The following is a 57,671-nucleotide window of genomic DNA, read 5'->3' on the forward strand; positions in this document are numbered from 1 at the left end:
AAGCAGGGTTTGGAGAGAACCGTGTTCGTGGTAGGGCATCACGAGAAAGAGGGAGCCGTTCGCGGTGACGCCGACGTGGAGAATTTGGACGATGTGGGGATGGCTGGAGAGTTTGCCCATGGCGCGTTGTTCTCGTACGAAGCGGGTGCGGTCGTCGGGTCCGACATCGGAGGTCAGCACTTTGACGGCGACCGGTCGATCGAGGGAACGCTCGGTGCAGCGATAGACCACCCCGAATCCTCCGCGTCCGACCTCCTGCGCATTCTCGAGTCCGGCCATGTCCAATTCGGTGGCGATATCGCGGCTCACATCGCGCTGAGTATTCGGCAGGTCGACTTCGTCGAACTCGTCCATCGGTGGCTCAATCCTCTATGCACTTCTACCTCTTTGTGGCAGGTCAGAGGGTGTGCCACGACTGTGGGCCTCGGCATTCGGGGCGAAGTCCGCCCGCGAGCGGTTCATGCGCACCTCCAACCAGTGTGATCCAACTCACATGCTAACTCAGTGCGATTCGGTGCTGTTCCCAAATCCGAGTGGACAGCAGGGGGTGGCGGCAGATCCCATCTGGTCAGCCGCTACCGGCGCCGCATTCCCTCGAAGGTCAGGCGTAGGACTGCCTCGGCGAGATCCTCGGCTGATCCTCCGGTTCGCGGCCGGTGCCACTCGATGAGCGAGTTGAGCATGCCGAACACAAGGCGGCCGGTGAGCGCGGGATCGATGCCTGGCCGAAGGTCTCCCTCCTCGGCGGCCCCGACGACGAGGTCCCGCACGAAGAGATCGAATTCCCGTCGACGGGCGAGGGCGCGGCGTTCCACGGGAGTGTTCCCACGAACGCGCAGCAGGAGGGTGACGTAGGGCAGTTCTGCGACCAGGATCTCGGCGGTGCGCCGGACGAGGTACTCGAGGCGGTCGATGTGTCGGCCGCTGGTGGCCTGCCGTTCGGTGGTGACGGCGAACAGTGCGTCGAGCGCCCGCGCCAAGGCTCGCTCCAGCAGTTCGGTCTTTCCTGAAACATGGTGGTAGATAGATGACTTCGTGATTCCCAGCCGCTGGGACAAGGCCTCCATGCTGGTGCCCTCGTACCCCTTGTCGTTGAAGACCGTCACGGTGACGGCGAGGAGGGAGTCGAGGTCATAGCCGGGTCGGCCGGGCCGCTGAGCGGGGTGTGCGGTCGTCATGGGTTACGGTCCTTCCCGGTGCGCCCGTGCGACGTTGCCGTGCCCGTCGAGATCGTCTGCCATGTCCGCTTTCGCCGAGGTGATGCTTCTCTGGCTCCGTGGGTCGGGAGGGGCGCACTCCGGATGGTCGAGCCCGTGTCGGCGGATCCCCGGGTGCCGTCTCACACCACTCGCCGCGCTTTCATTCCGTCGAACACGGGCGCGATCCGAACCACGTCGCCGGTGGTGGGCGCGTGCACCATTTTGCCGCTGCCGAGGTAGATTGCCACGTGCCCGGGGCCGGCGGGACCCCAGTTGCCGAACAGCAGATCACCGGGTCTGGCGTCGGCGAGGGGAATCTCGGTACCGACGTTCCACTGAGTTTCCGACGTCCGAGGTAGGGAGACATTCTCTGTTGTTGCGGCGTGGACGGCGTAGGAGGTGAGTCCGGAACAGTCGAAACCGCCGCCGGAGGGCCCGTTCACGTTGCCGCCGCCCCACACGTAGGGAAGGCCCAGATAGCGTAGGGCAGCCTCGACGATCCTGCCGCCGACGCCTCCCCAGTCGCCCGACCCAGGATCGAGGATCGACGCGAAGCGGGATTCGGCCGCGCGGATCTTCGCCACGTAGGGCTTTGTCTGATTCTCGTAGTCGGGGAGTCCCGAGGGCATTCCGCCCGATCGGCGGACCGCTCCCACGCCGGCGTTGTATCCGGCGAGCGTCAGGTCCAGCACGTCACCCGAGACGAGGCCGGCCTGCTTCCACGAATCGATCTCCTCGTACATGTCGCAGAGTAGATGTCCCGATGCCATGACCGAGTCGCCGACGGCAAGGACATCCACCTTTCCGTCACCGTCGGCGTCGCGCCCGTATTTCGCCCAGGTGCCGGGCATGAACTGGCCGGGACCACGGGCGCCATCCGGCGACACGGGCGCCGAGGCGCCGTATCGGAAGTTGTTCTCCGCCGAGTACAAGGCCGCCAGGACAGGGGCCTTGATGCCGTCGCAGATGCTTCCCGCCTTCTGAAACCAGGGGACGAATACTGCGATCGCCCCCAGCTGTGAGGCTGCCCGAGTGGGGGCGTCGGACACGGTGGGGAGGTGGGAGATTCCGGAGACGGCAAGCGGCGTCGAGTCGAATTGTTCAACGGGGTCACCATACTCGAGGACGGTCCCGTCGGATTCGGGTTCGTGCTCGGCGGCAGGAATATCGCCCGTGGTGTCACCGGTCGCGTCGGGTGGGGGAGAGGCACTCTCGGGCGGTGGCGAGTAGGCGCCTATCGCCTCCTGGACGGCATCTGCGGTATCGGTGATTGCTTGCTGCACTGCGCCTTGCGCCTCGGGAGGTAGCTGCTCGACGGCGTCGTTGACCTGTTGCCCGATCGCGGGTGCGGCATCGGTGATCTGTTGCACCTGTTGGGTACCATAGTCTTTCAAGGCCGGAGGCGCCTCCGATCCGTGTACCGCGCCACCGAGCGCTGTGGCGACTGCGACAATGATCGCCGAAGGATCGACCGACATCTACTTCCTCCCGTGCTGTGACCCAACCCTGTGAAAACTTCTGATGTGATCCAAGTCTCGACCACTGGGCGGCTATGTTCCTCACACCATTTGGGGATAAGGGTCCACCTTTAGAGAGATTCGCGGGGTGTCGTGTCGGTACTTCCCTTGCGGGCGGGACGCGCCCCTCGAATCGAACTGGCCGATCCGACGACGATCGCGCCGGGCCGGTCCGGCGATGATGTCGCCGCCTCACCAGGGTGACCGCGGGTGGGCGGTGGGCGTTGCGGATCAGGGCGTTGTGGGCCGATTGTGGACTCCGGAGACAACCGTGCTCCGGGTCGCTGCGTCGAGGCCGTACGGGGTGTACAGGGTGAATCGGTCGATGATGCCGCCGAACCTGCGTGATATCTCGGCCGCGGCCGCGTCGGGCTCGCCGACGACCGCGAAGGTGCGCAGGACGGTGTCGTCGATCAGCCGGGTCATGGACGCCCAGTCGTCGAGCTTGGACAGCCGGTGGAGCTCGGTCTGCAGATCACCCCAGCCGTGAAGGTCGAGGACCGCCCGGTACGCCGGGGTGGACCCGTAGAAGGCGATCTGTTTGCGCACGGCGGTCGCCGCTTCCTCGAATTGCCGTTCATCTGACCCGGTGACGACGAGTCCGGGATAGGACAGGGTGAAATCTTCGAAGACTTTTCCGGCCTTGGCGAGGGCCGATTTGATCTGCGGGACGGTCACTTCCCGGAGATATCGTTCGGTAGTGAAGCCGTGGACGAGCATCCCGTCCGCGACCTCGGCGGCGACGGACGTCATCTGCGGGCCCACGGCGGCGATCATCACTTGGGGAGGCCCGAATTCGTTACGCGGAGGCCGGAACATCGGTGTCATCAGGGTATGGCTGTAGTAATCCCCGCGGAAGTCGAGGGCTGTCTGGTTTTGCCAGCTCTCCCAGATGGCGTGGAGCGCCCTGACGAATTCCCGCATCCTCGGCGCCGGCGCGGACCACGGCATGCTGAACCGGCGCTCGATGTGCGGCTTGATCTGTGATCCCAGTCCGAGCGTGAATCTCCCGGAGCTGAAGGACTGCATGTCGTTGGCGACCGTGGCGAGGGTCATGGGATTGCGTGCAAATGCCACGGCGATGGCGGTGCCCACGTGGAGTCGGGGTGCGTTCTCCGCGGCGAGCAGGAGCGGCAGGAAGGGGTCGCGACTGACTTCCGTCGACCACACCCCGTCGAAGCCGGCCCGTTCCGCGAGTCCGACCTGCTCGTGTATCTCGTGGAGGCTTGCCCCTGCCGTCCCGTCGATGGATCCGCCTATGTTGCCGTCGATCAGCATCCGAACTCCCTACCCTCCAACATCCAGTCAGGGTTGACTGGATGTTGGTTCGACGATACCGTGAGCGAACGGTCGGCGACAGTGGTTCGACCGCAGGTTCTTCACTTCGTCCCCTGTGGCTCTGCGCATCTCGCAGATCGCGTCCCCAGGGGATTCGTTCACGATCCGAGGAGAGTTGCCTTGTCTGAAGAGGCATTTGTATACGAGGCCATTCGCACGCCTCGCGGTAAGGGCAAGAACGGAAGTCTGCACTCGGTCAAACCGATCGACCTCGTGGTGGGCCTGATCGACGAGCTGCGCGCACGGTTTCCGGACCTGGACCCGGGCTACATCGACGACATCGTGCTGGGTGTCGTCTCCCCGGTCGGCGAACAGGGTGGTGATATCGCCCGGGCCGCGGCGTTGGTGGCGGGCCTGCCTCTGACGGTGGCCGGACTGCAGATCAACCGGTTCTGCGCATCCGGACTCGAGGCGACGAACCTCGCCGCCCAGAAAGTACGGTCGGGCTTCGAGAACCTGGTGATCGCCGGTGGCGTCGAGTCCATGTCGCGAGTGCCGCTGGGCAGCGACGGAGGTGCCCTCTTCAACGACCCGACGACCGCATACGACCTCCACTTCGCTCCGCAGGGAATCGGTGCGGACCTGATCGCCACGATCGAGGGTTTCAGCCGCGAAGACGTCGATGCCTACGCTGCGCGGTCGCAGGCCCGCGCCGAGGCCGCCTGGTCCGGTGGATATTTCGCCAAGTCGGTCGTTCCGGTCAAGGATTTCAACGGTGTCCCGCTGCTCGATCACGACGAGCACCGCCGTCCGGGCACCACCGTCGAATCGCTGGCCTCGTTGAAGCCGTCCTTTGCGGCACTCGGTCAACAGGGCGGCTTCGATGCTGTTGCGCTGCAGAAGTATACGTCGGTGGAGCGGATCAACCACGTCCATCACGGCGGTAACAGTTCCGGCATCGTGGACGGCGCGGCGCTGGTCCTGATCGGCAACGAAAAGGCCGGCAAGCAGTTCGGCCTCACACCCCGCGCCCGGATTATCGCCACCGCTGTCACCGGGGCAGACCCTACGATCATGCTCACCGCCCCCACCCCGGTGGCGCTGAAGGCACTCGATGTCGCCGGACTCACCGTCGACGACATCGATCTGTTCGAACTGAACGAGGCGTTTGCCTCGGTGGTCCTGAAATTCCAGAAGGATCTGGCCATTCCGGACGAGAAACTCAACGTGAACGGCGGCGCGATCGCCATGGGCCACCCCTTGGGAGCGACCGGCGCGATGCTCGTCGGAACGGTGATCGACGAGTTGGAGCGGCGCGGCGACCGGCGCGCATTGATCAACCTGTGCGTCGGTGGCGGCATGGGTATCGCGGCCATCATCGAGCGAGTCTGAAAGGCAACGGCAACAACATGAGTGCAACATCAACCATCACGTGGTCGCAGGATTCGGACGGAATCGTGCTGCTGACCCTCGACGATCCGGCCCAGTCCGCAAACACCATGAACTCGCAGTACGTCGAGTCCATGGGCAACGTACTCGACCGGCTCGAGGCCGAGCGTGACTCTGTCACCGGTGTCGTGATCACGTCGGCGAAGAAGACCTTCTTCGCGGGCGGTGACCTCAACGACCTGGTCCGTGCCACCGCGCAGGATGCGGTCAAGTTCACGGACTTCGCGAATGGGATCAAGGCCCAGTTCCGACGTCTCGAGACCCTGGGCCGTCCGGTGGTGGCGGCGGTCAACGGTGCCGCCCTCGGCGGTGGCCTCGAGATCACCCTGGCCACCCACCACCGCATCGCGGTCGATTCGAGATCGGTGATCTTCGGACTGCCCGAAGTGACGCTCGGGTTGCTCCCCGGTGTCGGCGGAATCACCCGGACCGTTCGGATGTTGGGGCTCGAGAAGGCACTGACGAGCCTGCTGCTGACCGGGAAGACGTTCAGCCCCGCGGCCGCGAAGACACTCGGCCTCGTCGACGACCTGGTGGCCAGCGCCGACGAACTCGTTCCCGCCGCCAAGACGTGGATCAAGGACAACCCCGAGGGCGGTGTACAGCCGTGGGATCGGAAGGGGTTCCGGATCCCCGGCGGCACCGCGCTCAATCCGGCGGTGACGGCGAACCTGCGCCGCACCGTGGCAGGGGCACCCCTGGAGGCGCCGCGGGCCATCGTCGCCGCCGCTGCCGAGGGAGCGTTGGTCGACCTCGACACGGCAGCACAGATCGAGACGCGCTACTTCGTCGGCCTTGTCACCGGTCAGGTGTCGACGAACATGATCAAGGCACAGTTTTTCGATCTGCAGAGCATCAAAGCCGGCGGAAGCCGGCCGGAGGGGCATCCCAGGTTCGCGGCACAGAAGGTTGGCGTGATCGGCGCCGGGATGATGGGTGCCGCGGTGGCCTACGTCTCGGCGAAGGCGGGAATCGACGTCGTGCTACAGGACGTCTCGATCGAGTCGGCGCGAAAAGGGAAGGCCTACGCCGAAAAGCTGGAGGCCAAGGCCCTCGCTCGTGGAACAACGACCGAGGAGAAGTCCGCCGCGCTACTCGCCCGCATCACCGCGACCGACAATCCGGCCGACTTCGCGAATGTCGATTTCGTCGTCGAGGCGGTCTTCGAGAGCGTGGAGGTCAAACAGGCGGTCTTCAAGTCGATCCAGGACGTCGTCGCCCCCGACGCCGTGCTGGGCTCGAATACGTCGACGCTGCCGATTACCACGCTGGCCGAAGGCGTCGACCGTAAGGAAGACTTCATCGGGGTGCACTTCTTCTCCCCGGTCGAACGGATGCCGTTGGTCGAGATCATCGTTGGCGCACACACCGCACCGGCAACATTGGCGAAGGCGTTCGACTTCGCGCAGCAGATCAAGAAGACCCCGATCGTGGTCAACGACAGCCGCGGCTTCTTCACCAGCCGCGTGATCACGAAGTTCCTCGACGAGGCCGCCGCCGCGGTCGGTGAGGGCATCGAACCGGTGATCATCGAGCAAGCGGGGGCCCAGGCCGGCTATCCCGCACCCCCGCTGCAGCTGCTCGACGAGCTGACGTTGACCCTGCCGCGCAAGATTCGTCAGGAAGCCCGTGCGGCGGTCGAGGCGGACGGCGGCGTCTGGGTCGAGCACGGATCGGAGGCCGTCCTCGACCGGCTGGTCGAGGAACTCGATCGTCGAGGTCGGTCGACCGGTGGCGGCTTCTACGAGTACGACGAGTCGGGCAGCCGCGTCGGCCTGTGGCCGGGGCTGCGCGACGCCTTCCAGTCGGGGAGCACCGAGATCCCGTTCGACGACCTCAAGGAACGGATGCTGTTCGCGGAGTCCCTCGAGACGGTGCGCTGCCTCGACGAAGGGGTCCTGACGTCGGTCGCCGACGCCAACGTCGGGTCCCTGCTCGGTATCGGGTTCCCGGCGTGGACTGGCGGCGTCCTCCAGTACATCAACGGCTACCCGGGTGGGATCGCGGCGTTCGTCGAGCGGGCACGCGTACTTGCCGCCCGGTACGGCACTCGCTTCGAGCCGCCCGCCTCACTGGTGGCCAAGGCCGAGCGCGGAGAGACCTACGAGTAACGGCGTCATTTACGATCGGGGTTGGCACCACTGTGGGCAGTGGTGCCAACCCCGTTGAGGGCTTTTCTCCGAACGGATGGAGCTGATGTCGGTGTCGATCAGTGACGCCTCGGTCAAGCGCACCCAGCAAGAACGGCGGGCGATCACACGCAGGCAGATACTCGACGCCGCCGTTGCGGTGTTGTTCCGGGACGGCTACTCCGCCGCCACCACGTTGCGGATCCAACACGAGGCGGGGGTGTCCCGCGGCCGTCTCTTACAACAATTTCCCTCCCGCGAAGCGCTGCTCGTCGCCGCCGTCCAGCATCTCGCGACGGCGCGGATGGAGGACATGCGGCATCGCGACGATTGGCCACACGACCCCACAGAGCGCATCGACTGGGCGATCGAGATCATGTGGCCCACCTTCCACCAGCCGTATTTCTGGGCCGCGACCGAGCTGTGGCTCGCCTCCCGCGCCAACGACAAGTTACGCGAAGCGCTGCTGCCGGAGGAGCGCCGGCTGGGCCACCTCGTGAGAGCAACGACCGACGCGTTCTTCGGCGGCGAGTTGTGCGCACGCCCGCGCTACGAGTTGGTACGCGAACAACTCAACACCTCGATGCGGGGTGCCGCACTGACCTATGCGCTCGATCCGCGCGATCCCGCCACCGACCCGCACCTGCACGAGTGGAAACTGATGGCGCGAGAACTGCTTACCTGACGGCCTGTACGGCGGAGCTATCCCGCGCCACCGATCTGGCGCGGGATTCCTCGTATTCCCGGGCGGTCTTCTCGATGAGCGTGGCGACCGAGAGGACCGCGTCCACCCCGGACACGCTGTGCCCACCACTCCACGCCGTGCGGTTGCTGAGCAATCGGTCCTGGCGGAAACCCTCGGATGCGGGATGCTCGGCCGCGGCAGCGTCTCCGGCCTGCCGATCGACCCAGCACTTGAGCAGGCTCGCCGGAATGCCACCTACCTGGGTCGAGAGCACGACGTCGTCGAGGCTCGCCTCGACCAGCGCGCGCCGATAGTCGTTGTCGGCCCGACTTTCGTCGGTGGCGATGAACTTCGTTCCCATGTACCCGAGGTCGGCGCCGAGAACCTGGGCGGCATGCAACGCCACGCCGTCACTGATACCGCCGGCCAGAACGATGGTGCCGTCGAATCGCTCGCGGACGGCGCGGACGAAGGAGAACGGGTTCGCCCAGCCCGTCTGGCCGCCGGCACCCGCGGTCAGGAGCACCAACCCGTCCACGCCCAAGGCGATGGCCCGGGCCGCATGCTGCAACGTCGCGACGTCGGCGTAGACCTGGCATCCGATCGCGCGCAGCGGGGCAAGAACGGGCTCGGGGGACCCGACACTGGTGATGACGAGTTCTACGCCGTGATCCACCAGGCACGCGAGGTCTTCGCGCAGTCGCCGGTTCGATCGGTGCACCACGAGGTTCGGCGCAAAGGGCGCCGACCTCGGGACCTCGCTCAGGGCCGTCTCGATGCGGGTGAGCCAGTGGTCGAGTTCACCGGTGGTGGCCGCATTGTGGGTGGGCAAGGATCCCACGACGCCTTCGCGGCACGCCGCGATGACCAGGTCGGGGCCGGATACCTCCGTCATCGGGGCGGCGATCAACGGAACGGTCAATCGATTCGCCAACGCTTCGGAAATGGACACGTCAGACTCCTTGCGAGAACCACGAGAGGCAGGGTGTGCACCTAAGTAAATGCCGGGAAATCGGCGATGGCGCATGCTAGGTTGAAATCAAGCTACAACCCCGGTAAGTAAATCTCAAGCCACATCGAATGCGCCGAAAAGGGGCGGGGAGCATCGACGAACCAGTGCGCCCGAGTCGAGCTCGGCTCACCAGCACTCCGCGTCCCCGCAACCGCAGGGCCCAGATCCTGGTGGCCGCGAGCGCCCTGTTCTCCGAACGCGGTTACCACAATGTGGGCACCGAGGACATCGCCTCGTCCGTCGGGATCACCGCCGGGGCCTTGTACCGGCACTTTCGGAGTAAACAGGAATTGCTCGCCTGCACGGTGGCCGAGAGCTTCGATCAGGCGGGTGAGTTGTTGATCTCACGCGGAATCGATGACCTCCCGGCACTGCTGCACGGTCTGGCGGAAACGGCCGGCACTCGACGTGACCTCGGAGTTCTGTGGAATCGCGAGATTCGACACCTGGCACCGGAGCGGCAGGCGTCCCTGCGTGACCGATTGCATGAGGTGGTGTCGCGTCTCTCCGCGGCGCTCGGCCATTCCGTGCCGGGGGTGGGCGCCGCTGACGCGGAACTGCTGGCGTGGTGCACTCTTGCGGTTCTGACCAGCCCGGGCTATCACCGCACCGAGATCCTGCCGGGCCGTTTGATCGACCTGCTCGCCACCATGGCCGTGGCCGTCAGCGCGGCGCCGTTGAACAGTGCAGCTGAACCGGCCGCCGATCTGCCCGGACGGGGCGGCATGGCGCCGGCCTCGCGCCGCGAGGCTCTCCTGGGCGCGGCCACCAGACTGTTCGGCGCGAAGGGGTACCAAGCAGTCACGATGGACGAGATCGCAGCCGCTGTGCAGGTCCACAGCGCCAGCGTGTACCGGCACTTCGATACGAAGGCCGATCTCCTGGCCGCCGTGATCGACCGGGGCGCGGAACCGCTCCAGTTGGGGCTGTCGCAGGCACTGTTCTCCGCGGACACCTCCCAGGAGGCTCTGGACGCCGCGGTCGATGCGTACATCGCGTTCGCGATGATCCACCACGACCTGCTGGCCGTGCTGACCTGCGAGGTACTCAGCCTTCCACCCGCCCGCCGGCACGCTGTGCGCAGCGCGCAGCACGACTACGTCGGGCAGTGGTTCCAACTGCTGCAAGAATCCCGGCCCGAACTCGACGACACCGAGGTGCGATTTCGTGTTCACGCTGCGTTGACAATCGTCAACGATGTATCCAGGACGGTACGGTTGCGCTGCATGCCCAACGTGCAGGAACGTGTGCGCCTGGCCACCCGCCGCGCATTGTATGGCTGACACTCCCCGCCCCATAGTTAAGGGCAATTCACTACCGATCGCGACCTCAACCCCGCACGATTTCAGCGCATACCCCCTGACGAGGGAGTTTTCAAGGTCGGCGCGTTGACAATAGTGATGCGGGTCACCACAATGGCAGACGTAAGTAAATCGTGAGCCACGACATGGTGAATTGAAGGCAGGTGCAGTGCCGCAGCATCCCGAGGAGGACGTCGCCGACATGGCGGCAATGGATGCCCCGCACCCGGAGATGGAGGAACAGTGAATACTTCCGCCGCCCAGCCGTCCGTCGCCCACCGGCTGAGCGAGATGGCGGCCGCGATGCGAGAAATGGCGGGGGTGGAGGTCACCGAGACCCGAAACGCGGGTGACACGATCGATGAGACCGGTGCTTTGTCCGCCATTCTCGACGAGCTACACCACGCGCAGGGCGTCCTCTACGAGCAGGCCTGCCTGACTCCCCAGCGCGGTCTGGAACGCGTGCTCGGTTCGCTGGCCCGCCTGCGCTCGGCGGCGACCGGGCCCGGCCAGTTCTTCAGTAGTTCGGCCGAAGAACTGTGTACCGCAGGGGGATTCGACCGGGTTCTGGTCTCTCGCATCCAGGGTTCGATGTGGATTCCGCACACCCTGCACCTGGTCTCCGAGGCCATCTCCGCCGCGCTGCGCAACTATCTGAGCGATCTGGAGATCCCCTTGAGCGCGTCGCCGCTCGAGGCCGATGTCGTACGGCGCCGGATCCCGATGCTGGTGAGCGATGCCGGGGCAGAAACCCGGACCTATCGTCCGCTCATCAGGTTGTCGAGGACCACAAGCTATGTCGTTGCGCCGGTGGTGGTCGACGGAACAGTCGTCGCCCTGCTTCATGCCGACACCAATATCTCAGGCCGGGTGCTGACGTCCGCGGACCGTGACATCGTTCGGCTCTTCGCCGACGGGCTGGGACCGATCTACGAACGGATGGTGCTCACCGAGCGACTGCGTGAGCAGCGTGACCGGCTCGGTATGGTCTTCAGCGCCACGGAAGCGATGATCGACGACGTTCACGGTGGCCCGCTGACCCTCGACGCCCCCATCGGGATGTTGCCCCCGGCGGCTGTCGATCCTTCTCGCCGAGATCGTGGGGCGGCGGGCGGATCGTCGGAGGTGCGGGTTACGGGTCGGCCCGAACGGCACTTGACCGCACGCGAGGTCGATGTGGTGGAACTGCTGTCGAAAGGCGCGTCGAACGCGGAAATCGCCGCCCAGCTCACCGTGTCCGAGAGCACCGTGAAATCCCATGTGAAACACATCTTCCGCAAGTTGGGTGCCACCAACAGGGCCAGCGCCATCGCGCGATACGGGAAGATGAAACGCTCGATGGGACGGACACTATGACACAGGCATTGATCGCAACGACGCAGCACCAGACTGTACGGGGATCCTTGCAGGGGTGGCGACGCAAAGACATCGAACTGATCACTCGGCTGGAGGCCATCCGGGACGAGATCTTCGCTGATGTCGGTTCGACCACTCTTCCGGGGATCCGGCACGAGCGTCCCGCCCATTCCGCAGAGGCGATCTCAGTCCTGACGCATCACTGCGTCGACGAGCTGCGACGGGCCGCGGCAGCCGACACCGCCAAGGTGGAGCGACTGACCAAGACAGTCCTCGACCTGCAGCAGGTGGCGATGGATCTGTACCTGAACGAAATGGGCCGCAGGACCGAACGTCTGGCCGAATGCTCGGCGGGACTCCACCGGTTGCGGACCGTCCCGAGCACCTCCGACCTCCTCGACCGCCTCTGTGAGGACGTGGCCGTTCGTTGCGGATTCCGGCGGGTGGTGTTGTCGCGGGTCGAGGCGGGAACCTGGAAACCGTGGAAGGCGTACCTGGGCGAGGGCGATGAATCGGACTCATGGTTCACCGACTGGATCGATCGCGGGATACCGTTCGACGAGCGGGCTCCTGAAGCGCGGCTGCTGACCGATCATCGGCCGGCGATCGTCTACGACACGGAAAACGCGCCGGTATACCGGCCGATCATCGTCGAGTCGGGTCGCTCACGCTCGTACGTGGTCTCCGCCCTGGTTCTCGACAACAACGTTGTCGGTTTGCTTCATGCCGACCACTTCCCGGTTCCGAGCCGGATCGACGAGATCGACCGCGACGTCCTGTGGGCCTTCACCGAAGGGGTCGGCTACATCTACGAGCGGACGTCGCTGATGGAGCGGTTGCGCAGCCAACGCGACCAGATCAGGGAAATCCTCTCGTCGACGGTGGCGACGATGGACGAGCTGTGCGAATCGGGGATGGCCTCGGCCGGCCGGGCAGACTCCGATCCTGCCGGAGCCGACTCGTCGGCGGACTTCGCCTCGCGTCCCAGCTTGGTCCCGCTCGCCGAATTCACCTCCCGCGAACAAGAGGTGTTCACATTGATGGCGGCGGGGGCGACCAACAACGACATCGCCGAGTCCCTCGTCATCACGGAGGGGACGGTGAAATCGCACGTCAAGCACATCCTGCGGAAGCTCGGTGCGACCAACCGTTCACAGGCCATTGCCTGGTCGATCGGCAACCGCACCGCGTAGTCGATTCGGCACCCTCTCATCAGCCTCACGCCGCCCGGCACTGTGCCGGGCGGCGGTTCTATCCCGGTGCCAAACCATGTTCCCCGGGTGCGCCGATTTCGGTACTGGCGACCACTCGACCGCCGTATCGGCATTCCGGACCGGACCTGCCGGCTCGGTGATCGTTGTCCCGATCCCCAGCGCCTCCTCGTCGGAGTATCCCCCTGTTGAGGGGTGGGTTTCCTCCCCAAGTAAGTCGCCGCCGGTGTGACCTACGCAATACCTTGAAGGTGTTCCTGAAGTGAGCGGAGCACATCGATATTCGAGTATCCGCGGGGACTATGACAACCACCGAGGAGAGCGATATTCATGAGTCATTCCTTTGCTGTCAAGTGGCTGAAGGCCTTCCGTGAGAGCCCCGAAGCGGTCGTTGCGTTGTACGCCGACGACTTCCTCTTCGAGGATCCCATCCTCGGCCAGAAGATCACCGACAGGGACGAGCTCCTCCGTGTCTTCGGGCCGTACGCCAACAAGGACACCGAAAACGGAATCGGCATCAACAACTTTCGGATCGATGAGGTTGTCGGCGACGAGAAGTCGGCGATCTACCGGTGGACCTGGAAGGCGCCCACGGCGACCGCTTTTGTCGGCGTCCCGACCAACGGGAAGGTGCCCGGAGCGCGGGGACTGACGTTCCACATCTACAACGAAGCCGGCCTCATCACCCGGGAAGCGAGCCTGTGGGACATCGCGACGGCAGCGGCGGACCTGGGACAGCCCGTCGACCCGTCCAGCGTGACCAAGTCCGCTGTTCTCGTCTGACACCGAACCCTGCGAAAGGAAACTACGAACACCATGAGTAAGCACGAAGAGCACGCCCGGCGCTGGATCACCGCGTTGACCACCGACACCGCGGCGACGGTCGCCCTGTACGCCGACGACCTGGTCTACGACGACCACGCCGACTCCGACCACGTCACCGACACCGCCATCACCAAAGATGAGCTGGCGCCGAAGCTCGCCCCGTACGCGAACACCGACACCGCCAACGGCGTCGGCCTGCACTCCTTCGAGATCACCGACTCGTTCCCGGTGGCCGGCGTGGCCGGAAACCCGGCCGTGGTGATCCTGTGGAACTGGACGGGCACCGGTCTCGAGACCTACAAGGGAGTCCCGACCCAGGGCAAGACGCTGTCCACCCGCGGCATCACCTGGCACCAGCTCGACAGCGACGGACAGATCGTCCGCGAAACGACGTACTGGAACGACACCCCTGTACTGCAGGAACTCGGAATCCCGATCATCACGCCGGAGTACTGGGTCGAAGGATTCGACCCGTCCGTCCTCGTTGGATCCTGACCATGTGGGGGCCGTTGCCGGACGTGCTCGATCGGGCATGTACCTACTACAAGGACAACGTCGCGATCGTCGATGGTGATCGTCGGGTGACCTACCGCGAGCTTCTCGACTGGCGCAACCAGGTAGCGAACGGACTCGTCTCTCTGGGGCTGCAGAAGGGCGAGCGCGTCGGCCTGCTGATGCCGAACTGCTTGGAATTCATCCCCACGCAGCACGGAATCTGGGCGGCCGGCGGGGTGTTGGTGCAGATGCCCACTCGCAATGCTGCCAACGCATTCCGGTCGAGTCTCTCCCAGACCGATGCCACCACGCTGATCTATCACGCCCAGTTCGACGCAGTCGTCGCCGAGATCAAAGGTGACCTGCCGAAGCTGCAGACCGTGATCCGGATCGGGAGCAGTCCGGCTTCGGCGCCCCCCGAGATCGGCGAAGTGTTCGGCTACGACGGACTCTTCCGATCGCAGCCGACGGTTCGCCCCGAGGTGGAGATCGACGTCCACGACGAGGCGTACGTCCTGTTCACCTCAGGGAGCACCGGGGACCCCAAGGGTGTGGTCAACTCGCACTTCACCTGGGGCCACTACAGCATCACCGCGGGTCTCGAGATCGGCGACATCGCCTGGGGTGAGGTCTTCGCGCACGGTGCGCCACTGACCCACTACACGCAGATCTTCGTCATGCCGACGTTCCTGCGGGGCGGCACCAACGTGATGCTGCCCGGGTTGGACGTGGACAAACTGCTCAGCACCATCGAGCAGGAGAAGGTGACCGCCACCGCCGTCGTTCCCACCATCATCTACCTGCTGCTCGACCATCCGCGCCGCGAAGCGCATGACCTGACTTCGCTGCGGACGATGATCTACGCGGGATCTCCCATCGCACCCGACCGGCTGCGTCAGGCGCTGGACGTGTTCGGCCCGATCTTCATCCAGGCCTATGCCGGGACCGAACCCGGGTACGTCTCCTGTCTGCGCAAGAACGAGCACCGGGTGGACAGCGAGGTGTGGATCAAACGGCTCGCCTCGGCCGGTCGGCCCCTGTTCCACGTCGACGTGACAATCCAGGACGAAGCGGATCAGGTGTTGCCGCTCGGCGAACCCGGCGAGATCGTGTCCCGCCAGCTCGGGCAGATGCTCAGCTACGTCGACGTCTCCCGCAACGCCGAGGCGCTGCGGGACGGCTGGGTGCACACCGGCGATATCGGTCGCCTCGACGAGGACGGGTTCCTCTACATCGTCGACCGCAAGAAGGACCTGGTGGTCACCGGCGGATTCAACGTGTTTCCGCGACAGGTTGAGGACGCCCTGGCCGGTCATGCCGCAGTTGCGCAGGCAGCAGTGATCGGAGTCCCCCACGAGAAGTGGGGCGAAGCGGTACATGCGGTCATCGTTCTCAAGAGCGGTGTCGCGGCAACCGAGCAGGAACTGATCGATCACGTCAAAAGGGAGATGGGCAGTGTCCACGCGCCCAAGACGGTGGCATTCGTCGACACCCTTCCGGTCAATCCGGCCGGAAAGATCGACAAGAAGTCGATCCGTGCCCCGTTCTGGGAAGGGCGGGACCGCCAGATCAGCTGACCGTCGAAAACCTTCGACACCGCATTGCTGTCGCTAGTCACATCAGAGAAAGAGGAGCACGCCGATGAGCGTCCCGCACTACTCGCTCTATATCAACGGCGAATGGGTTGATACCGGCGAGAACTACGAAATTCGCAGCCCTGCAACCGAAGAGCTCGTCGCCACCGTCGCCAAGGGCGGCGTGACACAGGTCGACCAGGCCGTCGCTGCAGCCAAGGCGGCGCATGAAGAGGGCACCTGGCGGCGTACTCCGCCCGCGCAACGCGCGGCCCTGCTCAACGATGTCGCCACGCGCCTCGGCGGCCGTATCGACGAGCTGGCCGCGCTCCAGACACGGGAGAACGGCGCCACCATCCGGATCACCGGGGCCCTGCATATCGGGTTGTCGATCGCTCAGATGCAGTACCTGGCTGACCAGGCCGCCACATACGAGTTCGAGACGGCGGGTCCCGAGATCGGGCCAGTGCCGGCCGAAGGCCTCGTCCGGCGCGAGCCGCTGGGTGTGGTGGCGGCGATCGTGCCGTGGAACATTCCGCTGCTGGTCATCGTGTGGAAGATTGCCCCGGCCCTCGCGGCGGGTAACACGGTCGTCCTCAAGCCCGACGAGCACGCCCCTCTGGTCGCGCTCGAGCTGGCGAAGGAGTTCGAGGCGGCGGGCCTGCCGCCCGGCGTGCTCAACGTGGTGACCGGCGATGGCGAACCCACCGGCGCGCACCTCAGCGGTCACCCCGATGTCCGCAAGGTGGCCTTCACCGGTTCCACCGCGGTCGGCAAGAGCATCCTGCGTCAGTCGGCCGACACCGTGAAGCGAGTGACCCTCGAACTCGGCGGCAAGGGACCGAACATCATTCTCGACAGCGCCGACCTCGACACCGCGATCGACGGTGCGCTGTTCGCGGCCCTGGCCAACAACGGCCAGGCCTGTGAAGCCGGCACCCGACTGCTGATTCCGTCGAGCAACCGCGACGAGATCGTCTCGCGTCTGGTCGAGCGTGCCCGCACGCTGAAGGTCGGTGATCCGCTCGACCCCGCGACCGGAGTCGGGCCGATCATCTCCAAGGTCCAGCATCAGCGGATCCTCGACTACTTCGCGATCGCCGAGACCGAGGGCGCCAAGGCCGTGATCGGCGGCGGCGTTCCCTCCGGTCCCGGGTTCGACAAGGGCTACTGGATCGAGCCGACCATCTTCGTCGGTGTGACCAACGATGCCAGGATCGCACGTGAAGAGGTGTTCGGACCGGTCCTGGTCGTGCTCACCTACGACTCGGTCGAGGAGGCGATCAAGATCGCCAACGACACCGATTACGGACTGTCCGCCGGGGTATGGGGCGACGAGGAAAAGGCGATCGAGATCGCCCGCGAACTCGATGCCGGCATGGTGTGGATCAATGACTGGCACGTCATTCATCCCGCCTACCCGTTCGGTGGCTTCAAGCAGAGTGGTCTGGGCCGTGAAGGCGGCCCCCACGCACTCGACGAGTACACCGAGGCGAAGTTCATCTCATTGAATCGCTCCCCGGGTCCGGAGGCGCGTGCCTTCGCGATCGTGATCGACCCGGTCTGATAGACACGGCCCCTGCACGATTCATCCCTCGGGATCGTGCAGGGGCCGCCATCCGTTCCGCATCACTAGCTGGGACCGCAGCGGAAGGGGTATCGCCACCGCGCAATTGCGGGATAGTGAACCGCGGAAAATTGGCGCACGTATTTCGGATCTTCGACCACCCCGCCCTCAGGTCTCTCGAGGGACCCTGGGTTGTCGCCTTCACGGTCGGCGCCACCGTGCTGCGTCAGCGCTCATGTCGCACCCGGTCGGACTGTCCGGCACCTTCGTTCTCTTCCCGTGCACGTTCTTCGGGGTGAACTTCGGTGCCGGCTGGCCGATGATCGTTGCGCTGCACGACGCGACCCCGTCGACCCGGCTCGTGGCGACCGGTTCGATGCCGATCTCGTGGGGCCTCTTGGCGTCATCCGCGGTGCGGCAGTTTCGTTCCGGAGCGCACGGCGGTAGTCGATGTCGAGTCGGAGACAGCGGCGGCGGCCCCGACTCTGCGGATCCAACGACAATCCTGCAGCGGTCATCCTTATACCGCCGCAGGATTCGTTGTGGTGCTAGGTCGTTGTCGAACTCACGCCGAGGACCGCGAGTGCCGAGTCAGCGAGGATCTGCCGTAAACGTTCGACTGGAAGCCCGACGCTGTGAAACAGCGTCGATTGAAGTGCACCGATGGCGGCGTGCACGACTGCCCTGGCTTCCCCGTCGTCGAGGTCTGTGCGCAGTTCGTCGACCAGGTGTACCCATTCCTCGATGTAGAGCCGCTGCTTGCGACGCAGGCGTCGGCGGTCGTCTTCGGGGAGGTTGTGAATCTCGTTGTGGTAAACCTGCGCGACCTCGCGTTTTCCGACGACGAATTCGATCTGTCCATCGACCAGCTCACGCAGCGCCTGCTCGAGTCCGATCCCGCTATCGAGGGTTCGTTCAGCGTCTGCGAGCAGGCGATCTATCGCGATGTCGAAGAGTTCGACGAGAACGGCGGACTTGCTGTCGAAGTGCCGGTAGATCGCCGAGCCGGTGATACCGGACGCCGCACCGATGTCGGCCATCGACACGGAATTGAAACCGTTTCGCGCCACCAGGTCCGCCGTGGCGGTCAAGATCCTGTAGCGGCGCGCCGGGTCCCGTGTGCGTACCGGCTCGGTTCTGTCGTCGATCATCCCACTACTCTCCACCATCGTCGTCTCACCTTCTTTCATAGTGCTCGGCAAACCGCTCGCGAACCACGTTCTTCTGGATCTTGCCAGTCGAGGTTCGGGGGAGCGCATCGACCACGATGATTGCTTTGGGGGTCTTGTACGGATCGATCAACTGTTTGATCTTGTCGATCAGCGTCGCGGGATCGACCATTGTGCCGGATGCCGGCACCACGACCGCGGTGATCGCCTCGCTCCATCGGTGGTGGGGGAGCCCGACGACAGTTGCTTCCGCGATGCGCGGATCGGCCTGATAGATGGCGCGCTCCACTTCGAGGGAGGAGACGTTCTCGCCGCCGGTCTTGATGACGTCCTTGAACCGGTCGGTGAACCAGAGGATGCCGTCGTCGTCGAACCGTCCGATGTCGCCGGAATGGAACCACCCGTGGTCGAAGGCCTCGGCGGTGGCCTCGGGGTTGTCCAGGTATTCGGTCATGGTGTGTGGGCTTCGGTAGACGATCTCTCCCTCGTCCCCCGTGGGCAGGAGTCCGCCGTCCTGTCCCATGATCGCCGCTTGTACCCCGATCACCGGCGTTCCGACAGCGCCGGTGTGGGTCAACTGGTGTTCGGGTCGGAACAGCGTGGTCGTCGGACTCATCTCCGTCTGGCCGAACAGCAGGTAGAAATCGCATGCAAAGACCTCGATGCAGCGTTCGATGAGATGCCGCGGCATAGGGGCCATGGCGTACAGCGCGCGGCGAAGCGAGGAGAGATCCCGGGAACCGACGTCCGAATGCTCGAGCATTTCGCTGTACATCATCGGGAGGGCGAAGATCTGGGTGATTCGTTCGGATTCGATCAGGGCTAACAAGCGGCGAGCGTCGAAGCGTCGTTCGATGAAGATTGTGGCTCCGACGAGGATCGCGGCGGTGCAGTGGGTGTTGAGTTGCGCGGTGTGGAACATCGGCATCATGGCCACGAACCGGTCGTCCTCACGGAACTGCGCCTCGAGCGCCATGGTCATCGACTCGAGGTAGATGGCGGCGTGGTTTCCGACCACCCCTTTCGGGAACGAGGTGGTGCCACTGGTGTACAGGTACGACAGCGGTGCGCGGTCGGCGATTACATGCTCAGGTTCGGAATCCGGTGAACCACTGGCCAGCTCCGCGAAGGCGGCGAGTGTGGGATCCCCTGTGGTGACCTCGCCGTCGATGAGAAAGATGTCAACGACGCTGACTGTAGCGGCGAGAGCGTCGTGAACTCGCGGTAGAAATTCGTTCTCGACGACGACCGCTGTGGCCGCCGAATGGTCAAGCACGTAGGAGATTTCGCTTGTGCCCCAGCCAAGATTGATCGGGACGCACACGAGCCCCAGTTTCGCGCAGGCGTAGTAGGTGACGAGGAACTCCGCGCAATTACCGGACGCGAGGGCGAGCGCGTCGCCGCTGCGAAGACCGTGACGGTGCAGCCCGTGTGAGACCCGGTTGACCCAGCTGTTGAACTCGCGGTAGGTGAATCGGCGGTCCCCGTCGACCAGCGCCAGTGCCTCGGGTCTGCGCCAGGCCGACCGGGTGAGGCTGTCACCGACGTTGATCCGGTGGATCAGATTGCGGCCGATTTCGGTGGTGGACATCGTGTTCCTCGGTTCGTGGAAGGGCGCTGTCAGTAGGACCGGGGCAGTTGCAGGCTGTGTTGGGCTACGTAGTTGAGGATCATCTCGCGGCTCACCGGGGCGATCCGGAGAAGCCGGGCAAGCCCCCACTGCGGGAGAAGCCCGTAGTCGTTGCTCAGTCCGTTGCCGCCGTGCGTCTGGATGGCGGCATCCGCCGCCGCGACCGCCGCCTCGGCGGCCGCGTACTTGGCCACGTTCGATGCCTCGGCTGCGGGTTTTCCGTGCTCGTACAACCATGCGGCCTTCGCGGTGGCCAGGGCGGCCAGTTGCACCTCGATCTGCGCCTTTGCCAGCGGGTGAGACAGTCCCTGATGCATCCCGATCGGCTGGCCCCAGACCGTGCGTGTCCGGGCGTACTCGGCCGCGCGGCCCAGGGTGAACCGGCCGACTCCGACACAGATCGCGGCGCCGGTAATCCGCTCGGGGTTCAGGCCGTCGAAGACCTGGGAAAAGCCCTCGTGTTCGACTCCCAGCAGGCTGTCGGCCGGAACGCGTACGTCGTCGAAGTGCAGGGTGAACTGCCTTTCGGGGAGCGCGACCCCGACCGGGAGCACGTTTTTGACCAGCCCCGGGGCATCAGTGGGGATCAGGAACAACGACAGTTGAGCCCGCCCGGTCACCTCGTCGTGCCCGGTACGGGCGACGACCACGAGCGCCTCAGCCTCATCGACACCCGAAATGTAGTACTTCGTGCCGTTCAGAACGTAGTCGTCGCCGTCGCGAACGGCGTGCGTGGACAGTTCGTGCGTATTCGACCCTGCGTCGGGCTCGGTGATCGCGAAGACCACCTTGGTCTCGCCCGACGCCATGCCCGGAAGCCATCGCTGCCGTTGGTCGTCGCTGCCGTACTTGGCGATCAATTCACCGGAGATGGCGCTGGAGACGAGCAGGAGCAGAAGCGGGCAGCCGTGGGCGGCGGTCTCCTCGCACACCAGCGCCAGCTCCGTCATGCCGGCGCCGCCCCCGCCGTACTCCTCCGGGAGGTTGATGCCGATGAAACCGCTGTTACCCAGTGCCTTCCAGAGATCCGTGGTCGGTTCGTGGGCCAAGGCGTGGCGGGTGTAATAGTCGGGACCGAACTTGGTGGTGATGGCGGCGACCGCCTCGCGGATCGCGACGTGCTCGTCGGATTCGATGAAATCCATGGTGGTTCCTCCGTGGGGCGGCGGTCGCCGCCGGTGCGTCAGTTGGTCTCGGGGAGCAATGTCGTCGGGATGTCGGTGTGCCGGGCGCGCAGGTACTCACCGAGACTCTTGGCCTGTGCATCGGTGCGGGTCGAGGACGCCACGCCGTCGCCCAGGAACCCGACGATGACGAAGTTCAGTGCCCGAAGGTTCGGGAGCTCGTAACGGTGTACGGGCAAGGACGCCGCCTCGGGGACCAGGTCGATGAACTTCTCGACGGTCAGGTGACGGCGCAGCCAGTCCCACCGTTCCGGGGTATCGGTCCACACACCGACATTCGCCTTGCCACCCTTGTCGCCGGAGCGGGCGGCAACGACGGACCCCAACGGCAGACGAGCGGTGGATACCGTGTCGGCCACGTCTGTGTGCGGCGTCGACGGTGCCGGCGTCAGTGCCGGTCTCTGGGTCCGCGGGCAGTGGTCGATGAGTTCCTTGGTTCCGTCGGCATGGAGGACCACATGCTCGATTTCGTTCGCCGGGATGAGCGAGGGCCAGTAGACCCCGAACTCCGATGCCGACGACGGCGGAGTGGTGGTGTGGAAACCCGCATAGCCGGCGACGGCGATCTCGGTGACCGAGTTGGAGAACGCGCGGTCGACCTTGGCGCGATCGGCATCTTTGACAGTCACCCGCAGGTGCGCTGTCGATTGAGCGGCGGTGGGCGGGTCGGGAATGTCGTAGCGGAGCAGTTGGATATCGACGTCGTCGAACTTTTCTTTCCCACCCAGGATCTCGAACAGCTCGTCGACCGCCCAGGCGGCCTTTTCTTCGATGTCGAGTCCGGTGAGGACCAGGGTCATCGTGTTGCGGAAGCCGCCGATGTAGTTCATCGCCACCTTCAGGTCGGGCGGCGGGGGACTTCCCGTGGTTCCGGCCACCCGGACCCGGTCGGGTCCTTCTTGGGTGATCTCGATGGTCTCGAAGTGCGCGGCGACGTCCGGGTTCAGGTAGAGGGGGCCATCGATCTCATACAACAACTGGGCCGTGACGGTTCCCACGGACACCAGGCCCCCGGTTCCAGGGTCCTTGGTGATGACAAAGCTCCCGTCGTGCGCAATTTCGGCGATCGGGGAGCCCGGATACCGACGATCGTGCACTTCCCGGATTTGTGAATAGTTGCCCCCCGTTGCCTGCGGGCCGCACTCGATGATGTGTCCGGCTGCCACCGCCCCGGCAAGGGCGTCGAAGTCGGTGCGCCCCCAGCCGTGCCACCACGCGCTGGTGCCGACAACGAGTGCTGCGTCGGTGACGCGTGGACAGATCACCACGTCGGCACCGTTGTTCAGTGCTGCGGCGATACCCCAGCCACCGAGGTACGCGTTCGCCGACACCGGGCTCACCCCGGCCTCTGCCAGCGTGAGCCCCTTGTCGAGGTGCCGGAACTCGTGCCCGTCGGCCAGGAGTGATTCGAGCCTTGGCCGGATGTCATCGCCCTCGAGATGCGCGACGGACAGATCGAGCCCCTGATCGGCGATGAGCTTGCGGACCTCGTCGGCGAGACCGGCAGGATTGAGGCCGCCCGCATTCACGACGATCTTGATTCCCTTGGCGGCGCAATCGGCGAGTGATTGACGGGCCTGGGTGAGGAACGTTTTCGCGTAGCCGGTGGCGGGGTCCTTCTTGCGGGCCTTCCAGAGGATGAGCATGGTCAGTTCGGCCAGGTAGTCACCGGTGATCACATCGACCGGGCTGCCGTCCACCATGTCGCGGAAGGCCGAGAGCCGGTCGCCATAGAATCCCGATGCGTTGCCGATACGGATCGGCCGACGCGGGGCGTCAGACTCTCTCATCGGGTTCCTCCAGTGGTTGACGGGGCGGCGAGACTGGGTCGGCCGGGGCCGGGGGCCCCGGCGAAGGCTTGGGCGATGCCCATCCAGGTGTGAGCGACGGGGCCGGTGACGACGAGGCGAGTGTCGGCCACGTTGCGTCGTTGCGTGACGACGAGGACGAAGTCCTCGGCCGGACCCACGACGGCGTTCTCGGCGTCAGCGGGCCCCCACGTCCACGCATCGGCGTCGGGGTCCGGGGCTTGCAGCACCACCCGGACAGGCTGCTCGGGCACCGACAGCCCATTGAGCTGATGGGCGAAGGCGAAGGTACTCACCCCCAGGTGCGCGATGCTGCGCAGACCCGGACTGTCCGGATGTCGTACGCCGAGGGCATCGTAGATATCCCGGCCGTGGGCCCACGTCTCCATCAACCGTGCGGTTGCCGAAGAGGCGGCACTCATATCGGGTCCGTACCAGGGCATCCGTGCCTTCGGATCGGTCCGTCGCAGCGTCTTGAGCAATTCGCTTCGAGAGTGCACGAACCAGTCGATCACCTCCTGGTGGGACATCGTTCGCAGGTCACGAGCAATCCGGTCCGGAAAATCCATTCCGCCGGCAATCAGGGCGGCGGATTCTTCGCGGAACCGATGGGGATCGTCCATCGCAGTTCGTGCGGCGTCGTCGAAGAAGGCCAGATGCGAGACCTGATCGCGCAGGGCCCAGCCCTCGGCTGGGGTATCGATCTCCCATTGATCCGGTGTGAGGTCGCGAAGAACGAGGATCAGCCGTACGGTCTCGACATCGAGGTCGTCGAGAAGTGCCTCATAGTCCAGTGCCATCAGTGCCCCTTCCAGTGCGGGCGCCGTTTTTCGCTGAAGGCGAGCATTCCCTCTTGCGCGTCGTCGCTGAGGTACACCGGTTCCCAGATCTTTTCGGCCATCTCGAACGCGCCGGACAGTGGATGCTCGGCGGTCAGCTTGGCCGTCTTCTTTCCCGCACTCACCGACAACGGGGCATTCGCTGCGATCAGCTCGGCGAATCGTTGTGTCGCGTCGGCCAATTCGCCGGGCTCGACGACGCGGTTGACGAAGCCGATCTCGTAGGCGCGCTGGGCAGTCAGGGCCGCGCCGGTGAGCACGATTTCCATCGCAATCCGCGGCGGGATCATCAGCGGCAGCGGAGCCGCCCAGGGCGAGCCGCGGCCGATCTTCACCTCGGAAATGGCGAAGGTTGCCGTACTCGAGGCGATGCAGAGGTCGCAGGTCTGTGCTAGGAGGAAGCCGCCGGCGAAGGCGGCGCCATTGACCGCCGCGATGGTCGGCTTGTCGACCTCGATGTTCCGCCCGAACTGGGGGACGAAGTCCACGGGCGGGACGGTGAGTTGTTCCTGGCTCATCTCCTTGAGATCCCCGCCGGCGCAAAACGCCTTGTCGCCGCTGCCGGTGAGGACGAGGACCTTCGCGGACTCGTCGTCGTTGAAGCGCCGGACACCGGCGAACAGGCCCTCTCGGACCGCGCGGTTGAGACTGTTGCGGGCATCGGGGCGGTTGATCGTGAGCCAGGCGATGGAATTGCGCACCTCGTAGGTGACCGCTGCGGTGGAGGCGTCGTGTGCCATCTATGCGTCCTCCTGCCCGTCGTGCACCACGGCGAGCACGGTGCCGGAGTCGACCTGCTGGCCGACGGTGACGGGAAGCTTTGTCACCACCCCGTCGATGGGGGCCTTGACCGTGTGCTCCATCTTCATGGCCTCGAGCACGACGACGGCGGCCCCGGCCGTGATTTCGTCTCCCTCGGATACCTCGATCCGCACCACCGCCCCGGGCATCGGCGCGAGCAGGGAACCGGACTCCTGCACATCGCTCGGGTCGGGGAATCGCTCCACCTCGTGCAGTTCGGTGGCACCGAGGGCGCTGTTGACGAAGTGTGCGGCACCGTCTCGGACGATCGAGTAGCGGCGGCGCACACCCTCGATGACCGCGTCGACGAGAGTGGGGGAGGCCTCGATCAGCTCGATGTCTTCGATGTCACGTCCGTCGGCGGCCGCGTTGAGCCGGTCGCGGAGAAACTCGTATGCGATCTCGATCTCGTTGTCACCGTTGCGGAACAGCACTGCCTGCGGTGCGCTGCGGACGGTGCGGAAGCCGGAGGGCAGTCCCGGCAGCGTCGGCGCCGTCGCTCGTCGCTCGGTCTGAGCGGCGAGTGCGGCGACGAGCGCGTGGGTCGCGGTAGTGGCGTCACCGGTGACGCGGCCGGCGGTCAGATCGGCGACCGAGTGCCGGTCGAGGTAGCCGGTGTCGGTCTGACCGTTGCGGAACTCGGGTTCTCGGAGAATGCCGATCAGCAGGTCACGGTTGGTGGTCACGCCGTGGATGAGTGATTCGTCCAGGGCCCGGGCCACCCGGTCGCAGGCCTCTTCCCGGGTACGGCCGAATCCGATCACCTTCGCCAGCATCGGATCGTAGAAGGTACTGACGGTGGACCCCGAGGCGAATCCGGCGTCGACGCGGATGCCGGGGAGGTCGGCGATCTCGAAGGTGGTCAGCTTCCCCGATACCGGCACGAATCCGGCCGGTACGTCCTCGGCGTAGAGCCGAACCTCGACCGCATGTCCGTTGAACTCCGGTGATTCGATCTCGGGGGGCAGCTTCTGGCCGGCGGCGACGAGGAGCTGGCCGCGCACCAGGTCTGTTCCGGTGACGAGTTCGGTGACCGGATGTTCCACCTGCAGTCGGGTGTTGACCTCGAGGAAATAGAAGGCGCCGTCGGGTGCCATCACGAATTCGACGGTGCCGGCGCCCTCGTAGTTGAGTGCCTTACCCGCCGAGACTGCGGCGGCGCCGAGTTCTTCGCGCAACTCCCGGTCGACCGCCGTCGAGGGCGACTCCTCGACAATCTTCTGGTAGCGACGCTGGATGGAGCACTCTCGTTCGCCCAGATGAACAACATTGCCGAAGCTGTCACCGAAGATCTGCACCTCGATGTGCCGCGGCGACTGGACGAACTTCTCCAGGAAGACGGTGCCGTTGCCGAACGCCGACTGTGCCTCGCGGCGGGCGCTGCGGACCGCTTCGACGATCTCGTCGCGGTCGTTGACGATCCGCATCCCGCGGCCGCCGCCGCCGAACGCGGCCTTGACCAGGACCGGCAATCCGATGTCGTCCGCCGCCGCCCGCAGCCGCTCGGGATCTTCGTCGGATTCGTTCTCGATCACCATTCCCGGCAGCACGGGGACTCCCGCATCCGCCATGATGCGTTTGGCCTCGATCTTCGATCCCATCGCGGCGATCGCTTCGGGTGAGGGACCGACGAAGATGATGCCCTCGTCCTTGCACCGTCGTGCGAAGTCCTCGTTTTCCGAGAGGAACCCGTAGCCGGGGTGGATGGCGTTCGCGCCGGTTCGGTGTGCGGCCGCGACAACCAGATCGACCTGAAGGTAAGTGTCGGTGGGGGTGGTGCCGGGAAGGTGGATGGATTCGTCGGCCTCGAGCACGTACGGCGAGTGGCGATCGGCGTCGGAATAGAGCGCCACCGTCGAGATGTCCATTTCGCGCGCCGTCCGGATGATGCGCGACGCGATTTCGCCTCGGTTGGCGATCAGCAGCTTGGTGATCGTTGACACTGCGGTACTCACATTCTGAAGACGCCGTAGCCACGCTGGCCGGCAATGTGGTTGGAATGGGCGGCGGACAAGGCGATCGCGAGGATCGCGCGGGTGTCACGCGGATCGATGACGCCGTCGTCGTAGAGGCGTCCGGAGATGAAGAAGGGATGTGATTCGGCTTCGATCTGTTGCTCGATCGCGGCGGTGCGTGCGGCATCGGCCTCCACGTCGAATTCACGACCTGCGGACTCTGCGGCGGTCTTGCCGACAATCGACATCACGCCGGCGAGTTGCTGGGCGCCCATCACCGCGAGCTTGGCATTGGCCCACGTGAACATGAAGCGTGGATCGTATGCGCGGCCGGACATTCCGTAGTTTCCGGCACCGAAGGAGCCGCCCACGTTGATCGTGATGTGCGGGACCTTGCTGTTGGTGACCGCATTGATCATCTTGGCACCGTCCTTGATGATGCCGCCCTGCTCGTACTCGGTGCCGACCATGTAGCCGGTGGTGTTGTGCAGGAAGATCAACGGGGTGTCGGTCTGGTTCGCCAACAGGATGAATTCGGTGGCCTTCTTGGCCTCTTCGCTGAAGAGGACGCCGCGGTGGTTGGCGAGGATTCCGACCGGAAAGCCGTGGATCGACGCCCAACCGGTCACCAGGCTGGACCCGTAGCGTGGTTTGTACTCGGAGAACCTCGAGCCGTCGGCTACCCGGGCGATGACATCGCGGGGATCGAACGGGACCCGCGGGTCCCCCGAGGCGATACCGAGGAGTTCCTCGGGGTCGTACAGCGGGTCGTCGGCGGTCGCGGACGGGGCGGGTCCGAACTTGCGCCAGTTGAGGTGGCTGACGATGTCGCGGCCGATTCTGATGCAGTCGTTCTCGTCGACGGCGAACTGGTCGGCCACACCGGACACGCGCGAGTGCATGTCGGCGCCCCCGAGGTCCTCGTCGTTGGCGTCCTCTCCGGTGGCCATCTTCACCAGCGGGGGACCACCGAGGAACACCTTGGCCTGTTTGTCGACCAACACCGCGTAGTCGCACATGCCGGGGACGTACGCGCCGCCGGCGGTGGCATTGCCGAAGACCAGCGCGATGGTCGGAATTCCCATCGACGACAGCTCGCTCAGGTCGTGGAAGATCTTGCCGGCGAACACGAACAGTTCCGATTGCGTCGGCAGGTCCGCGCCGCCCGACTCCACCAGGTAGACCACGGGCAGCCGGTTCACGCGAGCGATCTCCAACGCGCGCAGATTCTTCTTCAACGTGAAGGGATTCATCGTTCCGCCCCGCACCGTGGGGTCGTGGGCGATGATCATGGTTTCGACGCCGGAGACGACGCCCACGCCCGTGACGATGGCCGCCCCGACGTTGAACTGAGTTCCCCACGCCGCCAACGGTGACAACTCCATGAACGGGGCATCGCGGTCGATGAGAAGCTCGATCCGTTCGCGGACGAGTAGGCGTCCGCGATCGTGGTGGCGTTGGGTGTACCGCTGGCCACCACCGGCGATGACAAGTTCGAGTTGCTCATTCAGCGCGGCGACCGCGGCGAGCTGAACTCGGCGGTTCTCCTGATAGGTATCCGATGACGTGTCGATCACCGAGTCGAGTACGGGCATCCGTACGCCTTTCTGTCAGATCTGGGGACTCTCACCGACGAGGGCGAGCATCGAAGCTGTGACCAGAGTAACCCAAAAGTGAATCGCCGTACACTTACATCTTGAGATCACCCCGAATCGGCGCTATCGTAGGTGGTAACGCAGCGGCAATCTCAGGTCATGTACATCAGGCTTCACTAAATGCCGAGGAAGATCGCCGTCGGCTGCAGAGGACCCTTCCCGCTTGAATGGAGAATCCGTTGTCCCAGTCCCTCGACAACTCCGCCCACAGGGCGGGAGCGTCCACCACCATCGATGCCGATCTCTACCGGACGGCACTTCGTCGCCATCCTGCCGGCGTCACGATCATCACCCTCGACTCCGCGAACGGACCGGTCGGGTTCACCGCGACCTCGTTCTCGTCTCTGTCGCTGAACCCGCCACTGGTGTCCTTCAATATCGCACACACCTCGTCGAGCATCGCTGCGCTACACCAGGCGCAGTCGTTGATCGTCCACCTGGTCGGGGATCACCAACTCCCACTCGCGCAACGCTTTTCCGCAAGTGCCGATCAGCGATTCGCTGACGAATCGGCCTGGGTGACATTGTCCACCGGAGAGCCCCTCCTGCGCGGCACGCACTGTTGGTTGCGGACCGGTGTGCATCAGCTGATCGAGGCCGGGGATCACACCTTGGTCATCGGGGCGGTCGAGGAGATCCATATCGATGACGCCGACGCAACGTCGGACGCGGCCCCCCTGCTGTATCACGAGGGCCGCTATCACCGGGCCGTACCGTTCGGGTCGTAGACCGCCACGGCCACTGCCTCCCCGCACCCCAACTGGAGAAGATGTGCCATGACAAGCCTGCACGGAACGTCCCGACCCGCCCTGAGGATCGCCGCGGAACTCAACGGCTACGGCCACCACCCCGCGCTCAGCATCGACCGCCGGGCCGGACGTCCAGAGTCTCGCTGGGTTGACCTGCGCCGAGCTGACGACGACGGCGGTCTCCCGCACGATCACGCGACGATCGTGCGGATACAGGCCGCAGACATGGCCCAAGCTCATCGAGAACGCGCGACGCTACGATCGGAGATCCAGGCCAAGGGAGGCCATCCCGACGATATCGCGGTGCTCGTCGACATTGCGGTGCTCATCGCCCCGGAGGCCCGGACCGCGCGCAAGGAACTGATGACGCTCGACAGCACGCTGCCGGGCCCACGGCCGAGCGAGTCCTTGGAATACATCGGCACACCCATCGGACTCGCCAGCCTGATCGCGGATCTGTACGTCGTCGGTGTCGTCGACGGCGTCACCCTTCTACCAATGTCGGAACCCGCAGTGCTGGACCACGTTGTGAACGAGTCACTGCCGTGGTTAACGCTGCGAGGCGTCTACCCGCCCCCTAGAGGGGCAGCCCTGGCACGAACACACCTCCGGTAGATCGTTGCCGTAACTCGCTCACGAAGGCCGCGTCGAAGACGACGCGGCCTTCCGCGTTTCCACGAGGCGGGCGCTGCCATCCGCCCGACCCGAAGACCCGGTGGAGCCGGAAGCGTGTGAGGCGCGCCGGCAACCCTGCACTTCCGCCGTCTGCCACCCCCCCCGCGCCAGATCCGGCGCGAACCCTTCGATCCGGTCCTGCCAAGTCCAAACGGCCGACGCTCTCGCTGCCGCACCGCTTGAAACTGTTGCGAAATAGCCCATCTCGGGAACCGGCGAGCTCGGCGCCGGCGCGCACAAGCACCCTCGGGCCCGTGCGGGCATCTCGAACTGCGTCGCCGACTTATCTCCCCAACGTGGGGGTGAAATCCCTCCTCAGAGGGGTGTGGACACGGAGTGACCGCTGCCACACTTGGTTCATCCAGCACCGGAACCGAAGGGTCGACATGAGTACATTCGCCAACGCCGACGAGGTCTACACCTATATCGGTGGAATTTTCGACAGAGCCACGAAGGAAAAGACCTTCATCGACGCGACCGCGGGGACCGGTCTGGTGATCAAGCTGATCCAGACAGATCCCGACGCGGTGATGATCATCGACTTCCCGGGACAGAAGGTCACCACGGGCGATGCGACCGAGGGAATGGCGTCCACGGTGCAGTTGCGGATGTCGTCGGACAACAGCAACAAGTTCTGGCAGGGCAAGCTCAACTTCACCCTCGCGATGGCACAGCGGAAGGTCAAGCTCGACGGCAAACGCTCGGTGGCGCTCAAGCTTCTCCCGCTCACCGGCGGCCTGTTCGACGTCTACAAGCAGCTTCTGAAGGAAAACGGCCGCGAAGACCTCTTGATCGACTGACACCACGCTTGAACAACTCATCAACGACACAGCAATTGGAGTGCACATGCTAGAGCAGGACCTGACCGACGAAGAATTCCAGCCCTACTTCGAAAAGGCGGAAGAGCTGTCCAAGTTCTTCCGCGAGATCGGCCCCAAGTACGACGCGGAAAACACGTTCGCGTACCCGTCCATCAAGGCGTTCAAGGAATCCGGGCTCGGGTCCCTTCCGGTGCCGAAGGCGTTCGGCGGGCCCGGCGGCAACCTGCTGCAGGCCTCGAAGGTCATCAGCGAGTTGTCCAAGGGCGACTCCGCAATCACGTTGGCCTACAACATGCACTACATCATGGTCGGGATCGCCGGCAACCTGATGAGTGAAGAGCAGAACAAGTACTGGCTCGGACGCGTCGCCGACGGCGAGATCATCTTCGGCCCCTTCTCCGAGCAGCGAGCTGGATTCAGCGGCCTCGCCGACATGAAGGCCATTCCCCAGCCGAACGGCGGATGGAAGCTCTACGGCAAGAAGACGTGGGGAACACTCTGCGAGGCCGCGGACATCATCACCACCAACGCGACGATCACCGACGCCGAGGGAAATCTCCCGGAGGACTTCCAGGAGCGGGTCAACGCGGAGAGCTTCTTCATCGGCGACTTCAACCTCGACGAGAACGGCCAGGGAGACGGCATCCGCATCGAAAAGACTTGGGACGCCCTCGGTATGCATGCCACCGGTACGCAGACCATCCACTTCGATGGCTACTACGTTCCGGAAGACGGGTTCATCTGTGAGTGGCGCTCCGGCGCGTTCGGCGTCCTCGAGTGGGCGTCACTGATGTTCGCGAGCATCTACCTGGGTATGCAGTACCGCGTGCTCGAGGAATCTCGCGCCACCCTGTCGAAGAAGACCCTCGGCGCAACCTTCGGTGCCATCGTCGCAGAGGACACCAAGGTCTCCGGCGTCGGCCACATCATCGACGGCATCGGCGACATGGCCTCGCGGGTGGAGATCTCGCGCCGAGTCCTCTACCAGACCTGCCAGGAACTTCTCGACGGCAAGGACGACGAATGGCCGTTGGAGCTCCGCTTCCCGTACATCGGCCTGGCCAAGACCTTCGTCGCCGAGAACGTCATGCACATGACCAGGCACGCCATGAGCATGGTCGGGGGGTCGTCGTTCCGTAAGGGTGCGATCTTCGAGCGTCTGTACCGCGATTCGGCGGCTTCGATGTTCCAGCCGCTCAACTCCGACCAATCTCGCACGTACATCGGTGAGTATCTTCTGCAGCCCGAGCAGCTCAACGACTGATCGGCTTCCACGAAAGCCCTCCGGTGTCCTGTCCTGAGCAGGACGCCGGAGGGCTTTCGCGTATGCGTCGAGAACCCGTCCGCGCGCGGCGACAGCGGGGGTGACAGGGGCCTGTAGCCGCGCCGTCGGCGGTTGTCTCCTTGCTGCTGGGCGGGTCGGTCGTTCCCTACGCCGCCACGGGAGGGTAAAAGTACATTGCGGATCACTTTCTCCTCCCCTCATCCCCCCTCGGGGGGAACTCTGACGCGCTTTCCTGCCACTTCGGGGTGAGATTGCTCCCCCAAACGGAGGAAGTGAATCGCAATTTACTTGTGTTGTGATCTAGCGTAGCCCTACCATTCAAATGTGATGCGGCGCACAACATATCTGGTTGTGGATGGGCCCGAGTAGCCCGATCAGTCGCTCGACACACTTCATTTTCCATTTGACGAGGAGGAAACCGGTGACCGGTTCCCCACCGCTCGCTGTAGATCCGCGTGCACCGGGCCGCGACGACGCGCCTGTCCGCAAGCCCGGGAAGGCTCGGAGCTGGGCCGAATCGGCAGTGCGGCCCCTGGGCGCATTCTTCGAGATGTGCGCGGCGACATTCCGGGCGCTGTTCCGGCCCCCGTTCCAATGGCGAGAGTTCGTTCTGCAGTCCTGGTTCATCGTTCGTGTCGCGTTGCTGCCCACCCTGCTGGTCGCGGTGCCGTTCACCGTTCTGGTGGTCTTCACGCTCAACATCCTCCTGGTCGAGTTCGGTGCTGCCGACCTGTCCGGTGCCGGTGCGGCACTCGGCGCGGTCACCCAGATCGGCCCGCTCGTCACCGTCCTGGTCGTGGCCGGCGCCGGAGCCACCGCGATCTGCGCCGATCTCGGAGCCCGGACGATCCGCGAGGAGATCGACGCCATGAAAGTACTGGGAATCGATCCGATCCAGCGTCTGGTGGTCCCGCGCGTGCTCGGCTCCACCCTGGTGGCGCTGCTGCTGAACGGGCTGGTGATCACGATCGGCATCGTCGGAGGCTTCTTCTTCTCTGTCGTGTTCCAGAACGTCACCCCGGGCGCATACGTGTCGTCTCTGACGTTCGTCACCGGTTTGCCGGAGGTCATCATCTCCGAGGTCAAGGCGTGCTTGTTCGGGCTGATCGCGGGTCTGGTGGCGTGCCACCGTGGGCTCACGGTGAAGGGCGGCCCGAAGAGCGTCGGTGACGCCGTCAACGAGACGGTCGTGTACGCCTTCATGGCTTTGTTCGCGGTGAATGTGATTGTCACCGCCATTGGCGTGAAATACGGAACGGGGCGATGACCGTGACCAACAGCCTGACCGGAAAACGACGAGCATCGAAGGTCGCAGCGGCACCGCTGCGGTTCCTCGAATCCCTCGGTGAACAGGCAGTCTTCTTCTGGCGAACCATCCGGTTCACTCCGCACGCCCTGAAGACATACTCGCGCGAAACCCTCCGGCTGATCGCCGAAATCGGCATGGGATCCGGGGCCTTGGCGGTGATCGGCGGCACCGTGGCGATCGTGGGATTCATGACCTTCGCCGGCGGAACCCTCGCCGCTATCCAAGGGTTCAACTCGCTGGGCAACATCGGCGTGGAGGCACTGACCGGGTTCTTCGCAGCGTTCTGCAACGTCCGGATCATGGCGCCCGTGGTCGCCGGTATCGCGCTGGCAGCGACCATCGGTGCGGGCGCCACCGCCCAGCTGGGGGCGATGCGGATCAGCGAGGAAATCGACGCACTCGAAGTGACCGGCATCCGGTCGATGTCCTACCTGGTGTCGACCAGGGCCATCGCCGGCATCGTCGCGATCATCCCGCTGTACTCCATGGCCGTCATCATGTCGTTCCTCGCTGCGCAGGTGACGACCACCGGGATCTACGGCCAGTCCGCCGGCGTCTACAACCACTACTTCTTCACCTTCTTGCGGACGAGCGACCTGTTCTGGTCCTTCCTGGAGGCCTTACTGATGGCCACCGTGGTCATGCTGATCCACTGCTACTACGGCTACAACGCCGCCGGTGGCCCCGCCGGCGTAGGCGAGGCGGTCGGACGGGCCGTACGCACATCACTGATCGCGGTGGTGATGGTGGTTCTGTTTGCCTCACTTGCCATTTACGGAACATCCGGCAATTTCAACCTGGCCGGTTAGACGGGGGACGCGCTGATGGGAACACGCAACAAATCACACTACAAACAGCCACCGCTGCGGGTCGCCGGCGCCGCGATGCTGGTCGGCGTCATCACGGCCCTGGTGCTGTGCATGCAGACATTCCGCGGGGCCTTCGAGGAAACCGTTCCGTTGGTCGTCGTCGCCGATAGGTCCGGCCTGGTGATGGAACCCGGGGCCAAGGTCCAACTCAATGGAGTCGAAATCGGCAGGGTCAAGGAGGTCCAGCAGGTGGCCGGTACCTCGCGACTGAGCCTCGACATCGATTCGGCGCGCTTCGACCTGCTCTCGGCCGACACCACCGCCGAGATCAAGGCGACGACGGCGTTCGGCGCCAAGTATGTCGCGCTGACCAGCGCAGGGCAGGACAGCAGCCCGCTGGCCGCGGGAAGTGAAGTCCGGTCGGGCAACGTCACGACGGAGATCAACACCGTCTTCGAGAACTTGACGTCGGTGATGCACCACGTCGACCCGGCGAAGCTGAACTCGGCACTCGGCGCGGTCGCCGAGGGTCTGCGCGGACGAGGGGAGCAGCTCGGCGACACCATGGTCAAGGCCGATTCCGTCCTCGTTCGACTCAACCCGGCTCTGCCGCAACTTCAGAGCGACCTCCGCGACACGTCCACCGTCGTCAATACCTATGCGGATGTCGCGCCGACCCTGATGGACCTGCTGAAATTCGCTTCCACGACGTCGGATTCGGTCGTCGAGAGAGAGCAACAGCTCGATTCGACGCTGACCGCGGCGGTGAACTTCGGCAACGACGGCGCGGCGCTGACCAATGACCTCGAGCGCGGGCTGGTCGATTCCATGCGGCTACTGCTGCCGACCACGGGCCTGCTGTCCAAGTACAGCCCCGAGATCACCTGCTTGCTGCAACAATCCGTCGACGCGCGCAATGCGCAGATGCACGCGTTCGGTGGCAACACCGGATACTCCGCCGACCTCGACGTCGGGTTCCTTCCCGGCGACGACCCGTATCGCTACCCAGAGAACCTGCCGAAGGTCGAGGCCTCCGGCGGTCCGGGCGGGCAGCCGGGGTGCTATCCGATGATCACCAAAGACATGTACCCGGCGCCCGTGCTGGTCACCGACACCGGTGCATCGATCGCTGATTCGACCAGCCCCCGTCTGGGTTCCCCGTTCTTCGTCGACTATCTGTTCGGGAATATCGTGGGAGGGCCTGCACGCTAATGAAAATCACTGGAACCATTGCACGGTTGACCCTTTTCGCGGTGATCATGGTGCTCTTCACCGCCGCGGTCGTCGTGGTCTTCTCGCAAGTGCGATTCGGCAGCGAACGAACCTACAAGGCCGCCTTCGCGGACGCATCCGGTTTGAAGTCGGATGAGTTCGTGCGGGTCGCCGGCGTCGAAGTCGGGAAGGTGAAGTCCGTCGAGATCGTCGACGAGGCCACCGCCCTGGTCGAATTCTCGCTCACCAAGGCCGTGCCGTTCACCGAATCCACCAAGCTCGCCGTGCGGTACGAGAACCTCATCGGAGCCCACTACCTCGAACTGCTCGACAGCCCCGGGTCCAACACCACACAGCCCGAGGACTCGACCATCCCGGCAGATCGCACGATGGCCGCGCTGGATCTCGACGCCCTGATCAACGGCTTCCGGCCACTGTTCAAAGCACTGGACCCCGACCAGGTCAACAAGCTCTCGACCTCACTGGTGCATGTCCTGCAAGGACAGGGCGGAACGGTATCGGACTTCCTGAAACAATCCGGCGAACTGACCTCCGCACTGGCCGACCGGGATCAGCTGATCGGCTCGGTGATCGACAACCTCAACCGGGTCCTCGGCACGGTCGACGAACACAACAAGCAGTTCGACGAAGGTGTCGACAAACTGCAGCAAGTCATCAGTGGACTCTCCGAGCAGTCCGACCCGATCGGCGATGCCCTGGTCCGCGTCAACGACGCGTCCGCCTCCGTCGCCGACCTCCTGGTGAACGCCCGCCCGGCGATCAGGAACGACGTCACCGAGATCGGACGAGTCGCCGGCAACATCAATGCCGACAAGGACTACGTCAACTGGGCGCTCAGCGCACTCCCCGATGCGTACGGCCGCCTCGCCCGACTCGGACTCTACGGCGACTTCTTCACGTTCTACCTCTGCGATGTCACATTGAAAGTCAATGGCCCTGACGGCAATCCCGCCCTCATCCCGATCATCGGACAGCGGGCAGGAAGGTGTACAGCACAGTGAGCCGAACACAGAAATCCAACACCGTACGCACCGGTCTGATCGGCGTCCTGGTGGTCGCGGCCCTGGTGCTGATCTCGGTCAACTTCGACCGCATCGCCTCCACACTGAGCTCGTCGGTGACCTACACCGCATACGTCGGTGACACAGGCGGGCTCGAGACTGGCGACAAGGTGTTCCTCTCCGGCGTCCACGTCGGGGATGTCGAAGACATCGACCTCGACGGCGACAAGGTCCGGATCGCATTCAGCGTGGACGGACCGCGTCTGGGCGAGGCCTCCGAGGTATCGATCAAGACACTGACCGTGCTCGGACGAAAGTTCCTGCAGGTGACGCCGAAGGGCGACAAGGCGCTCTCACCCGATCAGCCGATCCCGCTCGAGCACACCTCCACCCCCTATCTCCTGACCGATGCGCTCGGCGACCTGTCCACCACCGTGAGCAACTTGGACACCGACCAGGTCACCAACGCACTGAACACCCTGAGCCAAACTCTCGATCAGACCGCACCGAACCTCAGTGCCGCGCTCGACGGGGTCTCCCGGCTCTCGGACACCGTGGGCACCCGTGACCAGATGGTCAAGGATCTGTTTCACAACGCGGAGTCACTGACCAAGGTCCTCGGCGGACGCAGCCAGCAGATCAACAAGCTGCTCCTCGACAGCAACACCCTCTTCACCGCGCTCGATCAGCGCCGACAGGCAATCGACACGCTCCTGGTGAACCTGTCCGCCGTCACCGCGCAGGTGGCATCGCTGGTCGATGACAACGAAGCCCAACTCCGACCAGTACTCGATCAACTCAACGGTGTGACAGCACTTTTGAACGAACGTAAGGACGATGTGAAGAAGGCGATCCTGCCGGCAAGCCAATACATCACCTCGCTCGGTGAATCGGTGGCCTCCGGCCCGTTCTTCAAGGCCTACATCATGAATCTACTTCCCGGCCAGTTCCTGCAGCCCTTCATCGACGCCGCCTTCCGGGAGCAAGGCGTCAACCCCGGCACGCTCAACGGGCAAAACCAGTTCCCGGTGACATGTGGACACAACGCGGCCCCAGGACTGACCCCGCCCGGCCACACCACCCCGCTACCCGATCCGAGCACCTGCCCCGTCCAACCCGGCGACCCCGCCGCTCCCGCAGCCGCTCCGGCCCAGCCCGGACCACCCGCACTGCCGGGCCTGCCTGGCCTGCCGCCACTCCCGCAGCTGCCTGGACTTCCGCCGCTACCCGGACTGGGAGGATGAGCATGTTCGCGTCTTTGATGACACGCGGATCGACCCGACGGCAAATCACCATCCTGACCATCGTCGTCCTCCTCGTGGCCGGAACACTCGGCCTCGCATGGCGCGCGTACGACCGCGTCACAACGAGGTCCGCGGTCGCGTACTTCGAGAACACCAACGGTCTGTACGTCGGGGACAAGGTCAAGATCCTCGGCGTCGACGTCGGGGTGATCGATTCCATCGATCCGGACGGCGAGCGGATGCGGGTGGGGTTCCACTACGACGCCGACTACAAGGTCCCTCAGCAGGCCAAGGCGGCGGTACTGTCGCAGAGCCTGATCTCCTCACGTGCGATCCAACTGACACCCGCGTACACCGGCGGCCCCGAACTGAGTGACGGCGGACAGATCCCGATCGAACGCACCGCTGTGCCAGTGGAATGGGACGACCTTCGGGAACAGCTGCAGCACCTCGCCGAATCGATCGGCCCGACCGAGGCCAACAAGGCCGGCTCTCTCGGTGACTTCGTCGACACCGCAGCCGAGTCGTTGGCCGGCAAGGGGGACGACATCAACTCGACACTGACCAAGCTCTCCGATGCCATGTCCACGATGTCGGACGGCCGCGACGATCTCTTCGGCACCGTGCGCAACCTGCAGGCCTTCATGACCGCACTCGCCGCCAGCGACGATCAAATCGTCGAGCTGAATCAGAACGTCGCCTCGGTGTCGTCGGTGCTCGATAACTCCGATCAAGAACTGGCGACCGCATTGCAGAACATCGATGCGATGACCAGCCGGCTGGGGCAGTTTGTCAAAGACAACCGCGACGGGCTCAGCAAATCGGTGAGCGATCTCGCCACCGTGACAACGTCGTTGAACGAGATTCGGCCCGACATCGAGCAACTCTTGCACGTCGGTCCGACGGCGATCCAGAACTTCTACAACATCTATGAACCCGCGCACGGGTCCTTCACCGGCGCGCTGGCTGTTACCCAGCTCCAGAACCCGGTGCAGTTCATCTGCGGTGCAATCCAGGCGGCGAGTCAGCTGGGTGCGGCCGAGGCGGCGAAACTGTGTGTCCAACAGCTGGCACCGGTATTGCAGCTCGTGCAGATGAACTACCCACCGGTCGGAATCAACCCGGTGGCCGGCAAACAGGTCAGACCCGAGCAGATCGACTACAGCGAAGAGTGGCTGCGCGGCACGGTCCCTGCTCCCGCCGCTGTCGAGCCCGTCGGCGCACTTGCGGGGCTGGCAGGGCTACTCGGAATCCCGGCACCCGCTGGAGGTGGGCGATAATGGCCAACAACAAACTCACCCGGGGTGCCCTCGTGGCACTGGTCGGCGGATTCACCCTCACGGTGTCGGGGTGCGATTGGCAAGGTGCCAATTCCCTGCCACTGCCAGGAACCGCCGGTTCCGACGACGGCGCGTACACCGTCAAGATCGAGATGCCGAATGTGACATCGATCCAACGCAACAGTCGGGTACGCGTCGGCGATGTCACGGTCGGCAACGTCGACGATGTGCAGCTCGCCGGATGGCACGCCGTCGTCACGGTCTCACTCGAGTCCGACGTCCACCTCCCCGGTAACGCGACGGCGAAGGTGGGGCAGACCAGTTTGCTCGGTTCGTTGCACATCGAACTGGCACCACCATTGACGGAACCGCCCGCGGGCGAACTCCGCGACGGTGACACGATCCCGATCGACAACGCCAGCACGTATCCGACCACGGAACAGACACTGGCGTCGGTGTCGACCGTGCTCAACGGCGGAGGCCTCGCACAGATCCAGGAGATCAGTGGTGAACTCAACGCCGGGTTGTCCGGGCACGAGGTAGAAGTCCGTGACCTTCTCAATCAAGCGGATACGTTCAGCGGCAGTCTGAACGAACAGCGCGACGACATCATCACCGCCGCCGAAGGCCTCGATCGCCTTGCCTCGACCGTCGACCAGCAGAATGCCGTACTGGCCGGCGCGCTCGAACGGATCCCGCCCGCGCTCGCCATTCTTGACGAACAGCAGAGGAAGCTCACCGACACGGTGACCTCCGTCGGAAACTTCGCCGACTCGGCGAACCGGGTGGTCACGGCGAGCTCGCAGGACGTACAGACCAACGTGCGTGAGCTCGAGCCGGTGTTGCGTGAGCTCGGCAACTCCGGTTCCGACCTCACCCAGGCATTGGGTCTGCTTCCCACGTATCCGTGGCCGCTGGAAAACATTCCGAAGTTCTTCAAGGGTGACGCCGGTAACCTCTCCGCCACCGTCGATCTCACCATGGGTCGCCTCGACCGAGGATTGCTGCAGGGCACACCCCTCGAGGGGTCGCTCACGAACGCCGAAACCGCCCTTGGTCGTACGGAGGGTCGAATTCCGGCGGTCTCGACGAAGAACCCGCTGACGGCGGGACTCGACAACGTTGCGATGAGGGGTACCCGATGATTCTGTCGAAATTCGTCAAGATTCAGCTGATCATCTTCGCCGTCCTCACCGTGATCGCCCTGATCACGATGGGTGTCGTGTACATGCGGTTGCCCGCGCTGGTAGGCATCGGGCGTTACTCGGTCGCCGTCGAACTTCCGACGAGTGGTGGGCTGTACAGCAGCGCGAACGTCACCTATCGCGGGTCGACCATCGGTACCGTCACCGACGTCACGCCCACCGCCGGCGGGGCACGTGCCACGTTGAATCTCGATAGCTCGGTCAGCATCCCGGTCTCAGCCGAGGCCCAGGTGCACAGCAGGTCCGCGATCGGCGAACAGTACCTGGACTTCGTTCCCAGCTCGCTCGAGGGACCGTTCCTCGAGGATGGGGCGGTCGTACCAGCGAGCCAAGCGAGTGTGCCGCAAGACATCGGACCGATGATCGACACCCTCAACGCCAGCCTCACCTCGATCCCGCAGCAACAGCTGAGCGCACTGATCGACGAGACCCACACTGCGTTCGAGGGCTCCGGCCCCGCGCTGCAACGGATCCTCAACGGCTCCGACCGTGTCCTGGATCAGGCCTACACCGACGCCGACGCCACCACCACGTTGATCAACGACGCGGCACCATTTCTGGACTCCCAAAAGGTCAGCAGCCCCGCGATCCGCGAGTGGGTGGCGAACCTGGCGGGCACCGTCCAACAGGCCGAAGCGAATGACCAGCACGTCCGGCACATCCTGGAAACCAGCCCCGCAGCGGCCAGTGAGGCCAGTGCACTCTTCCAGCAATTGCACCCCACCGCCCCGCTCCTGGCGGCCAACCTGACCAGTCTCGGTCAGGTCGCGGTCACCTACAATCAATCACTGGAACAGCTGCTGGTTCTGCTGCCCGCCAGCGTCAGCGCCCTCAAGACGATCAACGTCCCCGATCAGGGAACGTCCAACGGCGCATTCCTCGACTTCAACCTGAATCTGAACGCACCCCCGCCCTGCACGACCGGGTTCCTCCCGGCCTCCGAACGGCGCGATGGCTCGGCCGTCGACGCTCCGACGCGCACATCGGACCCGATCTTCTGCGCGGTGCCGCAGGACTCGTCGGTTGCCGTGCGCGGCGCACGGAACCTGCCGTGCATGGACACACCCGGCAAACGCGCCCCCACCGTGGAGATCTGCAAGAGCGACGAGCCGTTCATTCCGTCGGGAACCAACCCCTGGGTGGGGGACCCGACACCGACCACCGGCAACTCCGCCGCCCCCGCGTCCCACACCCCGGAGCCGGCCGCCCCTCAGATCGGGACGGCAAGCTACAACCCACGGTCCGGCCAGTATCAGGGCAGCGACGGCAGAACATACACGCAAACAGATCTCAACCGCACGGGATCTGCGCACGGTGAAACATCGCCCGTACAGGCGATTCTGACAGGAGGCCACTGATGCTCCGACGCAAATCCGAGACCGTGTCGGATGTCGCCGCCGTCCGCGCCGCACTCGACGCACGGCAGGCCGCCGAGGCGGCCGTCCAGGCGGCCGAGGCAGCGGAAGCCGCCGCCGCCGCACAGGAAGCAGGCGATACCGGCGACATACCAGCCGTCCGCCACGATCCGCGGCGCCCCAGACCACGTACCCGCCGATGGAACACCCTCGCCGCGGCGCTGTTCGCGGTCGTTCTGGTGGGACTGGTGGTGGCCGCGGGCGCCCTCGCACACGCGCACCGCAACAGCCAGGACGCTAGCGACCAAGATCTGGCCATGCTCGGCGCTGCCCGGCAGTCAGTCCTCAACCTGATCTCTCCGAGCTCGCAGGATCCCGCGGCCGGCGCGGATCGCATCATCAACGACGCGACCGGCTCGTGGCTCACCGAATTCGAAGGCACAAAAGATCAGTTCGTCTCCGCCATCGCGGAATCGAAGACCGAGTCGAGCGGCGAAATTCTCGGTGCGGGCATCGAGGGCCGAAACGACGACGGCAGCACGACCGTCCTGGTATCGGCGGTGTCGAAGGTAACCAACGCCGCCGGCGCCAAGGACGAGCCGCGAACCTGGCGTCTACGAGTCGGCATCGTCGATGTCGACGGGTCCTACAAACTGTCAAAAGTGGAGGTCGTGCCGTGACCTGTGAACTCGAGGACAAAAATATCGCAGCGGAACCAACACAGGAACCGCCCGCCGCGGCCGAACCGAACCCAGCCACCGCCCGTCACGCCGTCTTCCTCAGATGCGGACTCACCGCGGTCGCACTCGGTGCCCTCCTGGCCACCGGGGCAGTTCTCGAGTTCCCCCTCTGGTTCATCCTTTCGGGCGCGATCGGTGTCCTCGCCATCGGCGCTCTGACCTACCGCAGTGAAATCGCGTTCACCCGCTCCGCCACCATCAGAGGGCGGCGCACGCGCACACTGGTTGCGGTGGCGCTCCTGGCCGCTTCGGCGATGGCCTTCGCCGCCGTGGCACACCTGCACTACATCGTCTCCGGCGAACGCACCGAACAGACACGGGCCGCTGTCGCCGAGAAGGCCGGTGAACTGACCGCAGGGGTCCTGACCTACAAGGCACCCACCGTCGAGGACGACGTCGCCCAGTCCAAGAGCCATCTGACCGGCGAATTCTTGGACTCGTACTCAACTCTCACCGCCGAGACGATAGTCCCGCAGGCGAAGCAAGGACAGGTCGAGACACATTGGGAAGCGAGCGGAACGTCGGTGATTTCAGCCGAACCCGACTCCGCGGTGGTACTCGTCTTCCTCCGCGGCACCACGGCAAGCGCCGCGAAACCAGATCCGACGTACCTCTTCAGCAGTGTACGAGTACGCATGGAGGCGTCCGGCGATCAGTGGCTCATCTCCCAACTCGAGCCCCTGTGAAATTCCCCGTCCCGAAACGTCCAAGGAGGCTGGGATGACGAAGACATCCACCAACACGCCACGATCGCGGATCGACGTCGACACCACGACCCTGCGCGCTCACGCAATCGAAGCCCGCGCCGCAGCGGTGGCCGCACTCGCGGCCGCCGAGCGCGCCGCGAAAGCCGCCGAACCACGTCCGCCGGACGATTCCCCCGCACCGGTCGCCGACGAGCAGCCACAGCGTGCGGCCGGACGAGGCGGTGCGTTGCGCGGGCGCCGGAGGGCAGCAATGTACCGCGCCGCGGTGGTGCTCCTCGCCGTGACCTCGCTCGCCGGCTCCGCCTCCGGTGTCAAGGCATGGTGGGATCACCGTGCGGTCGAACAACGCGATTCGGCGGACCAGGCCGTGATGCATTTTGCCGAAGACGCTGTTGTGCAGCTTATCTCGACGAACAAACAAGACCCCGACGCCTACGTGCAACGCATCCTCGACAACGCAGCCGGCCAGTGGCATGACGACTTCGATGCCCGCAAACAGACCGTTCTCGACACCATGAAAGCAGCGGGCAACGTCACCGTCGGCCATGCCGTCGAATCCGGCATCGAGCGACGAAATGACGACGGCAGCACCACTGTTCTGGTGGCCGCTTCGGCGGACGGCAATGTACCGCTCGCCGGGCCCGACGCCGCTGACCCCGCCACAGGAGCGGCCGGAGAACAGGCCCAACCCTCAGGCGGTGATCCTGGTATGACGGCGACGATCGAGCCACAGGAGTACCAGCTGCGCGTGGACGTCGTCGACGTCGACGGGCAACTCAAATTGTCGAAGGTGGGATTCGTCCAATGACGACACTGAACATCGATACCCAGGTGAAAGAAGAGAGCGCAGAGCCCGAGCGCGACAGCGCAAGGGAGCAAGGCGCATCACTTGTGCGCCGCGCCCGCGCACTGGCAATCGACATGTGCCCGCCCGTCACCGCGGCGGCCTCCGCAGGGGTGCTGTCCCACATTCTGGCGGGGCAGGTATGGGCCGTCCTGTGTTGGGGCATCGTGGCCCTGTCCGGACTCTTCATCGTCGCCAACAGCATCATCTACCAGGGCCGCACCGGACGAACCGCCGGCAAGTACCTCGAGGGCCTCCGCACGGTATCCACCACCACGGGAGCTCCGATCGGCGTCCTCCGTGCACTCATCCGGCTAGGGTGCCTGCCCGCCGACGGGATCCTGTTCCTCATCGGGCGGTTCTGGCCCCTCCATCGGGGACAGCGGCGCACATTCGCCGACAACATCGCCGGATCAGTCGTCAGAACGTACGACACGGAGGGTCCAACCGACGGTCGGCGCCGACTCGGCATGACGGCCGCAGCGGTGATCCCACTCGGTGCAGTCCTTCTCCTCGTCCTGGTCCAATTCTTCAGCCAACGCGCCGCCGACCAGGAAATCACGGCAGCGCACGGATCCGTGACGCAGGTTGCCTCCGACGGCGCCGTAGCGCTCCTGTCGTACAAGCCCGACACCGTCGATCAGGAGCTGGACGCCGCACGCGGCGTGCTGACCGGAGACTTCCTCGAAACGTACACAAAGCTCGCGAAAGATGTGGTCGCGCCGACGGCAAAAGACAAGCAGGTAACGATGCAAGCGTCCGCCGCAGGTTCTGCCGTCGAATCGGTGTCCGCAGACCAAGCATCAGTCCTCGTCTACATCAACCAGAGCACGACGACGGCAAACAGCCCCGAAACTACGCAGTCACAGAACGCCATTCGGGTCGGCCTCACCCGCGTCGACGACACCTGGTTGATCAGCAAATTCGAACCGTTGTTCTGACAGTAGGGCAGCGGGATAGTGGCCACCGCTGCTGCGAAACACCAATCCCTAGGCCGTGAGAGTGAGGAAACAATGGGTGTCGAGGTAGCGGTCACCAATCTGACGAAGTCCTTCGGATCGCAGAAGATTTGGCAGGACGTGTCGCTGACGCTTCCGCCCGGTGAGGTCAGCGCGTTGCTGGGCCCGTCGGGTACGGGTAAGTCGGTCTTCCTGAAGTCGCTGATCGGTCTGCTCCGCCCGGAGCAGGGATCGATCGTAATCGACGGCACCGACATCCTGGAGTGCTCGACCAAGGAGCTCTACGAGATCCGCAAGCTGTTCGGCGTGCTGTTCCAGGACGGTGCCCTGTTCGGGTCGATGAACCTCTACGACAACGTGGCGTTCCCACTGCGCGAGCACACCAAGAAGAGCGAATCCGAGATCCGCACGATCGTGATGGAAAAGCTTGAACTGACCGGACTGATCGGCGCCGAAACGAAACTGCCCGGCGAAATCTCCGGCGGCATGCGCAAGCGCGCCGGCCTGGCCCGGGCGCTGGTGCTGGACCCGCAGATCATCCTCGTCGACGAGCCCGATTCCGGCCTGGATCCGGTCCGCACCACCTACATCAGTCAGACGTTGATCGACATCAACGCCGAGATCGACGCGACGATCCTGATCGTCTCGCACAACATCAACCTCGCGCGCACGGTGCCGGACAACATCGGCATGCTCTTCCGCCGCCAACTGGTGATGTTCGGACCCCGCGAGGTGCTGCTCACCAGCGAGGAGCCGGTGGTCAAACAGTTCCTCAACGGCACCATGATCGGCCCGATCGGCATGTCCGAGGAGAAGGACGACGCTCAGATGGCAGCAGAGCAGGCCATGGTCGACGCCGGACACCACGCCGGTGGCGTCGACGACGTCGAGGGCATCGTCCCGCAGATGAAGGCCACCCCGGGCATGCCATTCCGCCAAGCCGTCGCCCGCAGGCAAGAACGGGTGCGCGAGATCATGGACACCCTGCCCTACAGTGCCCAGCTCGCGATCCAGGAGAGCTTCGAATCCACCGCACTCACCGAAGAATTTCCGGCCATCATGACGGACGAGATGTACGCCGTCGACTAGCGCGCGGCGAATCCGATCAACCCACGAAGAAGAGAGAGCACATGATCATCGACCTGGTAGACCCGATCCAGAACCTGGTGACCGCGATTGCGTGGTTACTCGTCAGAGGTCACCTCCCCCCACTGTAGAAACTGCGACAGCCCAGATCGACGGACGAGCGACACAGGCAGGACCATGGATTCACGGCGGCGAGTACCGTCAGCAGTATTCGACGAGGCAACGGCGGTACTCGACGAACCGAATTGGCGATATGTGGCGCAACCAGAATTATCACCGATTCTCCGCGGAGCCCTGGATGCTTTCTACGAAAAGGGCTTTCGTGGTACGACGGTGCGAGATATTTCTCAACGCGCCGGCGTAGCGATGCCCACGCTGTACTACTATCACGGGAACAAGGAAGGCATCTTCACGGCGCTGCTCGAGTGCGCGACCAAGGACTTCCTCGCGCGCGCGTACGCCGCGCGGGACGAGGGCGGGGACAAGCCGGAGGTCCGACTGGCCTATGTGGTCGAATCGATACTTCTCCGGACCCTCATCGGCCCTCGGATGGTGGCGTTGGAGCCCGATATCCGGTATCTCAGCGCACCGAATCGCGACCGCTTTGAGCGTGTGCGAACAGGGGTCGAACGTCTGCTGCTCGGGATCGTACGAGAGGGGCGCCGCCGGGGCCTTTTCACCGTATCGGATCCCGTGCTCACCACAAGGGCGTTGCTCGACATGTGTGATGCCGTTCCCAGCTGGTACGTCGAGTGTCCGCCCAAATATCATGCCGTTGCGCAGAAGTATGGTGCCATTGCATTGAACGCGGTGGGGTACAGGGCGGACGGCTAGATCGGGGCTCCGACAATCACCCGAAGCGCGGATCAAGCGTGAATAGAACCCGATTCATACCGGGTCGATGAACGAGGGGGCGCGCCCGGAGACGCCGGCAGCGACAGCGGCGACCTGATTTGGTGAACCCAGAAGTCCCAATTGAAGCCGGGATTCGAGGGCCAGCGCCTCCGCTGTGTCGCCGTTGTTCCAGCCCTCGTCGTAGAGGCGCTTTGCCGCCCGGATCGCATCTGGCGATTTCTCGGCGATGTCACCAGCCAATTCGAGTGCCGCACTGAGTGGGTCCTCGGCCGTGCGAGTGACCAATCCCAACGAACTCGCCTCCAGGCCCGATACGATTCGTCCGGTGAAAGTGAGTTCCTTCGCCACGTCGATGCGCATAACACGTGGTAGGGACTGAGTGATTGCCATGTCCGGGACCAGTCCCCACTTGACCTCCATGAGGGACAACCGGGCGTCGGGCGCAGCGATTCGGATGTCGGCGCCGAGCGCGATCTGCATACCGCCACCGAAGCAGCTTCCGGTGATCGCGGCGATCACTGGCACCGGAACTCCCGACCAGTCGTGCGCCGCGCGCTGCGCGAAATTGGCAGGTTTCCCATGCTCCCGGACGAACAGGGCGTCGATGCCTCCCGCTGAGTCAGCAAGAAAACTTGAAATGTCCAAACCTGAGCAGAAGCTGCGCCCTTCGCCATGAAGAACAACCGCTCTCACTGTGCGATCGGTAGCGAGGTGACCTGCGGCTTCGAGCAATCCCTCGAACATAGCCTTGTCCAACGCATTGTGCTTCTCGGCACGGACCATCGTGACAGTCGCTACACCACTGTCGCTCACACTGAGACGAATTCGTTTATCACTCATGGGGGCTGACTCTAACTCTGGGACTGTCCGACCCGAAAGCCGTTCGCTGGCGAAGCGTTCCTTTCTCGTCGATCTTTCGCTCCCGGTCGAGATGGCCGGCAGTGTGGCTTTCCCCCGACGCGCGCCTACCCCCAAAGTGTGATTCCCGTACCCCCCTGGGAGACGCGCGCCATGGGGTGGCGGACCTAGCCTCAAAGGATCGTTGGCCTACACCGGCCAGGCAGTGGCGATTCGCACAAAGATGTTGGACTAGGAGTAGCTATGGGGCGCATGCCATCCGAGGTCATGCAGCATGAACTCGACATGATGTGGCAGAGTATTTTCACCTGGCTGAGTTGGGCCATAGTTGCCATTATGCTGGCCGTTGCCTTCCGAATGTGCGTCCGGCAGCGGACTCCATTCTATCTGCTGGCATGCCTGGCGGCCGGTGTAGCGGCCTTCGCCGAACCGCTCTACGATGTCGCTTTCGACCTCTGGTTCTACGATGTCCACAACGGCGAGCCGGGAGCGATGTACTCCCACTTCACTGCATTCGGGGTCGTTCAGCCGAACTGGTCGCATAGCGGCTACATCATCCTGTACGCGAGCGCCTGCCTCTACGCTGGCCGTCGTATGTACGAGGGAAGCCTCCGGCGCAAGCATCTGTTCCTGATCTGGGGTGCCGAGATCATCACGTCGTGCGTATTCGAGGTCATCGGTACCGGCACAAATGTTTATACCTATTACGGTCCGTACGAGTTGCGGATCTGGAACTATCCGTTGGTCATTGGCGTGCTCGAGGGAACCCAGGTTGTCCTGTTTACTGTACTGGCGGTGCAGCTCTGGCGGCGGGTGTCCACCGCGTGGGGCCTCGTCGGCCTCTTGGCGGTCTTCCCCGTCACCATGTTCGGTGCGAACTTCGGCCTCGGTGCACCAATTATCATTGCCCTACATCTCGACGAGTCCGCATTCTCAAGCGGAATAGTCTGGGCAGCAACCCTACTCACGATCGCGTTGTGCACTCTGGCGGTGAACGGCGCGAGCAAGTTCCTTCCGCGGCCGTTTGCTACGCCCGAGCCGGATGGCGCGCCCGTTGCGAAGGCGGTCGCGGCCGCCTGAGTGTGGCTGGGGAGGGGAACCACATCGACCCGGGGCAGCGTCTGCAAAAGCGGGATCGACCAAGAAGTCCTCCTCGACGGCCGGCCGCAGCGTCGCTAGGGCCTCCAAGATGGTGCCGGACTGGGAGTGCTCGTCGACCTCGATCTTCTTCCGGGCGGCGCCCCGATCACGACTGATCTCGTCGGAGAACGCGGCCCCGGCGCTGGGACTCGTCCTGCTGCTGGCTCGGGTCGTACTTGCGGGTCCACAGGCTCGGCGTAAGGCCATGTGGACGCTACCGAACGTGTCGTCGACCAGTTGGCGGTCGCCGAGCTTGTAGTCGGACGGTAGGGGACGCGACGACGTCGTCGTCCTTCCACATGAACTGGCCGGGCAAGTCGCCGTTGATGATCGCGTTCTACCCCTAGCCAGATATGCAACTGAGGCGCCATGCGCATCGAACGTTCTCGTGGTAGCCGAAGCGCAAGCTGCTCCGATGATGGATTGGGACTTGTCCGGGGTGTGTTGCCACGCTCGGAGCGGTCACATGGACCTCACTTCGACGTAACCCAGGGTTGCCATGGGTCGCATATTCTGGATTTACGCATCACCACTCGACCGGAGAGGCGCAAACCTGATGACGCCTGAAACAGCCCGTAGCCGCCGATTCGATCGGCGCACGACGCCTCCCGCGGTCCGACAACTGTCCGTCACTGATATCGCCGGTGTTGTTGAAGCACTCACCGGCCAGAGGCTACTGCCACGCGAGGGTGCAGAGACCGACTATCGCTTGATGTGATGCTCCACGCTCGACGACTTCGATGATAGGCACCTTCACCGACCGGTGGCGATGGTGAGATCAGCGGTTTCGGGGAGCATGTGAGCGCAGGCTGGGGAAAGGTCGCGGCGCTCGATCACTCGCGGGTTGGACTGGCCGGATTCAACGGGCATCCCTCCTATAGAGCGATGGGTGCAGGTCCACTCGGCGCCGCGGAGAATGCGCGACGCCACCGCCCGAATTGGTTCAAGCTACATGCTTGGTGCGCCGCATCCGGCGCCGGACTGGACGGAGACCGGTTCCGATCGTCGCCAGTCCGGATCCCACCAGTGCCGACGTCACCAGCTGTGGGTGATGTAGGCAGGCGGCGGTGCTGTAGTACTCGGGAAGTTCGCGGCTCACCGGAGTAGCAACTTGGCGATGCTGTTGGCGGCGTAAGTTGTGGCGGACGCCAGTTCGTCCAATCGGCTTTCGATGCGTCGGCTGGGCCCGCCGATGGCCAGGCATGCCGCGAGACTCTTACCAACAACAATGCCTGAGGCGACGGCGCTGAGGTCGGGGAAGGTGTCACCGTGGTTGAAGGCAACGCCGGTGGCCCGGGCTTCGATGATTTCGGCGCGCAAGCCCTCTTGCTTCGACGGGTGAATGTGCTCGCGGATGTAGAGGTCGATCTGCTCGTCATCACGCTGGGCGAGGTAGAGCTTCTCGATGGACGACGGGTGGTCGCTGGGAGGACGAACTCGTGGCGGTGAATACCTCACAACTTGATTGGACTCCACATTGTGCAGATAGATGAGGGTCTCACCGACCACGCGACCCAACATGACCGTCTCCTCGAACTGCCGCACAAGGTCGTCCATGAAGGGCTGCGCTATCGGCACGATCGACGGGCTGTCGACAGCGGCGAGGGCGCCGATAGACGGGCCGGTACGGTAGCGCGACCCGTCGTATGTGAGATAGCCGCGGAAGACCAGTGCCTTGAGCAGTGGGTGGAGTGATGACTTGGCAGCCCCCATCTGGTGTGCCAGCTCGCCCAGAGTAATTCCGTCCTTGGACGCCGCCGCGAGTTCCAGCGCGTGCAGCGCCCGGGAGACTGCTCGGTGTCCCTCGCTGTCGGCCATACCCACCCCTCCTGTGTCATCCTGTCGGCCCGTGATTTCGACGGCGAGTCTATCTGTCCCCTGCGGGAGCGGACGCTCCAGCAAACAGGTCGGCGTCGGCGGTCGCCACGATTCCGCGGCGAAGGAAATCGTCAATCTGCTTCTCGTCGTGGCCGAGCTCGGCAAGCAGTTGCCGCGAGTGCTGCCCCAGGGCCGGGACCGGGCGCACCGGGTACTCCTTACCGCGCTCGGTGATCACCTGGCGCAGGGTCGGCACAGGCCCGACGGGCGTGGGTGTTTCGACCCACCGGCCCCGCTCCACCAACTGCGGGTGCTCGGCCACCACCGCGAGATTGTTGACGCGGGCGCAGGCGATCCCGTTCTGATCGAGCAGCTCAGTGAGCTCGCCGGCGGTGAATCTCCGGCACGTGTCGGCGACGAGCGCGTCGACCTCGTCGCGGCACCCTGCCCGGGCCACGTTGGTGGCGTACCGCGGGTCGGAGACCAGCTCCAGGCGTCCCATCACGTGCTCGGCGAAGCGTGCCCACTCGCGGTCGTTCTGGATGCCGATGACCACCGGTGTGTCTTGTGTGGCGTACTCGCCGTAGGGCACCAGCGAGGGGTGGCCGAGGCTGATCCGCTCGGCCGGGCTGCCGTGGTGCTGGGCGTAGTAGATGTGGTTGGCGATGAAGTCGGTCATTGCGTCGATCATCGCGACGTCGACCACGGTTCCCGATCCGGTGCGCTCACGTTGGAACAGGCCCATCATCGCCGCCGAGGTCATGTACATGCCGCTGGCGACGTCGGCGGCCGAGAAGCCGGGTTTGACCATCAGGTCCTTGGTGCCGGTGACGGCTACGGCTCCGGACTCCGCTTGTACCAGGGCGTCGTAGGCACGCTTGCCGGCATAGGGGCCTGGCGTGCCATACCCGGAGTTGGATACCACGATCAGGCGCGGGTTGCGGTGGGTCAGCTCGTCGGCACCCAGGCCGAGCCGCTCGACGGCCCCGGGGCTCATGTTCTGCATGAAAACGTCGGCGGACGCGAGTAACTCCAGCATGATTTGGCGGCCCTCGGGCGATTTGAGGTCGAGCGCCAGTGATTCCTTGCCGCGGCCCGTCCACAGGAACACACTGGACATCTCGCCGGCCACGGCGGCGTCGTATCCGCGGGCGAAGTCGCCACCGTCGATTCGCTCGACCTTGATCACCCGCGCCCCGAGATCGGCGAGCTGCCGGGTGGCGATGGGTACGGCGACGGCATGCTCGAGTGCGACGACGGTGACGCCTGTCAGCGGTAGATTCTCTTGCTTCGCCTGTGTGGTGGGAATGGTTGTAGTGGAGATAGTCTGGGTCATTGGGTTGCCTTTTCGGGTTGGCGGTCGGTTACGTGTCGGGTACGGCGCGCGCGCACGGAACGCACGGCCATCACCCCGATGAACACGACCGCGAGGGCCAACATGGTGCCGGAGATCGGTCGGGTGACGAAGACGGTGACGTCGCCGCCGCTGATGAGCAGCGTTTGGCGAATGGCGGGCTCGAGCAGCACTCCGAGAACGAAGGCGAGCACCAGCGGGCCGGGCTCGAAGCCGAGCTTGCGCATGACGTACCCGAGGACACCGAAGACGAGCACCACCCACAGGTCGAAGATGCTGTTGTTGATGCTAAAGACCCCGAGCATGGTGACCACGACGGCGAGGGCGACGAGGATCGCGACGCGTACGTCGAGAATTCGGATGAATACCCGCACCAGTGGCAGATTCAGCACCAGCAGAATCACGTTGCCGACGACCATCGAGGCGATTACTCCCCAGAAGATGTCGGGGTGCTCGTTCATCAGCTGAGGACCGGGGGTCACGCCCTGAATGAGCAACGCGCCCAGAATCAATGCGAGCACGGGGTTCGGTGGCAGGCCCAGGGTGAGCAAGGGGATGAAGGACGACTGCGAACCCGCGTTGTTGGCGGTCTCGGGGCCGGCGACGCCCTCGATGGCGCCGCGGCCGAAGCGTTCCGGATTCTTCGACCGCCGCTTCTCTGTCGCGTACGACGCGAGCGAGGCCACCATGCCACCGCCACCGGGCACCAGCCCGAGAACGAACCCGATCAGGCTGCCGCGGGCGATCGGTCCGCGGGACTGGCGCAGCTCGGCTCGCGACGGGAGCACATGGCCGACACGGGCGACGGTGCCGGCTGGCTGGCGCGAGTGCTCGAGGGTGTACAACAGCTCGCCGAGCCCGAAGAGCCCCATGGCGACCGCGACGAAGTCCAGTCCGTTGAGCAACTCGAGGCTGCCGAACGTGAAGCGCGCACTGCCCTCGATCGAATCCTGCCCCACGGTGGCAAGCAGCAGCCCGCAGAAGGCCATCAACAGGGCCGCTGCGAACCGCCGCGACGCGAGATACGCCGCCAACACAATGCCCAGAAGCGCCACGACGGCGAACTCGGGCGGTCCGAACTTCAGCGCGAAGGAGGCCAGGACCGGCGCCAGCAGGACCAGGCCGACGACGGCGACCAGGCCGCCGACGAAGGACCCGATCGCGGCGATGCCGAGGGCAGGCCCGGCCCGCCCTTGGCGGGCCATCTGGTAGCCGTCGAACGTCGTCACCACGGACGCTGCCTCACCGGGGAGGCGGAGCAGCACGGAAGTGATCGTGCCGCCGTACATCGAACCGTAGTAGATACCCGCCAGTAGAATCACGGCCGTCGCGGGCTCGAGACTGTAGGTCAGTGGCAGCAGTAGCGCGATCGTTGCCGTGGGACCGAGGCCCGGGATCACGCCGATGACCATGCCCGCCAGCACGCCCAATAGCACGAAAAGCAAATTCATTGGTGTCAGCGTCGTCTCGACGCCGGTGATAATTCCGGAGAAATCCACGAGATCTACCTTCCGGGGGCCAGCGGCCCGATTGGGAACGGTACGCCGAGCAATTCGACGAAGACGATCTGCAGTGCGACGACCCCCAGTGTCGCGGTGACCAGCGTGAGTCGCCATGACTCACCGAAGAGGCGGAGCCACACCACGAGTAGCACGAATGCCGGCACGGGCATGCCCACCAGCGGAAGCATCACCACGAAGAATGCGACGGAGGCGATGGCGGTAGCCACCCGAGCGAGGTCGCTGATCATGACCTTCTCGCAACGCTCGACCCCGGTAATGAACAACCAGGCGCTCGTAACGAGCACGCCCACCGAGGTCAGCAGGGGCCAAGCTCCGGGGCCGGGCTCGGTCAGGTCACCGAGCCCGAGACGCACCGATTCGATTGTCGCCAATACGCCGAGAGCGGTCAGGACCGCGGGGGTGAGGCGTCTATTCTCCACAACCCTCTCGTTCTTCTCGGCGGACTCCTCGACCACTAGCGTGTTGCTCACTTCTGGACCGCCTCTCGCCATTGGGTTTCGGCCGAGTTGATCTCTGCACGAATCTTTTCGGGGCCGGGGTCGTCGTCACGCACGAATTCCTCTCCCAGCACGTCGGCAGTGGTCGGGTCTTTCAGGCACGATCCCATGGCCTGCGCCAAGGTGGTTTTCACCTCACCGTCGATCCCGGCCGGGGCGAGCAGGGTGACGTTGACTGTCGAGTCGGGTAGGTCGCCGTATCCCAACTCGGTGAATGTCGGTACCTCAGGCAGGAATTCGATCCGCTCGTCGGCCCCCGTGACCAGGGCTCGCAGGTTTCCCGATTCGATCTGCTTGAGCAGCGTCGGCGACGTACTCAGGTAGGCGCTGTCGACGTTTCCGCCCAGCACCGCGGCCGCGGACTGATCGTTGCTGACGAAGGGGATGTTGGTAAAACGAGGCCCCCCGGCCTCGGTGACACCGTTGATAGCGAGCGCGAAGATGCCCATCGAGCCTGGCATGGCGACCGAGAACGTACCGTCCTTCCGCTGGGCTGCTTCCAGCACCTCCTGCCCGGTGCGGTACGGGCTGTCGCCCTTCACCACAAGCACCGAGGGCGCAAGCGTGATCCCGGAAATCGGGTCGAAGCTGGATCCGTCGTACTGAGCGCCATCGGTAACCAGTGGTACCAGTGCCGCGGTCGACAACGACACCACCGAGAGTGTGTAGCCGTCCGGCTCGGCTTTGGCGACCCTCGTCATCCCGATCGCTCCGCCACCACCGTCCTGGTTCTCGACGATGAACGTTCCACCCAATTCGTCCTCCATGCATTTCGCCGCGACACGGGCGGTGGTGTCAGAGATTCCGCCGGCGGCAAACGGTGTGATGATCCGCACTGTCCCGGATGGGTAGTAGCCAGCGGTGGACTTCGGCATCTCGGCGCATCCGACGGTCGCAAGTCCGGCAGCGACAAGCAGTGCGGTTATTCGGGAAATCCCAGCCATCGGCGTCACGTTCCTATATACGAATGATTCATACTCATATTGGAATGGACGATAGATGCCGACGGTGGTGATGTCAATCACAATCGGTGCGATGTGCAATGTGCGATTCTTCGAGCCGCCATGAGTGCCCGGACGGCAATTTGCGCTTTCGAAAGCAGTGCCGCACACGACCCGGGCGAGTGGGGGAATTGCCCAGCGGCAAGGATGCGGCGTCGACGCGCGCCGGGGGCGAGGCCGCACCGCGTTGGTTTCCGCCGGAATCGGCTTGCCGATCACGATCGTCTGCGAAGTTCACCTCACGCGCAGATCGTGCTTGCGGGTGGCGAAATACCTTCCAGATCCGCCCGTGCGTCGACTTCGATGCGCGGTACTGGGCGACATCGGCTCCCACGGTCAGTGTGGGCGTTGCGTTACTGCAATTTCGGGTGTGCTGAGGTCATCTGTTCGACCTGTTCAACGGTGTTGCGATCTGGGAACGGATCCGGGCAGATGAATGATGCTTTCGGTCGTACCATTTGAGTAGTAATATGATTTCCATGCGAATGGCGGCGTGGCTCGTCTGTCTTGCCATGGTGACGTTCTCGAGCGCTGGCTTGGTGGCGGTCGCCGCTCCTGCGCTGGCCGAGATACCGGCACCATCCGAGGACCCGTTCTATCAAGCTCCGACCGGCTACGAGTCGCGGCCTGAGGGGACGATCCTGCGGTCGCGGCCGGTGACCGCGACGGCGCTAAGTGTGCCCCTTCCGGTCGATTCGTGGCAGCTGCTGTACAAGTCGCTCGACTCCCACCGCGAACCGGTGGCCGACGTCGCCACGATTCTGGTCCCGAGAACACCGTGGACGGACGCCGGCCCTCGGCCCCTGGTCTCCTATCAGACCGCGGAGGACAGCCTCGGATCCCGGTGCGCTCCGTCGTATGCACTCACGGCGGGCCTCGGGGCCGCGACCTCGAACGCCGCATCGGAGTCACTGATGATCGCGCACCTGCTGTCCCGTGGATGGGCGGTCGTCACCGCGGACTACGAGGGGCCGGAGTCCGAGTTCCTCGCCGGCCCGCAAGCCGGCTTCGCGGTTCTCGACGGGATCCGCGCCGCTCAGCATTTCGTACCAGCCCGGCTGAACACGCAGTCGCCGACGGGTCTGTGGGGATACTCCGGCGGCGCCTTCGCCACGGCGTGGGCCGCCGAACTTCAGCAGTCCCACGCTCCCGAGCTGGGTCTGAACGGTATTGCACTGGGCGGGTTGCCCGCCGACCTCGAGGCAACCATGCGGAACGTCGATGGTGGGTACGGTTTCGGACTCACCTTCGGCGGAGTGATCGGTATCGATAGGGCATACCCCGAGAAGCAGCTGAGCGAACTCTTCACCGTTGAGGGCAGAGCGGCCATGCACGCGACCGGTGCTGCGTGCACTGTCGATCTGATCGCGACCTATGCGTTTCGGTCGTTGCACGACTTCACGATCGACCCTCGACCGTTCGACCATCCGGCGCTGCGTTCCGCTCTCGCTGAGAACAGCCCTACCGCAGTAGAAGTCAGCGCACCGATCTACAGCTATCACGCGGACGGGGACGAACTGGTACCCGTCGCAGTCCGCGACGCATTCGTCCGGCAATACTGCGCTGCCGGGAGTACCGTCGAGATCGTCCGCTACCCCGGCGGAAGCCACAACACCATGCTGCTCTCCGGCGCCTCGGGAGCGATCGATTTTCTCGCAGCACGATTCGCCGATACGCCTGCCGTCGACGACTGCCACTGACGGCAGTGAGCAGAGCTAGGACACGGGACAGCGGAACGGCGGTCCGCGTGCATGTAGTCAGCGTCATGGACGGACGAAGTCCGACTCGTCCTCCCCGAACAGCGTCACCCCAGTGGTGCAGTATGCCCTTGTCGCAGATCACCAGGTCGAACAATCCACCCCGATCTTCTGCGCGGCCGCGACTACGAGGAGGGAGTCGTAGGTGGTGAACACGACCACCAGGCCCTTGGCGCTTTGCCGTGCCCCATCTGACGACGCTCGACGAAAGTGGATCTGGCGCACTTTGGGTGGAGATTCGGGGCGTGTCGTCACGGCCTGCTGATCTGCGGCGGGTGAGGATCATCGGCGTGTGATTTCGAGAGTGTGCGAGCATTGTTGCCCCATCTGGTGGGTGTCGTCGTTGCCGGCGTCCGGAGGGTGGGTTCGACCATCCGTGTCGCCGCGGAACCGACAGGCGGGCGCGGTCGGTGCCCGCGTTGTGACGGCGAGTCCGCCCGGCTGCATTCCCGCTACCGCCGGTAGGTGTCGGACACGGCGATCGGCGGGCACCCCCCGTCACGATCGATATCCGAGTCCGCCGATTCTTCTGCGACACCACCGACTGCGCGGCAAAGACTTTCGCCGAACAGATCCCCGGATTGACTCAGCCCTGGGCGCGGAGAACCCGGTGCTGGGCGCGCGGTGATCTCCGCGATCGGGGTTGGCCGTGGCCGGCCGGGCCGGGGCCCGCCTCGCGGCTCTGGATCCGCGTCGGCCGTGACACCCTGCTCCGAGCCGTCCGGGTGATACCGGACTCCAAGATCCACGACGTCCGCGTCCTGGGCATCGACGACTTCGCGATCCGCCGCGGGCATATCTATGGAACGGTCGGAAAGCCCGGAGTTCATCCAAACTGAAGGAATCTCGGCGCCGTCCGGGCAACCGGTGGCGGGCGATGGTGATCTGCGCGGTGGTGACGATGTCGATCACCTCCGATCCGAAGAC

49 protein-coding genes and 1 pseudogene (2 of these 50 running past the window's edge) are annotated in these 57,671 nt (G+C 64.5%); 30 read left to right on the forward strand and 20 right to left on the reverse strand.

Features of this window, described 5'->3' with window-relative positions; genetic code table 11:
- From CBI38_RS35330 to CBI38_RS35345, 4 genes are all read right to left on the reverse strand, one after another.
- Positions 1 to 354, reverse strand: partial view of a serine/threonine-protein kinase gene (locus CBI38_RS35330; protein ID WP_109336022.1) — the start only. Its footprint begins 3,021 nt before the window's first position; 354 of the gene's 3,375 nt are visible here — the first part of the coding sequence; it begins with the start codon at positions 352 to 354; its stop codon lies off the left edge, out of view.
- A gap of 221 nt (positions 355 to 575) precedes the next feature.
- On the reverse strand, positions 576 to 1,178 hold the full coding sequence (locus CBI38_RS35335) for a TetR/AcrR family transcriptional regulator (protein ID WP_109336023.1): 603 nt from the start codon (positions 1,176 to 1,178) through the stop codon (positions 576 to 578).
- Positions 1,179 to 1,339: 161 nt separating this feature from the next.
- On the reverse strand, positions 1,340 to 2,677 hold the full coding sequence (locus CBI38_RS35340; RefSeq protein WP_109336024.1) for a C40 family peptidase: 1,338 nt from the start codon (positions 2,675 to 2,677) through the stop codon (positions 1,340 to 1,342).
- Positions 2,678 to 2,947: 270 nt separating this feature from the next.
- Positions 2,948 to 3,994: a TIGR03617 family F420-dependent LLM class oxidoreductase gene (locus CBI38_RS35345; protein WP_109336025.1), complete on the reverse strand. Its 1,047-nt coding sequence runs from the start codon at positions 3,992 to 3,994 to the stop codon at positions 2,948 to 2,950.
- A 180-nt stretch (positions 3,995 to 4,174) separates the two neighbouring features.
- On the opposite strand from CBI38_RS35345, the gene CBI38_RS35350 reads away from it, so the two are divergent.
- From CBI38_RS35350 to CBI38_RS35360, 3 genes are all read left to right on the forward strand, one after another.
- Entirely contained in the window at positions 4,175 to 5,386 is a 1,212-nt protein-coding gene (locus tag CBI38_RS35350; protein WP_109336026.1) for an acetyl-CoA C-acetyltransferase, read from the forward strand.
- Between the two features lie 17 nt (positions 5,387 to 5,403).
- On the forward strand, positions 5,404 to 7,554 hold the full coding sequence (locus CBI38_RS35355; protein ID WP_109336027.1) for a 3-hydroxyacyl-CoA dehydrogenase NAD-binding domain-containing protein: 2,151 nt from the start codon (positions 5,404 to 5,406) through the stop codon (positions 7,552 to 7,554).
- Positions 7,555 to 7,630: 76 nt separating this feature from the next.
- On the forward strand, positions 7,631 to 8,257 hold the full coding sequence (locus CBI38_RS35360; protein WP_109336028.1) for a TetR/AcrR family transcriptional regulator: 627 nt from the start codon (positions 7,631 to 7,633) through the stop codon (positions 8,255 to 8,257).
- On the opposite strand, the gene CBI38_RS35365 is transcribed toward CBI38_RS35360, so the two are convergent.
- Positions 8,250 to 9,209: an NAD(P)H-dependent flavin oxidoreductase gene (locus CBI38_RS35365; RefSeq protein ID WP_109336029.1), complete on the reverse strand. Its 960-nt coding sequence runs from the start codon at positions 9,207 to 9,209 to the stop codon at positions 8,250 to 8,252. The genes CBI38_RS35360 and CBI38_RS35365 overlap by 8 nt on opposite strands.
- Positions 9,210 to 9,373: 164 nt before the next feature.
- On the opposite strand from CBI38_RS35365, the gene CBI38_RS35370 reads away from it, so the two are divergent.
- From CBI38_RS35370 to CBI38_RS35400, 7 genes are all read left to right on the forward strand, one after another.
- Complete coding sequence (locus CBI38_RS35370) at positions 9,374 to 10,552, forward strand: TetR/AcrR family transcriptional regulator (protein WP_109336030.1); 1,179 nt, start codon at positions 9,374 to 9,376, stop codon at positions 10,550 to 10,552.
- A gap of 261 nt (positions 10,553 to 10,813) precedes the next feature.
- The gene (locus CBI38_RS35375) at positions 10,814 to 11,926 is read left to right on the forward strand and encodes a LuxR C-terminal-related transcriptional regulator (RefSeq protein ID WP_109336031.1); all 1,113 of its coding nucleotides are present in this window, start codon (positions 10,814 to 10,816) and stop codon (positions 11,924 to 11,926) included.
- Positions 11,923 to 13,119 carry a helix-turn-helix transcriptional regulator gene (locus CBI38_RS35380; protein ID WP_109336032.1) on the forward strand — a complete coding sequence of 399 codons (1,197 nt, stop codon included), beginning with the start codon at positions 11,923 to 11,925 and terminating at the stop codon, positions 13,117 to 13,119. The genes CBI38_RS35375 and CBI38_RS35380 overlap by 4 nt, the downstream gene beginning before the upstream one ends.
- A gap of 348 nt (positions 13,120 to 13,467) precedes the next feature.
- On the forward strand, positions 13,468 to 13,920 hold the full coding sequence (locus CBI38_RS35385; protein WP_009472350.1) for a ketosteroid isomerase-related protein: 453 nt from the start codon (positions 13,468 to 13,470) through the stop codon (positions 13,918 to 13,920).
- Between the two features lie 33 nt (positions 13,921 to 13,953).
- Complete coding sequence (locus CBI38_RS35390) at positions 13,954 to 14,457, forward strand: ketosteroid isomerase-related protein (RefSeq protein ID WP_109336033.1); 504 nt, start codon at positions 13,954 to 13,956, stop codon at positions 14,455 to 14,457.
- A gap of 2 nt (positions 14,458 to 14,459) precedes the next feature.
- Positions 14,460 to 16,034, forward strand: coding sequence for an AMP-binding protein (locus CBI38_RS35395; RefSeq protein ID WP_109336034.1), 1,575 nt, complete (start codon positions 14,460 to 14,462; stop codon positions 16,032 to 16,034).
- 64 nt (positions 16,035 to 16,098) lie between these two features.
- Positions 16,099 to 17,598, forward strand: coding sequence for an aldehyde dehydrogenase family protein (locus CBI38_RS35400; protein ID WP_109336035.1), 1,500 nt, complete (start codon positions 16,099 to 16,101; stop codon positions 17,596 to 17,598).
- A gap of 548 nt (positions 17,599 to 18,146) precedes the next feature.
- Here the strand turns inward: CBI38_RS35400 and CBI38_RS35405 are convergent.
- From CBI38_RS35405 to CBI38_RS35440, 8 genes are read right to left on the reverse strand one after another with little or no spacing between them, the layout of a single operon-like run.
- Entirely contained in the window at positions 18,147 to 18,749 is a 603-nt protein-coding gene (locus tag CBI38_RS35405; protein WP_009472354.1) for a TetR/AcrR family transcriptional regulator, read from the reverse strand.
- A 25-nt stretch (positions 18,750 to 18,774) separates the two neighbouring features.
- Complete coding sequence (locus CBI38_RS35410; protein ID WP_109336036.1) at positions 18,775 to 20,358, reverse strand: AMP-binding protein; 1,584 nt, start codon at positions 20,356 to 20,358, stop codon at positions 18,775 to 18,777.
- Between the two features lie 29 nt (positions 20,359 to 20,387).
- Complete coding sequence (locus tag CBI38_RS35415) at positions 20,388 to 21,542, reverse strand: acyl-CoA dehydrogenase family protein (RefSeq protein WP_109336037.1); 1,155 nt, start codon at positions 21,540 to 21,542, stop codon at positions 20,388 to 20,390.
- Positions 21,543 to 21,580: 38 nt separating this feature from the next.
- On the reverse strand, positions 21,581 to 23,371 hold the full coding sequence (locus CBI38_RS35420) for an acyclic terpene utilization AtuA family protein (RefSeq protein WP_109336038.1): 1,791 nt from the start codon (positions 23,369 to 23,371) through the stop codon (positions 21,581 to 21,583).
- Positions 23,368 to 24,189 (reverse strand): TIGR03084 family metal-binding protein, encoded by an 822-nt coding sequence (locus CBI38_RS35425; protein WP_109336039.1) that lies wholly within the window; start codon positions 24,187 to 24,189, stop codon positions 23,368 to 23,370. The genes CBI38_RS35420 and CBI38_RS35425 overlap by 4 nt, the downstream gene beginning before the upstream one ends.
- Complete coding sequence (locus tag CBI38_RS35430) at positions 24,189 to 24,968, reverse strand: enoyl-CoA hydratase/isomerase family protein (protein ID WP_109336040.1); 780 nt, start codon at positions 24,966 to 24,968, stop codon at positions 24,189 to 24,191. The genes CBI38_RS35425 and CBI38_RS35430 overlap by 1 nt, the downstream gene beginning before the upstream one ends.
- Complete coding sequence (locus tag CBI38_RS35435) at positions 24,969 to 26,972, reverse strand: ATP-binding protein (protein ID WP_109336041.1); 2,004 nt, start codon at positions 26,970 to 26,972, stop codon at positions 24,969 to 24,971. It abuts the gene before it with no gap.
- A gap of 8 nt (positions 26,973 to 26,980) precedes the next feature.
- On the reverse strand, positions 26,981 to 28,579 hold the full coding sequence (locus CBI38_RS35440) for an acyl-CoA carboxylase subunit beta (RefSeq protein ID WP_072949362.1): 1,599 nt from the start codon (positions 28,577 to 28,579) through the stop codon (positions 26,981 to 26,983).
- 227 nt (positions 28,580 to 28,806) lie between these two features.
- On the opposite strand from CBI38_RS35440, the gene CBI38_RS35445 reads away from it, so the two are divergent.
- The 18 genes from CBI38_RS35445 to CBI38_RS35530 all read left to right on the forward strand — a co-directional run bounded on the left by CBI38_RS35445 (position 28,807) and on the right by CBI38_RS35530 (position 46,775).
- Positions 28,807 to 29,367, forward strand: a complete 561-nt coding sequence (locus tag CBI38_RS35445) for a flavin reductase family protein (RefSeq protein WP_109336042.1) — start codon at positions 28,807 to 28,809, stop codon at positions 29,365 to 29,367.
- Positions 29,368 to 29,415: 48 nt separating this feature from the next.
- Entirely contained in the window at positions 29,416 to 30,003 is a 588-nt protein-coding gene (locus tag CBI38_RS35450) for a hypothetical protein (RefSeq protein WP_109336043.1), read from the forward strand.
- A gap of 446 nt (positions 30,004 to 30,449) precedes the next feature.
- A complete protein-coding gene (locus CBI38_RS35455; RefSeq protein WP_005563683.1) occupies positions 30,450 to 30,863 on the forward strand; it encodes an SCP2 sterol-binding domain-containing protein in 414 nt (137 codons plus the stop codon).
- A 46-nt stretch (positions 30,864 to 30,909) separates the two neighbouring features.
- A complete protein-coding gene (locus tag CBI38_RS35460) occupies positions 30,910 to 32,148 on the forward strand; it encodes an acyl-CoA dehydrogenase family protein (RefSeq protein ID WP_016881218.1) in 1,239 nt (412 codons plus the stop codon).
- Positions 32,149 to 32,719: 571 nt separating this feature from the next.
- On the forward strand, positions 32,720 to 33,436 hold the full coding sequence (locus CBI38_RS35465) for an MlaE family ABC transporter permease (RefSeq protein ID WP_230990442.1): 717 nt from the start codon (positions 32,720 to 32,722) through the stop codon (positions 33,434 to 33,436).
- Entirely contained in the window at positions 33,433 to 34,287 is an 855-nt protein-coding gene (locus tag CBI38_RS35470; protein ID WP_005566170.1) for an MlaE family ABC transporter permease, read from the forward strand. The genes CBI38_RS35465 and CBI38_RS35470 overlap by 4 nt, the downstream gene beginning before the upstream one ends.
- A gap of 15 nt (positions 34,288 to 34,302) precedes the next feature.
- The gene (locus tag CBI38_RS35475; protein WP_109336044.1) at positions 34,303 to 35,499 is read left to right on the forward strand and encodes an MCE family protein; all 1,197 of its coding nucleotides are present in this window, start codon (positions 34,303 to 34,305) and stop codon (positions 35,497 to 35,499) included.
- Complete coding sequence (locus CBI38_RS35480; RefSeq protein ID WP_109336045.1) at positions 35,499 to 36,521, forward strand: MCE family protein; 1,023 nt, start codon at positions 35,499 to 35,501, stop codon at positions 36,519 to 36,521. The genes CBI38_RS35475 and CBI38_RS35480 overlap by 1 nt, the downstream gene beginning before the upstream one ends.
- A complete protein-coding gene (locus CBI38_RS35485) occupies positions 36,518 to 37,765 on the forward strand; it encodes an MCE family protein (protein ID WP_109336046.1) in 1,248 nt (415 codons plus the stop codon). The genes CBI38_RS35480 and CBI38_RS35485 overlap by 4 nt, the downstream gene beginning before the upstream one ends.
- A 2-nt stretch (positions 37,766 to 37,767) precedes the next feature.
- On the forward strand, positions 37,768 to 39,045 hold the full coding sequence (locus CBI38_RS35490) for an MCE family protein (protein ID WP_230990368.1): 1,278 nt from the start codon (positions 37,768 to 37,770) through the stop codon (positions 39,043 to 39,045).
- Complete coding sequence (locus tag CBI38_RS35495) at positions 39,045 to 40,190, forward strand: MCE family protein (protein ID WP_109336048.1); 1,146 nt, start codon at positions 39,045 to 39,047, stop codon at positions 40,188 to 40,190. The genes CBI38_RS35490 and CBI38_RS35495 overlap by 1 nt, the downstream gene beginning before the upstream one ends.
- The gene (locus tag CBI38_RS35500; RefSeq protein ID WP_109336049.1) at positions 40,187 to 41,608 is read left to right on the forward strand and encodes an MCE family protein; all 1,422 of its coding nucleotides are present in this window, start codon (positions 40,187 to 40,189) and stop codon (positions 41,606 to 41,608) included. Before CBI38_RS35495 ends, CBI38_RS35500 begins: the two co-directional genes overlap by 4 nt.
- Positions 41,608 to 42,285 (forward strand): hypothetical protein, encoded by a 678-nt coding sequence (locus CBI38_RS35505; RefSeq protein ID WP_109336050.1) that lies wholly within the window; start codon positions 41,608 to 41,610, stop codon positions 42,283 to 42,285. Before CBI38_RS35500 ends, CBI38_RS35505 begins: the two co-directional genes overlap by 1 nt.
- Entirely contained in the window at positions 42,282 to 43,031 is a 750-nt protein-coding gene (locus CBI38_RS35510) for a hypothetical protein (RefSeq protein WP_109336051.1), read from the forward strand. Before CBI38_RS35505 ends, CBI38_RS35510 begins: the two co-directional genes overlap by 4 nt.
- A gap of 34 nt (positions 43,032 to 43,065) precedes the next feature.
- A complete protein-coding gene (locus tag CBI38_RS35515) occupies positions 43,066 to 43,860 on the forward strand; it encodes a hypothetical protein (protein WP_109336052.1) in 795 nt (264 codons plus the stop codon).
- Positions 43,857 to 44,837, forward strand: coding sequence for an RDD family protein (locus tag CBI38_RS35520; protein ID WP_109336053.1), 981 nt, complete (start codon positions 43,857 to 43,859; stop codon positions 44,835 to 44,837). Before CBI38_RS35515 ends, CBI38_RS35520 begins: the two co-directional genes overlap by 4 nt.
- A 72-nt stretch (positions 44,838 to 44,909) precedes the next feature.
- Entirely contained in the window at positions 44,910 to 45,944 is a 1,035-nt protein-coding gene (locus tag CBI38_RS35525; RefSeq protein ID WP_109336054.1) for an ABC transporter ATP-binding protein, read from the forward strand.
- A 252-nt stretch (positions 45,945 to 46,196) separates the two neighbouring features.
- Positions 46,197 to 46,775, forward strand: a complete 579-nt coding sequence (locus CBI38_RS35530; RefSeq protein WP_109336147.1) for a TetR/AcrR family transcriptional regulator — start codon at positions 46,197 to 46,199, stop codon at positions 46,773 to 46,775.
- Positions 46,776 to 46,829: 54 nt separating this feature from the next.
- Here CBI38_RS35530 and CBI38_RS35535 read toward each other — a convergent pair whose 3' ends face one another.
- Positions 46,830 to 47,636: a crotonase/enoyl-CoA hydratase family protein gene (locus CBI38_RS35535; RefSeq protein WP_109336055.1), complete on the reverse strand. Its 807-nt coding sequence runs from the start codon at positions 47,634 to 47,636 to the stop codon at positions 46,830 to 46,832.
- A gap of 261 nt (positions 47,637 to 47,897) precedes the next feature.
- Between CBI38_RS35535 and CBI38_RS35540 the strand changes: the two genes are divergently transcribed.
- Positions 47,898 to 48,734, forward strand: a complete 837-nt coding sequence (locus CBI38_RS35540; protein WP_109336056.1) for a hypothetical protein — start codon at positions 47,898 to 47,900, stop codon at positions 48,732 to 48,734.
- A gap of 1,155 nt (positions 48,735 to 49,889) precedes the next feature.
- Here CBI38_RS35540 and CBI38_RS35550 read toward each other — a convergent pair.
- The 5 genes from CBI38_RS35550 to CBI38_RS35570 are packed head-to-tail and all read right to left on the reverse strand — an operon-like array spanning position 49,890 to position 54,930.
- Positions 49,890 to 50,612 (reverse strand): IclR family transcriptional regulator, encoded by a 723-nt coding sequence (locus CBI38_RS35550; protein WP_109336058.1) that lies wholly within the window; start codon positions 50,610 to 50,612, stop codon positions 49,890 to 49,892.
- A gap of 49 nt (positions 50,613 to 50,661) precedes the next feature.
- Positions 50,662 to 51,948 (reverse strand): CaiB/BaiF CoA transferase family protein, encoded by a 1,287-nt coding sequence (locus CBI38_RS35555; protein WP_109336059.1) that lies wholly within the window; start codon positions 51,946 to 51,948, stop codon positions 50,662 to 50,664.
- Positions 51,945 to 53,465, reverse strand: coding sequence for a tripartite tricarboxylate transporter permease (locus CBI38_RS35560; RefSeq protein WP_109336060.1), 1,521 nt, complete (start codon positions 53,463 to 53,465; stop codon positions 51,945 to 51,947). Before CBI38_RS35560 ends, CBI38_RS35555 begins: the two co-directional genes overlap by 4 nt.
- A 5-nt stretch (positions 53,466 to 53,470) precedes the next feature.
- Positions 53,471 to 53,959: a tripartite tricarboxylate transporter TctB family protein gene (locus CBI38_RS35565; RefSeq protein WP_109336061.1), complete on the reverse strand. Its 489-nt coding sequence runs from the start codon at positions 53,957 to 53,959 to the stop codon at positions 53,471 to 53,473.
- Complete coding sequence (locus CBI38_RS35570; protein ID WP_109336148.1) at positions 53,956 to 54,930, reverse strand: tripartite tricarboxylate transporter substrate binding protein; 975 nt, start codon at positions 54,928 to 54,930, stop codon at positions 53,956 to 53,958. The genes CBI38_RS35565 and CBI38_RS35570 overlap by 4 nt, the downstream gene beginning before the upstream one ends.
- Positions 54,931 to 55,457: 527 nt before the next feature.
- Here CBI38_RS35570 and CBI38_RS35575 point away from each other — a divergent pair.
- A complete protein-coding gene (locus CBI38_RS35575; protein WP_230990369.1) occupies positions 55,458 to 56,687 on the forward strand; it encodes a lipase family protein in 1,230 nt (409 codons plus the stop codon).
- A 918-nt stretch (positions 56,688 to 57,605) separates the two neighbouring features.
- On the opposite strand, the pseudogene CBI38_RS40880 reads toward CBI38_RS35575, so the two are convergent.
- Positions 57,606 to 57,671, reverse strand: a pseudogene (locus CBI38_RS40880) (Mu transposase domain-containing protein); its annotated part runs 390 nt beyond the window's last position; the annotation flags it as partial.

It is taken from the genome of Rhodococcus oxybenzonivorans (assembly GCF_003130705.1).
Classification (GTDB): Bacteria; Actinomycetota; Actinomycetes; order Mycobacteriales; family Mycobacteriaceae; genus Rhodococcus_F; species Rhodococcus_F oxybenzonivorans.

Bases quoted from the DNA above. Each gene is read 5' to 3' on its own strand.
- CBI38_RS35335 (WP_109336023.1), bottom strand. From the start codon at position 1,178: ATGACGACCGCACACCCCGCTCAGCGGCCCGGCCGACCCGGCTATGAC.
- CBI38_RS35340 (WP_109336024.1), bottom strand. From the start codon at position 2,677: ATGTCGGTCGATCCTTCGGCGATCATTGTCGCAGTCGCCACAGCGCTC.
- CBI38_RS35345 (WP_109336025.1), bottom strand. From the start codon at position 3,994: ATGCTGATCGACGGCAACATAGGCGGATCCATCGACGGGACGGCAGGG.
- CBI38_RS35355 (WP_109336027.1), top strand. From the start codon at position 5,404: ATGAGTGCAACATCAACCATCACGTGGTCGCAGGATTCGGACGGAATC.
- CBI38_RS35360 (WP_109336028.1), top strand. From the start codon at position 7,631: ATGGAGCTGATGTCGGTGTCGATCAGTGACGCCTCGGTCAAGCGCACC.
- CBI38_RS35380 (WP_109336032.1), top strand. From the start codon at position 11,923: ATGACACAGGCATTGATCGCAACGACGCAGCACCAGACTGTACGGGGA.
- CBI38_RS35385 (WP_009472350.1), top strand. From the start codon at position 13,468: ATGAGTCATTCCTTTGCTGTCAAGTGGCTGAAGGCCTTCCGTGAGAGC.
- CBI38_RS35390 (WP_109336033.1), top strand. From the start codon at position 13,954: ATGAGTAAGCACGAAGAGCACGCCCGGCGCTGGATCACCGCGTTGACC.
- CBI38_RS35395 (WP_109336034.1), top strand. From the start codon at position 14,460: ATGTGGGGGCCGTTGCCGGACGTGCTCGATCGGGCATGTACCTACTAC.
- CBI38_RS35400 (WP_109336035.1), top strand. From the start codon at position 16,099: ATGAGCGTCCCGCACTACTCGCTCTATATCAACGGCGAATGGGTTGAT.
- CBI38_RS35405 (WP_009472354.1), bottom strand. From the start codon at position 18,749: ATGATCGACGACAGAACCGAGCCGGTACGCACACGGGACCCGGCGCGC.
- CBI38_RS35410 (WP_109336036.1), bottom strand. From the start codon at position 20,358: ATGTCCACCACCGAAATCGGCCGCAATCTGATCCACCGGATCAACGTC.
- CBI38_RS35415 (WP_109336037.1), bottom strand. From the start codon at position 21,542: ATGGATTTCATCGAATCCGACGAGCACGTCGCGATCCGCGAGGCGGTC.
- CBI38_RS35420 (WP_109336038.1), bottom strand. From the start codon at position 23,371: ATGAGAGAGTCTGACGCCCCGCGTCGGCCGATCCGTATCGGCAACGCA.
- CBI38_RS35425 (WP_109336039.1), bottom strand. From the start codon at position 24,189: ATGGCACTGGACTATGAGGCACTTCTCGACGACCTCGATGTCGAGACC.
- CBI38_RS35430 (WP_109336040.1), bottom strand. From the start codon at position 24,968: ATGGCACACGACGCCTCCACCGCAGCGGTCACCTACGAGGTGCGCAAT.
- CBI38_RS35440 (WP_072949362.1), bottom strand. From the start codon at position 28,579: ATGCCCGTACTCGACTCGGTGATCGACACGTCATCGGATACCTATCAG.
- CBI38_RS35445 (WP_109336042.1), top strand. From the start codon at position 28,807: ATGGAGAATCCGTTGTCCCAGTCCCTCGACAACTCCGCCCACAGGGCG.
- CBI38_RS35450 (WP_109336043.1), top strand. From the start codon at position 29,416: ATGACAAGCCTGCACGGAACGTCCCGACCCGCCCTGAGGATCGCCGCG.
- CBI38_RS35455 (WP_005563683.1), top strand. From the start codon at position 30,450: ATGAGTACATTCGCCAACGCCGACGAGGTCTACACCTATATCGGTGGA.
- CBI38_RS35460 (WP_016881218.1), top strand. From the start codon at position 30,910: ATGCTAGAGCAGGACCTGACCGACGAAGAATTCCAGCCCTACTTCGAA.
- CBI38_RS35465 (WP_230990442.1), top strand. From the start codon at position 32,720: ATGTGCGCGGCGACATTCCGGGCGCTGTTCCGGCCCCCGTTCCAATGG.
- CBI38_RS35470 (WP_005566170.1), top strand. From the start codon at position 33,433: ATGACCGTGACCAACAGCCTGACCGGAAAACGACGAGCATCGAAGGTC.
- CBI38_RS35475 (WP_109336044.1), top strand. From the start codon at position 34,303: ATGGGAACACGCAACAAATCACACTACAAACAGCCACCGCTGCGGGTC.
- CBI38_RS35480 (WP_109336045.1), top strand. From the start codon at position 35,499: ATGAAAATCACTGGAACCATTGCACGGTTGACCCTTTTCGCGGTGATC.
- CBI38_RS35490 (WP_230990368.1), top strand. From the start codon at position 37,768: ATGTTCGCGTCTTTGATGACACGCGGATCGACCCGACGGCAAATCACC.
- CBI38_RS35495 (WP_109336048.1), top strand. From the start codon at position 39,045: ATGGCCAACAACAAACTCACCCGGGGTGCCCTCGTGGCACTGGTCGGC.
- CBI38_RS35500 (WP_109336049.1), top strand. From the start codon at position 40,187: ATGATTCTGTCGAAATTCGTCAAGATTCAGCTGATCATCTTCGCCGTC.
- CBI38_RS35505 (WP_109336050.1), top strand. From the start codon at position 41,608: ATGCTCCGACGCAAATCCGAGACCGTGTCGGATGTCGCCGCCGTCCGC.
- CBI38_RS35515 (WP_109336052.1), top strand. From the start codon at position 43,066: ATGACGAAGACATCCACCAACACGCCACGATCGCGGATCGACGTCGAC.
- CBI38_RS35520 (WP_109336053.1), top strand. From the start codon at position 43,857: ATGACGACACTGAACATCGATACCCAGGTGAAAGAAGAGAGCGCAGAG.
- CBI38_RS35525 (WP_109336054.1), top strand. From the start codon at position 44,910: ATGGGTGTCGAGGTAGCGGTCACCAATCTGACGAAGTCCTTCGGATCG.
- CBI38_RS35535 (WP_109336055.1), bottom strand. From the start codon at position 47,636: ATGAGTGATAAACGAATTCGTCTCAGTGTGAGCGACAGTGGTGTAGCG.
- CBI38_RS35540 (WP_109336056.1), top strand. From the start codon at position 47,898: ATGGGGCGCATGCCATCCGAGGTCATGCAGCATGAACTCGACATGATG.
- CBI38_RS35550 (WP_109336058.1), bottom strand. From the start codon at position 50,612: ATGGCCGACAGCGAGGGACACCGAGCAGTCTCCCGGGCGCTGCACGCG.
- CBI38_RS35555 (WP_109336059.1), bottom strand. From the start codon at position 51,948: ATGACCCAGACTATCTCCACTACAACCATTCCCACCACACAGGCGAAG.
- CBI38_RS35570 (WP_109336148.1), bottom strand. From the start codon at position 54,930: ATGGCTGGGATTTCCCGAATAACCGCACTGCTTGTCGCTGCCGGACTT.
- CBI38_RS35575 (WP_230990369.1), top strand. From the start codon at position 55,458: ATGATTTCCATGCGAATGGCGGCGTGGCTCGTCTGTCTTGCCATGGTG.